Source organism: Actinomycetota bacterium, from assembly GCA_019347575.1.
In the GTDB taxonomy this organism is placed as follows: domain Bacteria; phylum Actinomycetota; class Nitriliruptoria; order Nitriliruptorales; family Nitriliruptoraceae; genus JAHWKY01.
The window spans coordinates 57,672-115,342 of record JAHWKY010000002.1 but is presented as its reverse complement, the minus strand read 5'-3'; the positions used below and the strand labels follow the sequence as shown (position 1 = coordinate 115,342).

The following is a 57,671-nucleotide window of genomic DNA, read 5'->3' as shown; positions in this document are numbered from 1 at the left end:
GGGGCGTGGACCGGGAGGTGCGACATGTGCCGCAACATCCTCGAGCTGCGCGGGCTCGACCCGCCCGCGACCGACGACGAGATCGAGGCGGCCGCGCGCCAGTACGTGCGCAAGATCAGCGGGATCCGCCAGCCCAGCGAGGCCGTGCTGGACGCGGGCTACGAGGAGGCGGTCGCCGAGATCGCCCGCGTGAGCGCCGATCTGCTGCGGGCGCTGCCGCCCCGCCGCCAGCCGCCCAAGGTCGAGCCACCACTGCGCCGCCCCGAGGTCCGTTCCCGGTTGGGGCTGCCGCCGCGCAGCTGACGCTCACCCGAGCGGGTGTCACGCAGCGACGCGGCGTTGGCGTGGCCGCGATCAGCCACTACACCACGGGGAGCGACCGGGAGGGACGCGATGAAGATCCTCTACACCACCGATGCCACCGCCACGGGCGGCCGGGAAGGGCACGTGCACACCTCCGACGGCCGGCTCGACCTCGAGCTGGCCCTCCCGAAGGAGCTCGGTGGTCCGGGGGGCCCGGGGACCAACCCCGAGCAGCTCTTCGCGGCCGGCTTCGCTGGGTGCTTCGACAACGCCATGTTGCTGGTCGCGCGGCGCATGAAGCTCGACGCCACGGGCTCCCGGGTGACCGCGCAGGTCGGCCTGGGCATGTTCGAGGCGGGCCGGTTCGGTCTGGAGGTGGAGCTGCTCGTCAGCCTGCCCGAACTCGACGAGGACGAGGCCCGAGCGCTCGTCGACGCGACCCACAAGGTCTGTCCCTTCAGCAACGCCGTCGCGGGCAACATCGACGTCCAGCTCACCGTCGTCCCGCCCTCGGACGTCCTGTAGCAACCCGTGGTCCCGCGCGTGGTCAGGCAGGCTTGTCCTCCGCGAAGCCCTGACGCAACTCGGCGTTGCCGACACGCCGCCTCGGCGTTGCGCCCCGCACCGGAGCCGGTGTCGACCACGCGCGCGGGGGCCGGTCTACGCGGTGGGGAGCAGCAGCGCGAAGGTGCTGCCGATGCCCGGCTCCGAGTCGACCTCGATCCGGCCTCCCTGCGCCTCTGCGAGGACCTTCGACACGTAGAGCCCGAGACCGGTACCCGTGCTATGCCGGCCCCGGAAGCCCTTGTCGAAGACCCGCTCGAGATCGTGGGGATGGAGGCCTCGACCTCGGTCGCTGACCGCGATCCGCACCGTTCGCTCGTCGTACGTGGCGACGGACACCTCGACCGAGGTGCCCCCGCTGAAGCGCGTAGCGTTGTTCACCAGCTCCAGGACGATCTGCTTGGTCCGCGCAGGGTCACCCAGGCCCCGCGGCACGGCGGCCTCCGCTCGGACCGCGATCGTGTGGTCACCGAAGATCTCGCACGCCTCCTCCACGATCGGGACCAGGTCGATGGGTACGCAAGCCACGGTCGGGGGGTGCTCGCCCTCGAGGCTCACGTAATCCAGGAACTGGTGGACGAGGCGGTCGAGCTGCGCCAGATGGCGACGGTGCATCGCGCGCAGCGAGGCGGCCTCCTCGTCGCTGAGCCCGTCCGGCTCGTCCAGCAGGCTGGCGGTGCCCTGTAGGACCGCCAGCGGCGTCCGCATCTCGTGCGACACCCCCGCAACGATGGCCTCACGGAGGCGCGCTGCCTCTTGCGCCGCCTCGGAGGCCACGCGGTTCCGGGCCGCGAGCCGGAGCTCGAGCTCGTCCACGACCACGGCTGCGAGGTCGCGGAGGGTCGCGAGCTCCTCGTCCGTGATCTCGCGCGGCTCGACATCGATCACGTTCAACGTGCCGAGGTTGTACCCGCTGTGGGTGGTGAGCGGTACCGCTGCGTAGAAGCGCAGGCCCAGCTCGCCACAGACCAGCGGGTTGTCGAGCGTCCGCGGGTCGATGCTGGCGTCGGTGACCACGTAGGGATCGAGTTGCATCACGGCCGAGGCACACAGCCCGGGGTCGCGGCCGATCTGCTCCACCGCGATGCCGTGCGCCGACTTGAACCAGATACGGTCGACGTCGACGATCGAGATCGTGCTGATGGGGGCCCGGCAGAACCGCGCAGCCAGCTGCGTGATGCGGTCGAACGCCCCGTCGGGCGGCGTATCCAGGATGTCGTAGCGACGGACGACGTCGAGCCGTGCCGCCTCATCGAAACGACCGAGCGGTGCGCTGGCATCGTCCGTGATCACGTGCGACCTTCCCGTCGGTCAGCCGAGGCTAACCAAGGGCGTGGGTGGGCCTCCCTGGACGACCGGGCAGCCAGGCCGCTGCTACGCCGGCTTCACGGCGGTGAACGGGTAGCCGGAGACGCCGTAGGTGCGAGCGTTGCCCTCGCCCGACGCCCCGCCGTAGGTGTCGACCGACTCGCCGAAACGCAGATCGCGGAAACCGACCCCTTCGATGATGGCCGTCCAACCTGGACAGGCCAGCGCCCCGGCGATTCAACCCTTCCAGAGGTCGATGTCCCGTTTCGCCGCATCCGGCACGTCACGCTCGACGCAGACGTCGGCGATCTGGATGCGACCGCCGGGGCGCACCACGCGGAAGATCTCGCGGTACGCGGCGACCTTGTCGGGGACGAGGTTGAGCACCCCGTTGGAGATCACGAGATCGGCCCAGCCGTCCTCGACCGGCAGCTCCTCCGCGAAGCCCTGACGGAACTCGGCGTTGCCGACTCCGGCCGCCTCGGCGTTGCGCCCCGCACGCTCCAGCATCGCCGGGGTCATATCTACACCGATCACCGCCCCATCTGCCCCGACCGATCGCGCCGCGATGAGCGAATCGAGTCCGGCACCCGAGCCCACGTCGACGACGCGCTCACCCGGCTGCGGCGGCCCCCAGGCGAACGGGTTCGCGACGCCGGCGAAGGCCTCGATGCACGGCTCCGGAAGGCCCTCGAGCAGCTCGTCCGCGTAGCCGAGCCGGGTCGTCGCGGTGCGCCCGGTGTGGAAGTGGTACTCGCCCTCGGGATGCTCGGCGACCTCGGCGTAGTGCGCCGACACCTCGCTGCGGAGGGTGTCGACGTCGACCATGGCCTGCTCTGACACGGTGTTCCGTCTCGTCGGTGACGGTCCGAGGGTGGCGTCCGCGGCCTGCCTACGTCAAGGTCGCGCGACGGGACCTGGTCCGCTCGCACGCGTCGATGTGCCGGTCTGCTCGGTCATGACCGACAGGAGCGGTACATCGACGGCTCGGCGTCGCGCAAGCTCCGCTCAACAGGGCGGGGCGGTCGAGAGGTCGACCTCGTACGCGAAGGATCCGCCCTGATCGAACTCGCCTGCGCCGGCCGACACGTCTCCACGCAGCTCGTGCGACGCCGTGCCGGTGAACTGCGCCCCCGCGTCGCCGGGCCCGTACAACTCGAAGTACAGCTCGTCCGCGGCGTCCGGATCGTCGTCGACCACGATGAACTCGAACGCCGCACGACCTCCGCCTCGCTCGACCATGAGCGCCTCGTAGGTGGTGCGCTCCTCGCTCGTCCCGCTGGTGCACGCGTGGATCACGGCGTAGTCGGTCGTCCCGTCGAACACGAACGTGCCGAGGTCGTCGGGTGTCTCGCCGCCGGTCGGCGAGGCCGTCACATCGGGGTCGGTGGTCGCCGTCGAGGTCGCCTCGGGGCCCGGCAGCGGCGTGGCGACGGGCTCCGAGGGATCGGTCGGGCCCGGAGCGATGTCGACGTCGTTGGAGGGATCGTCGCCCTCGATACACGACGCTCCCAGGACCGCGATGACCCCCACCGCGGCCCACGGGACGAAGCGTCCGTACCTCATGCGGCGGGTGGCGGCTCGGCGCGTCCGCGGGCGTCCATGCGAGGCTCCAGTCTCGTAGGGAACGGAAGCGTCCCGAAGGTAAGCATCAGAGCGAGCGGGCTGCCCCGCCGTCGCGACCGGACGGACGGCGCGGTTCACTCGACCGCCGCCCCGGTCCGCTGGGTGACCGCAGCGACGAGCAGTCCGAACGCGTTGATGCTCGCGTGCGCGAGGATGGGTGCGAGGAGGCTGCCACTGCCGAGGCGCAGCAGCGCGAACGCCACGCCGCCCACCGTCGTGACGAAGACGGCGACGGCGATCTCGCGACGGACGGCGCGTGGATCCGTGCGGTCGTTGAGGTGGGCCGTGAGGCGGGCCGGTCCGATGTGCCACAGCCCGAACGTCACGCTCGACGCCGCGACGGCCCACGCCCCGCCGACCGCCTCGGCGTAGACGCCGAGCAGGACACCGCGGAACGCGACCTCCTCGAACGCCGCCGTCCCGATGGGGATGCGCACGAGGACGTGGTAGGCCAGCCGACCGGGAGGCAGATCCGCGCGCTGGTCCGCGAGTGCACGCTCGATCGCCCCGACGTGGGCGGCCAGCGCCCCGGCGGTCGCCGCTCCCACAGCCGCCCCCAGTACGACCAGCCGCCCCCAGCGCAACCCCGCCTCGAGGGCGTCCGGATCGAGTCCGAGGTCCCTCCACGTCAGTCCGACGGTGTGAGCTACGACGACCAGCGCTGTACCCGCCGCCAGGTTCCTGGCGAGGTAGACCCACTCGCGGGTGACCGCCAGGTTCGTGACGATGTTGTACGCGACCAGCGCGACGCTCAGCGCCAGCGCGAGCACCAGCACGGTCCCACCTCCTCGCGGTCGGTGACGACGTTAGGGTCCGTGACCTGCGAACGATGGGGCGGATGTGAGCTACGAGACCATCCTCTACGAGGTCGACGGCGCCATCGCCACCGTGACCCTCAACCGCCCCGAGCGGCTCAACACCATCGTGCCCCCGATGCCCGAGGAGTTCCGCGACGCCATCGTCCGCGCGACCCGCGACGACGACGTCAAGGTCGTCGTCGTGCGGGGAGCGGGACGCTCGTTCTGTGCCGGCTACGACTTCGGCGAGGGCTGGGAGGGCTGGGACGAGCAGCTCACCACCGAAGGGGCGTGGGACGCCGGGAAGGACTTCGTGTTCGCCACCGCCCCCGAGCTGTCGCCGACCCAGCACTTCATGAGCATGTGGCGCTGCCCCAAGCCGGTGATCGTGCAGGTGCACGGCTGGTGCGTCGGCGGCGGCAGCGACACGGCGCTGTGCGGCGACATCGTCATCGCGTCGGAGGACGCCCGCATCGGCACGCCGTACGCGCGCATGTGGGGCGCGTACCTGTCGGGGATGTGGATCTACCGGCTGGGTCTGACCCGGGCCAAGGAGTACGCGCTGACCGGCGCCCCGCTGTCGGGGCGGGAGGCGGCCGACATCGGCCTGATCAACCGCGCGGTCCCGTTCGAGCAACTCGAGGCGACGGTCCGCGCGATCGCCGAACGACTCACGACCATCCCCGCGTCGCAGCTCGCCGCGCAGAAGCTGGTCGTCAACCACGCGTTCGAGGCCATGGGTCTGGCCAGCACCCAGACGCTGGGACCCATCCTCGACGGGCTGATGCGCAACACCCCCGACGCGCACCGCTGGATGCAGCTCGTCGCGGACGCGGGCGTCGGTGCGGCGATCGCGCAGCGCGACGGACCCTTCGGCGACTACTCGCAGGCCCCCGAGCAACAGCGGCCGGAACCGGACCACGTCATCGAACCTTGAGGCGGACGCTCACCGGATCGCTGCCCCGGACGAGGATCACGATCGGCGACTACCGTCGGTTCTGGATCGGAGGAGGCAACGTGGCGTACGACGCGGACGTGATCGTGGTGGGCGGCGGCCTCGCGGGACTGGTGGCGGCCGCGGAGGCAGCCGACGCGGGACGCAAGGTGATCCTGCTCGACCAGGAGCCGGAACAGTGCCTGGGCGGCCAGGCGTTCTGGTCGTTCGGCGGGCTGTTCCTGGTCGACTCCCCCGAGCAGCGGCGGCTGCGCATCAGGGACAGCCACGACCTCGCCTGGCAGGACTGGCAGGGAACCGCTGGCTTCGATCGCGAGGAGGACCACTGGCCGCGGGCGTGGGCGGAGGCGTACGTCGACTTCGCCGCCGGCGAGAAGCGGGCGTGGATCACCGCGCAGGGGGTGAGGTTCTTCCCCGTCGTGGGCTGGGCCGAGCGGGGCGGTGGCCTCGCGACCGGCCACGGCAACTCGGTGCCCCGGTTCCACATCACGTGGGGCACCGGACCGGCGATCGTCGAGCCGTTCGAGGCGCGGGTGCGTGCACACGCCGAGGCGGGAGGCGTCGAGCTGCGCTTCCGCCACCGCGTCGATGAGCTGAGCACTCAGGCCGGCGAGGCGACGGGGGTCGGCGGCACCGTCCTCGCCCCCGACGACTGTGGGCGCGCGCAACCCAGCAACCGCGAGGAGGTTGGGGCGTTCGAGCTGTCCGCGCAGGCGGTGATCGTGACCAGCGGCGGCATCGGCGGGAACTTCGACCTCGTCCGGCGTAACTGGCCCACCGACCGGGTCGGGCCGGCTCCGCAGAACCTGATCGCCGGCGTGCCCGACTTCGTCGACGGGCGCATGCTCGGCATCACCGAGGCGGCGGGTGGCCGCATCATCAACCGCGACCGCATGTGGCACTACACCGAGGGCATCCGCAACTGGGCCCCGATCTGGACCCATCACGGCATCCGCATCCTCCCGGGCCCGTCGAGCATCTGGCTCGACGCCACGGGTAAGCGCCTCCCGATCCCCGGCCTGCCGGGCTTCGACACGCTCGGCACGCTGGAACTCATCCTCCGCAGCGGGCACGACCACTCGTGGTTCGTGCTCAACCAGACCATCATCGAGAAGGAGTTCGCCCTTTCCGGGTCCGAGCAGAACCCCGACCTCACCGGCAGGTCGATCAGAGGCGTGCTCGGTCGCGTCCGCTCGGGCGCCCCGGAGCCGGTCGAGAAGTTCAAGCAGCACGGCGTCGACTTCGTGGTCGAGGACTCGCTCGAGGCGCTCGTCCGTGGCATGAACGCGATCAACGGTGACGAGGTGCTCGACTTCGAGACGGTCCGCCACGAGGTCCAGGCCCGGGACCGCGAGCTCGACAACGGCTACACGAAGGACCTGCAGATCGCGGCGATCCGGGATGCCCGCAACTACCTCGGCGACAAGCTCGTCCGGGTCGCCTCTCCCCACCGCATCCTCGACCCCAAGCACGGGCCGCTCATCGGCGTGAAGCTGAACATCCTCACCCGCAAGACCCTCGGAGGACTGGAGACCGACCTGGACGCCCGCGTCATGCAGGCATCTGGTCAGCCGCTCCCGGGCGTGTACGCGGCTGGCGAGGTCGCGGGCTTCGGCGGCGGCGGGATGCACGGCTACCGCGCCCTCGAAGGGACCTTCCTCGGGGGATGTCTGTTCTCGGGACGCACGGCGGGGCGCGCCGCAGCCGCCGCGGTGGGTTAGCCGTGGACGTCACGCCCCGCGACGACCTCGAACGTGCCGTGCTCGACCACCTCGCCGCGTCCGGTGGTGAGCACGAGGTCATCGAGATCGATCCCGACCTCGCGGACACCGCCGACTTCTGCGCGCACTACGGCTACGCGCTCGAGGACTCGGCCAACTGCATCCTCGTCGCGTCGAAGCAGGATCCCCCACAGGTCGCGGCGTGCCTCGTGCTCGCCACCACCCAACTCGACGTGAACAGCCGGGTCCGCAAGCTCATGGGCGTGCGTCGGCTGTCGTTCGCCCCCGAGGATCTCGTCCGCGACCTCACCGGGATGCAGATCGGCGGCGTGACGCCGTTCGCGCTCCCCCCCACGATCCCCCTGCTCATCGACGAGCACGTGGTACGCCGCGCGCGGGTCATCGTCGGTGGAGGCAGCCGCCGCCTCAAGATCCTGGTCGATCCCGCCGTTCTCGCCGCGTTGCCCAACGCCCGGGTAGAGGACATCGCGAGGTTGCCGATGTGACCTCGCCGGCTGGGGGAGCGGCGTACGCTCCCCCCTTCGCGAGGTGAGGTGTGGTCGTGGCGGTGCAGCAGCCGGTGGCGTCTGGGACGTGGCTGGGCGTGCCTCGGGCCCGCGTCGAGAGCGACGTGCGCGCGGCCTCCGCCGCCGTCGCGGCGGGAACCCTCCTGGGCTTCGTGGTGATCGGGTGGGGGAGCCGCCTCGCCATGATGCTGCTGGCAAAGCTCAACCCCGAGGTCACCGGACGCATCAGCGACGACGGCTTCCGGATGGGACAGTTCACCCTCGGCGACACGATGGGCCTGGTGCTGTTCAGCACCATCCTGGGTGCGGTTGGGGGCCTGCTCTACCTCGCCATCCGGCCCCTACGGATGGGGCCCTCGTGGTTCCAGCACGCCGCCCTGTTCGTCGGTCCGTCCGTCGTCGTGGGGAGCATGCTGGTGCACACCGACGGCATCGATTTCCGCGTGCTCCACCCGGCCTGGTTCGCGATCGCGTTGTTCGTCGCGCTCCCAGGCGTGTACGCGCTCTCGGTCGCCCTCCTCGCCGAGCGCTGGCTCGCCGACGACGCCTGGTTCCGGCGGCGGCCGCTCAGCCACGTTGCGCCGGTGCTCGTGGCCCTGATCCCGTTCTGGCCGCTCGTGATCGCGGTGCTGATCGCGTGGGCTCTGCGCAACCTCTACCTCGCCACCGCCGACGCGTCCGCGTCCGCCAAGCTGGCGTGGGTCGCGCGTGGCGGACTCGCGGTCGTGTTCGCGCTGGCGCTGCTGAACCTCGTCGGCGAGATCCTCGAACTCACCTGATCGCGCTCACTGGTAGCTGATGAAGTCGGGGACGGGGCGGACCTCGGCGAGCAGCTCGTGCGGCGTGTACATCTGGTCGTCCTCGTCGTAGAACAGCTTCCAGCCGTTCCACCACCGCCCCGTCGGGTCGCTGACGTGGCTGTAGGTGTTGCGCTTCTGCTGGCGGCCGCCGTGCCCGTCCATGTGGAACAGCACCGCCAGCTCCGGTGGGTGTCCAACGAGGTGCTTGTCCTCGACCATGCGCGTCTGGAACTGGTGCACGACGAGCAGCTTCTGCGGCAGGTGTTGCTCGCGCACGATCGTCGCGAGGTAGTCGGCGACGGCGTTGACCTCGCTGGCGTGGACCTCACCCACGCTCTGGGCCGGCACCTCGTCGGCGTCCATGCGCCATTCGGGATCGAGGGCGACCCCGACGTCGGGTTCGCGCAGGAACGTCTCGTAGCGCCTGACCTCCGACAGGAAGTCGCTACGACCGGGCTGGATGTCGAGCAGCAGGTAGGTGCCGTGACGCCTCGCGGCGTCGAGCCACGGCTGGATCTGCTCGGGTGAGGACGGGGCGCTGTAGTCGCCATCCGGCCCGGGTCCGGACGTCGCGACCGAGACGATCAGCTCGAACGTGGGCAGGAGCGGCCGTCCGCCCGCCTCGTAGGGCTGGGCCTGCTGCCACAGGCGTTCGTAGGCCGCGTCGGGTGGCTGCTCGCCGAGCACGCCCAGTCGCGGTGAGGTGTGGTGGCCGTAGAAGGCGACCATCCGGAACGTGGGGAAGAGCGTGAAGCCGCCCCGCGGCAGTTCGGCTCCGGTGAGCACCACGTCGAGCTGCCACGGGGCATCGTCGGTGATGGCGGCGGGACCTCCGGACAGCACGAACGCCTCGGTGGTCCCGTCACCGACGAGATCGCGCAGGTGGCGTGCGGTGTCGGGTACGTGCCGGAGGTCGGAGCCGTCGACGAGCAGCAGGCTGGCCCCTTCCGCTGCGACGGCAGGTCCGGCCGCCAGCGCATCGGGGAAGTCCCGACCGGTCGCCAACCACAGCGTCCGGGCGTCGAGGCCGTGCTGGAGCGCCTCCCGGTGCACCGTGATGCTGGTGGCGTAGCGGTCGGGGCCGTGGAGGCGCTCGACCCGCGGGGCGAGTCCTCCGAGTTCCTCGGAGACGGCGTCGCCGACCACGGCGGAACCGCCGATCACGAAGACGACCTCGGGCTCGAGCTGTTCGAGGGTCCGGCGGGTCACCGGCGTCAGCTGGTCGGCGGCGGTCAGGAGCAACGGCCAGCCGAGCTGCGCCGCGAGCGGCGCAGCCGACAGCGCGTCGGCGAAGGAGGTGCCGGACACGACCACCGCACCCGAGGGTGCATCGAGCTCCAACGCGACGGCCGCCGCCGTTCGGTAGCGATCGTCGCCCTCGACACGTCGCACGTCGTAGCCCTCGGCCAGCTCCTCCTCGACGTCGTCCGAGATCGCGGTCTCGCCCCCGAGGAGGACCAGCTCGGAGACGCCGAGGCGTTCGAGCTCGTCCGCGACACGCGCGTCGAGCTGGTCCGAGGAGGTCAGCAGCAGCGGGGCGGCGAGCGCGTGCGCGAGCGGGGCCGCCGCCAGCGCATCGGCGAAGTCGTCCGCCCGCGCGAGCACCGCGGTGGTCGACGAGTCGTGGACGGCTGCGCTCACCGCGATAGCGGTGGCGATCCGGTCCTCGCCCGCGAGGCGCTCGAGCGGCACGGCCCCGTCCTCGGCTCTCGCCACGACGCCCTGGGCCGCGACGAGCGTCGTGAGGGTGGCGGCCAGCCACCGTGCCCCTGCGGTCACGCAGCCTCCGTCCAGTCGCCCCTCGTGCGTTCTCGTCGCCTGCGGCCGCGTGCAGCCGCGCGCGAGGCTAGCCGCGTCGATGTACCGGTTCCGGTGCCAGATGGCACCAGGATGGGCACACCGACGCGGCCTCCGGATGGGCGCGGCTAGGTTCGGCGCAGTCTCCCAGCGAGGTCATCCGTGCGGTCCCGCGTCCTGCTCGCCGTTCTGGGCGTGGTTCTGGTGCTCGCATCCGTGGTTCCGGTCGCCGCCCAGGACCAGCAGGGCCACTACCAGGGGTTCGGTGACGCCACCGGCTTCTACAACATCGTCCCACCGGGGCAGGACGGGACCCTCAACGGACCGGAGGGAGCTCAGGCACAGGCAGGGCTGGGGCTGCCGCAGCACGTCGACGACCAGCTGCACCTGTACGGCGACCTGGTATACGACGACGCCACGCCTGGCTTCGACGTCGGGCGCATCCTCGAGTACTTCAAGGACGCCTCGTTCGGTGTGGCCCAGGACGACATCGCCGAGGTCTACAGCCCCGGCGGTCGGGACGACGTCGTCGTCATCCGCGACGCGAGCTTCGGCGTACCGCACATGTTCGGCGAGACCCGGGAAGGGACCCTGTTCGCCAACGGCTACACCGCCGCAGAGGACCGGCTGTTCCTCATGGACATCCTGCGCCACCTCGGGCGCGCCGACCTCGCCGCGTGGCTCGGCGCGGCGCAGGGGAACCGCAACGAGGACGCGAACCAGCTCGCCGTCGCCCCGTACATCGAGGCCGACTTCACAGCCCAGATCGAGGCCATCCGCGACGGCCGCGGCGAGGTCGGGCAGCGGGCCTACGACGACATCGTGGCCTACACCGCGGGCGTGAACCAGTACATCCAGGAGGCCCTGCTCGACCCCTCGAAGCTCCCAGGCGAGTACCCGGCTCTGCAGCTGGTGCCGGAGGAGTGGGTCATCGAGGACGCGGTCGCCATCGCGTCACTGGTGGGCGGCATCTTCGGCAAGTCCGGAGGCCGGGAGGTGCGCAACCTCTGTGCGCTGCACGATCTGGAGGCGCACTACGGCGACGCGGCGACCGCACGCGAGGTCTTCGACGACCTGACGTTCCCCGCCGACGGCGAGGCGCCGACGTCGAGCTTCGACGCCTTCGCCTACCCCGACACCGCCCCGTTCGACCCCGCCAGCGTGCCGGACGTCGACTGTGAGAGCTTGCAGCCCTTGCAGGCCCCCGACCCCGGCCTCGACGATGTAGCCGGGGCGATCGTCGACGTCGTGCCCACTCCGCCGCTGCCGGATGGACCGGAGGATCTGCCGCTGGTCGACGGCGACGTCCCCTTCCTGGACTCGCTGACGTTCAACGACGCTATGAGCAACGCGATCCTGATCGGCGCAGAGGCCAGCGACAGCGGCGTCCCGATCGCCGTCTTCGGCCCCCAGACCGGGTACTTCTCCCCCCAGCTCCTCGTCGAGAAGGACATCCACGGACCCGGCATCCATGCCCGCGGCGTCTCCTTCGCCGGGACCGACCTGTGGATCCAGCTCGGGCGGGGTGTGGACTACGCGTGGAGCGCGACGTCGAGCCACGTTGACAACGTCGACGAGTTCGTCCTGCGGCTGTGCGAGCCGGGTGCCGACGACCCGCTCGGCGAGGCGACCACCGAGTCGATGGGCTACCTCCACGATGCCTCGTGTGAAGAGATCGAGGCGGTCCAGGAGGTCAAGCTGTCCAAGCCGGGGGCGGCCGGGCAACCCGACGGTCCCGACGACGTCTACGTCAACAAGTACTTCGAACGCACCGCCGACTACGGCCCGGTCATCGCGCGCGGCACGCTGCGAGACGGCACACCCATCGCGGTCGCGGAGAAGCGGTGGACCTACGGCAACGAGCTCGGCTCCGCCGTGGGCTTCCTGCTGCTCAACGACCCCTCGGTCATCCAGGGCGAGTTCGAGCGCTGGCGCGAGAACTTCAGCCACAACGTCGACTACGTCTTCAACTGGTTCTACGTCGACGACGATGAGATCGGCTACAGCGTGTCCTGTGCGTGCCCGGTTCCGGCGGAGGGCACCGACCCCTACCTGCCCCAGTGGGGTGACGGTGGCTGGGACTGGCAACCCACGCTGCCGCGCGACGATCTGCCGTGGGATCTCAACCCCGACGAGGGCCTGCTCGTCTCGTGGAACAACAAGGAGGCGCCGGGGTTCCGTTCGAGCGACTCGTCGCAGTCCTTCGGCCCGATCCACCGGTCCGACCTGCTGCAACGTCGCGCCGAGGACCTCCTTGACGAGCAGGGTGAGCTGGGCGTCGGTGACGTCGTTGATGTCATGGCGCTGGCCGGCACGACCGATCTGCGGGCCCAGGAGCTGATGCCGCTGCTGCTCGAGGTGATGGGCGCCACAGCGCCCGATGATCTCGATCCGCGGACCCAGCAGGCGTGGGACCTGCTCCGTGCCTGGGCGGCCGACGACCTCGGGCACCGTCGGGACCACGACCGCGACGGGGCGTACGAGCACGCCGAGGCGGTCGCCATCATGGACGCGTGGTGGGGCGACACTCCCGAGCACGACGAGACCCGTCTGCTCGACGCCGTGTTCGCGGCCGGGCACGACATCGACCTGCGTCGCACGATCGGCATCAGCGCTCACGACGGCAACCTGCGCGGGCACGTCGGTTCCGCCTTCCAGGATGCGAGCTACACCCACGTCCACAAGGACCTGCGTCAGCTGCTCGGGGAGGTGACGGTCAGCCCCTGGTCGCGCAGCTACTGCGGTCAGGGTGACCTCGGGACCTGCCGCGACAACCTCTGGCAGTCGCTGTCGGCGACCATGGCCGCGCTCGAGGACGAGTTCGGATCGGGGTCGGTGGACGACTGGGACCGCACGATCGCCGACGACGCGGTGGTGCACCGCACCCTCGGGCTCGCGGCGGTGGACGACATCCACTGGGTGAACCGCCCGACCTTCCAGCAGGTGGTCCAGCTCCCCACCGCCACCCCAGGCCCACCCTTGCCGCCACCACCGCCGGCGCCGCTCCCTGCCGACACGCCGACGACCGGTGGTGGCGCTGTGTTGGCCGGCGTCGCGATCGCGGCCCTCGCGCTGGTGCCGTCGCGTCGTCGGTGGGCTACGCGCCGGCGGGGTCGAAGGCGGGATCGGGGTCGATGATCGACGGGGCGGCTCCCTGAGGATCGGTGACGACGACGCGCTCACTCGCCACGTTGTCCTCTCTCGGACGCGGCGTACAGGACCCTAGACCCGACCGTGACGGCCTGACGGCGGACGACAGGCCGTCACTCCTCGTCAACTTGGGCCGTACCCGTCCGTCCGGGGGCGCGCCCGGGCAGACTCTCGTAGCTCACGCGAACGGGGGGCCGGTGCTGGTACGAGGGATCGTCCGGACACTCCTCGCGCTCGTGCTCGCCGGGTGGTGGCTGACACCGACGACCCTGGCCGCGGTCACCACCGCGCCGGTCCCCGAGCCGGTCTGTGCGTCGTGGTCGTTCGGTGATGCCAGCCCGACGACGGATGGCGTCGACCTCCCGGTGACGGTCGTCGTCGCGGCCTGCCCGGACGCGGAGGACTAGTCCCGGCGGGTGGTTCTGGCCTGGCCCCGAGGTGCTGGCTCAAGGGACCGCGCCAGCTCACCGATTCCCCTGACGGGCCGTCGACTGACGGATCCGCCACCGTCAGGAGCGCTCGTGCACGTGCGCCGTCTCGCCACCGCGTTGCTCGCCACCTTGGCGACCGCCGCGTCGAGCACCCCGTTCGCAGCCCCCGCGCTCGCCTCCGAGGACTACCAGCAGGTCATCGATGCGACCTTCCCCACCGACCCGCAGGTGCGGTTCAGCGACACCTACGACGCGTGCCGATCGGACTGCGCGCGGGTGCACAAGGCGACTGACCTGATGGGCGAGCGGATGTACCCCCTCTACGCCATGGTCGAGGGAGAGATCTGCGGGATCGACGACGGGGCTGAGGACGATCACGGCCGCCACATCACCGTGTGCGGCGACGACGGCCGTCGCTACCGCTACCTGCACCTCAACAACGACACACCAGGCACGGACGACAACGCCGCCGGTCTCGAGCACGTCTACGCGCCCGGCATGCGTCGTGGAGTGCGTGTCGCGCGCGGCCAGCACATCGCCTACATGGGCGACTCCGGCAACGCCGAGGACACCGCCCCGCACCTGCATCTCGACATCTTCGACGATCGCGTCGTCGATCCGTACGGCGACCACCGCGTCAACCCCTACCCGACGTTGCTGGCCGCGCTGTCGCGCGGGGACATCCCCGATGGCACCTCGTTCCACGCCGACGCTGCTGAACGGGTCGCAGGTGAGGACCGCATCGGCACCTCGATCGAGCTGGCCAGGTCGAGGTTCGACGCCGCCGAGGTGGCGCTGCTCGCGCCGTGGGACAGTCCCGGCGAGGCGATCGTCGCGGGGCCGCTGGCCGCGGCGCTCGAGGCCCCCGTGCTGGTGACGCACCGGGACCGGCTCGATCCGCGGGTGGCGGACGAACTGGCCGCGCTCGGTGTGACCCAGGTCTACCTCGTCGGCGACCTCCTCGACGGGATCGAGCTCGACCTCGACGTGGTCACGCGGCTCGGTGGCGGCGACCTGTTCGTGACCGCGGCGGCCGTGGCGGATGAGGTGTGGCGACTCCAGGGCGCGGGAGACCCGCTCGAGCACACGATCGAGGGCGATGCTGCGCCGCCGCGGGACCCGCCGCCCGTCGACGGCGAGGCAGCCGACGACGATGTGGCCTCCCCGCGCTTCGAGGTAGCGGCCGACCACGACCACGCGGATCCGTTCCTGCTCGACGGCGCCCGTGTGAGTGGTTCGGTCCACGTCCGGCTGACGAGCCCCACGGATGAGGACACGACCGACGTGGCGTTCCACCTCGACGATCCGGAGGCGGAGGGCGATCCCGTCAACGTCGAGGAGCACGCGCCCTGGGACGTCGGGACCTCGGACCGGAGCGGCACGAGGAGCTTCGACACCACGGTGCTGTCCAACGGGGAGCACACCCTCACCGCGGTGCTGACGCGACCGGACGGTCAGACCGAGCGGATCACGGCGAGCTTCGAGGTGCGCAACGTCGAGGAGCGTCGGGCACTCGTGGCGCTCGGAGCCCACAGCGATCCCACACGGTCGTGGCCGGACTCGCTCATGGCGTCGTACTACGGCTCGACGCTCGGGAGGCCGGTCCTCCTCGTCGACGAGGCCGCTCTGCCGCCGGCGACAGCCGCGGCCCTCGAGGGCGTCGCCGACGTGGAGGTCGTGGGTGGCCCCGCTGCGGTGACCGAGGACGTCTACGCCGAGGTCGCAGCGCTCGTCTCCTCGACGGGTCGGATCTTCGGCGACGACCGCTACGCCACCGCCGTCGAGGTGACATCGGATCTGCTGGAACGAGACCTGGTCACCGCCACCCGTGTGTGGGCTGCGACCGGCCGGAACTGGCCCGACGCGGCGACCGCCGGTCCCATCGTCTCCGGTCACGCCGAGGTCCTCGTGCTGGTCGATGGCGATGGTGCCGGTGCCGACGACGCCGCTCGCGCGTTCCTGCACCGCCGTGCGGACCGAGCCGCGTCGGGCGTGGTCATCGGTGGTCCGGTGGCCGTCACCGAGACCGTGTTGACCGCCTTCCGCCTCGACCTCACCTGAGCGGGCCCACTGGTTTCACCAGGTGTCGATGAACCTCCTGGTGCCTGCATGCGCTCGGTGTGGCGTCGACAGGGCGGCGGCGATGTGGTCGCGCGTATCCGCGGGATCGATGACGTCGTCGATCTCGGCGAACGATGCCACGTTGAGGCCCTCAGCGTTGGCGTAGGCCAGCGCGATCATCTCGCGCTCGCGCTCCTCGCGCTCGACCGGGTCGTCGATGGCTTCAAGCTCCCGCCTGAAGCCGAGCCTCACCGCCCCTTCGAGACCCATCGGCCCGAGCTCCGACGTCGGCCATCCGACGGTGAGGACGGGGACCGCGAGGTGACCGCCCATCATCGCCTGGGCGCCGAGCCCGTAGGCCTTGCGGGTGACGATCACGACGAGCGGGACGCGCAGGTTCGCGCCGACGACGAACATCCGTGAGAACCGCCGCACCCCGGCGTCGCGCTCCGCGTCCGGGCCGACCATGAAACCCGGGGTGTCGCACAGCACGACGACCGGGAGCTCGTGCGCGTCGCACAGCTGGAGGAACCGTGCGGCCTTGTCGGCACCATCGGCGTCGATGGCACCGCCGAGGTGGTTGGGATCGTTGGCCAGGATCCCAAGCGGACGGCCACGCACCCGTGCGAGAGCGGTGATCATCCCGCGCCCGAAGTCGCGGCGGAGCTCGAACACCGTGCCCGGATCGGCGACGGTGTCGAGGATGGGCCGCGGGTCGTAGACCAGCTTGCGGTCCTCGGGCACCGCGGTGCGCAGCGGCTGCTGTGCGTGCTCCGACCAGTCGTCGAGGTGGCCCTGGAAGTAGCTGAGGTAGCGGCGCGCTTCCGCGACCGCCTCCGCCTCGTCCGCGACCACGACGTCCACCACGCCGTTGGTCCGTTGCACCTCGATGGGGCCGATGTCCTCCGATGCGTGGACGCCGAGCCCGCCGCCCTCGATCATCGCGGGGCCGGCCATCCCGAGGTTGCTGTCCTCGGTCGCGATGAGCACGTCGGCACAGCCCGCCAGCGCGGCGTTACCGGCGAAGCAGCGTCCGTTGACGATGGCGACGGTCGGCACGTGTCCCGACAACCTCGCGAAGAGGTGGAACGCCTCGGCGTCGAGCCAGGACGCGGCCAGGACGTCGGTGTCGCCGGGGCGGCCACCACCACCCTCCGCGAAGACGACGAGCGGGAGGCGCTGGTCGTGGGCGAGCCGGAAGAGACGGTCCTTCTTGTGGTGGTTGGTGTAGCCCTGGGTCCCCGCCAGCACGGTGTAGTCGTAGGCCGCGACGGTCACGCGTGCCTGCTGGGCACCGAACAGCTCGGCGTTGACGGTTCCCGTGCCGGTGATGAGCCCGTCCGCGGGCGTCGCGGCGCGGAGCTCCTCGAGCGGGCGGCGACTGCGCTGCGCGGCGACCGCGAGGCCGCCGTACTCGAGGAAGCTGCCGTCGTCGAGCAGGTCGGCGACGTTCTCGCGCGCGGTCCGGTGGCCCTGCTCGTGCCGGCGCGCCACCGCATCGGGGCGCGCGTCGTCGGCGAGGAGGGCCTTGCGTTCGGCGAGACGTTGCAGGTCTCGTCGCGGCGACGCCGTCGTGTCCGCCTCGAGCGAACCGTTGACCTCGACCTCGACGGGGGTCAGGGTGACCAGGAGCGCGCCCGCCTCGATGGTGTCTCCGACCGCGACCGTCACGTCGTCGACGAGCCCGGCCTCCGGGGCGACGACCCGGTGCTCCATCTTCATGACCTCGACGTGCATCAACGCCGCCCCTGCGGCAACGGTGTCGCCAGCCGAGACGGCGATGTGGCTGACCGTGCCGGCGACCGGGCTGGTGACCGTGATCATGCCTCCCCCTTTGAGGGGGGAGGGGCCGGCGTTGCCGGCCTGGGGGGTGAGGCTCGATAGGTCATGCCTTCCCCTTTGAGGGGGGAGGGGCCGGCGTTGCCGGCCTGGGGGGTGAGGCTCGATAGGTCATGCCTCCCCCCTTGAGGGGGGAGGGGCCGGCGTTGCCGGCCTGGGGGGTGAGGCTCGATCCGTCACGAGCGTTCCAGGTAGCTGTCGAGCGCGGTGAGGCCGTCCTCGATGCCGCCCCGGATGCTCCCCCGGAGCCCGCGCAGCAACGGGCCGAGCAGGGCCGGGGGGTCGACCGCCATCCGGTAGGTGACCCGTGTCGTGCCGTCGTTGGGCTCGAGCTCGACCAGTTCCACCCCGGCACGGGCGAACGGCACGTTCGTCTCGAGGAAGGTGAACCCCCACCGCCGGGGCGGCTCCCACACGATGAACCGCTCGTGCACCTCGAGGCCCCGGACGCGGACCCTCCGGGTGGCACCGACCCCGCCTTCCTGGGTGGACGTCCACTCGGCGATCGTCAGCGAGGGCCACCACGACGACCACGATGGCGTGTCGGCCAGCGCCCCGAAGATGCGCTCAGGCGTGTGGGGCATCGTCCGCTCGGCGGTGATCACGAGAGGGGCGCGATCGACGAAGTCGAGGGTCTCGGGGCGGGCGCGCACGATCACCTCCGAACAGGATCGTGCCGGAGCCTACGCGCGTGCGCCGTCAGCGCCGGGGTGGGAGCGCGAAGACGGCGATGGCGACGGCGGAACGCAGGCGCAGGGGTTCGCCATCCTCACGATGTGTTCCTACTCATCACGCAGAGCAACCGAGGTGCGGGCGAGCGCGCGGGCCGCAGACCCTGGCCATCGGGTCGGGGACGCGGGCAGGAACGGGCCTCCCGGCCGTCGAAGGTGGCCTTGGACAGCCTTCTAGCCCCTCGATCACCCGGAGAGACCTCGATGCTACTGCGCAGGATCCTGCCTCCACTCGCTGCGGTCGCGGCCGCCGTCACGGTCGCCGCGACCGGGACCCCCGCCGCGCTCGACGGGAAAGCGCGCGCTGTCGATGCGGGCCTGCTGGAGGTCGACCTGACGGCACCCGACGCGTCCTCCCTGGCGGGCGTCGGTGCCGCGGCGACGGTGCCGGTGCCGGCTCCCGTGCCGTGCACCGCAGGGTTCGCTGGCCCCTACCCCTGCTCGAACGTCGACCTGCTCTCCATCGTCCCGCTCGCCGAGCTCGGTGGAGCCGCTGGCAACGACAGCTGGGGCTGGACCGATCCCGAGACCGGGACCGAGATCGCGATCATGGGCACCGGCACCGGTACGAGCTTCGTCGACGTGACCGACCCGAGCGCGCCCGCCGTCCTCGGACAGACGCCGCAGGCGGGTGGTGTGACCACGGAAACGACCGGGGCGATCTGGCGTGACATCAAGGTGAACGACGGCCACGCCTACATCGTCACCGAGCGCGGTGGCGGGATGCAGGTCGTCGACCTGACCCAGCTCGTGGGCCTGTCGGTCGACCCCACGCGCGAGATCGCGCCCGTCGCGACCTACACGGGTGCGAACTTCAACAGCGCGCACAACATCGTGATCAACGAGGACAGCGACCGCGCGTACCTCGTCGGTCGCAACCGCAACGGTGGCCTGCACATCGTCGACATCGCCGATCCCGCCAACCCCACGTTCCTCGGCGTGTTCGACGACGACGGCTACACCCACGATGCCCAGTGCGTGCTGTACGAGGGCCCCGACACCGACTACTACCAGGCCGACGAGGAGGGCAACGTCGTCCTCCAGCGCGAGATCTGCTTCGCCTTCAACGAGGACACGGTCACGATCGTGGACGTCACCGACCCGCTCGCACCGAGGCAGATCAACCGGATCGGCTACGACAGCGCCAGGTACACCCACCAGGGGTGGCTGACGCCGGGCCAGGACTTCTTGATCTTCAACGACGAGCTCGACGAGGAGTACGCGTACGACGAGCAGACGGTGTCGAACACGACCACCTACATCGTCGAGGTCACCGACCTCGACGCTCCGTACACCGACGCGGACGTCAAGCGCTACAGCCACGAGACCCTCACGATCGACCACAACCTCTACATCCAGGACGACCTCGTCTTCGAGGCGAACTACAACGAGGGGCTGCGGGTCCTGCGCTACACGGAGGAGGGCCTGCGCCAGGGTCAACTCGAGGAGGTCGCGTACTTCGACGTCGACCCCGGTCTGAACGTCGAGGCGTACGGCGGTGCCTGGAACGTCTACCCCTTCTTCGAGTCGGGGACGATCGTGGTGAGCACCATCGACGAGGGGCTGTTCCTGCTGAAGGTGAACCTGCCCGAGTGATCGTCAGCCTGCGACGGCCTCGAGTTCGACGAGCGCCTCCTCGAGGTGGTCGATGAGGCGCTGGATGCTGGGGAGGGCACGCCGGTCGGCGGTGACACCGAACTCCATCGAGCCGGCGTACGACGTCTGGGTGATGTTGATCGCCTGCCCATCGGTCAGCAGTGACAGCGGGTACATCCCGGTCATGGGTACGCCGTTCCAGTACAAGGGCTGGTCGGGACCGGGCACGTTCGAGATCACCAGGTTGTAGGTGGGCCGGATGCGACCGGCGAGACCCGTCAGCTGACCGATCAGGATCGGCGCGGTCATGAGCAGGCCGTACTCGATCAGCTCGGTCGGGCTCATGTCGCGGAGCCGAGCCTTGGCACGGTCCATCGAGCTGCGGATCAGATCCAGGCGCGCCTCGGGGTCCTCGATGTGCGTGGCGAGGTTCGCGGGGACCAGACTGATGGCGTTCCCCGACGCGCTGTCATCGCGGCGGAACGAGACCGGCACGAGCGCGATGAGCGGCTTGTCCGGCAGCGCATCGTGCGTCGCGAGGTAGCGGCGCAGCGCGCCGGCACACATCGCCATCACGACGTCGTTGATCGTCGCGCCGAGCGTCTTGCTGACGCCCCGGATGCGTTCGAGGTCGTAGGACTGGGCGACGAACCGACGCGCCGGGGTGAGCTTGGCGTTGAGCATCGAGGGTGGCGCCTGGAACGGCGCGACCTCGGCCGCATCGCGTTGAGCACGCACCAGCTGCTCGGTGATGGCTCTCGCGACCGTCACCGTCGACGTGATCCCGTCCGTCACCTGGCGAACCAGGCTGGCTGCCTGCCCCAGCGGAGACCAACCGCCGTCCATCGCGCCGGCGGTCGTCTGACCGCCGACGGGCGTCGCCCACGGAGGCGGAAGGTCACGGCTGTCGGCGTCAGGGGTGAACGAGGCGAGCACCTGACGGATGGCCGCCACGCCGTCGAGCATCGCGTGGTGGATCTTCGTGTAGACCCCGACCCGGCCGCCCTCGATGTTCTCGAACAGGTACATCTCCCACAGCGGACGGTGACGGTCGAGCAGGTTGGCGTGCAGCACCGAGACCAGGGACAGCAACTCGCGGATCCGACCCGGCTCGGGCAACGCGAGGTGCCGGAAGTGGTAGTCGAGCTCCACCTCGTCCTCGACCCAGTGGTACAGCCCGGCGAGCCCGTACGGGCGGGCCAGCTTGTGATCGAAGGGCGGGCGGACCTCGTCGTGCTCCCGTGCGGACCGCACCACCCGGCGCACGAGATCGGGAGGGGCATCGTCGGGGAGCTGGAACAACATGAGCCCGCCCACGTGCATCGGGCGCTCGCGCTCCTCGATCAACAGCCAGCCCGCGTCCGAGACGCTCAACCGCCGCATCGTCCCCTCCCACCCTCGCGGGGACCGTAACCTCCCGTTCGGTCAGGCGGGACGGGGACGTGCGCGTAGCGCGGCCATGACGTACCGTGGTGGTACACGCGACACGACCGTCCGTGGCGATCCCTGCGTAAGGTCAGCCCCGGGACCGGTCCCTGCGTCCCAGCTTCGTTCACCCCTGCTGCCGCCAGGAGATCCGTGGAGCCCAACGTCGGAGACACCCTCGTCCACCCCCAGCACGGAACGACGACCGTGGCGGGCTTCCAGACCCGCACCGTGCGAGGTCACGAGGTCGAGTACGTCGTGCTCGAGCGTCCCGAGGACCACCTCATCGTGCACGTGCCCCGCGCCGACTTCGATGACGCCGGGCTGCGGCACGTGATCGACGAGGGCGACGTCGCGCGCCTGCTCAACGTCCTCGACGACGAGCCCAGCGAGAAGAAGGGATCGTGGCGCAAGCGACACGCTCGCAACGACAAACGTGTCCACTCCGGGGATCCCGAGCAGATCGCCATCGCGCTGCGAGATCTTCACGCGCGCCAGGTCGAGGACGGCTTGTCCACGACCGATATGCGCCTGTACCGCGAGGCGCACGAGAGGCTTCTGGACGAGATCACCGCGGCGACGGGGCGCGATCGCGAGGATGTCGCCACCGCGATCGCCCAGGCTCTCGCCGAGGTGGCTCAGTCGCTGGACGGTAGCTCCGACGCCGCCTGACGTTCACGCTTGCGGGCGGCCGCCTCGGCGACGATCCGCGCGGCCTCCTCGGGGGTGGGAGCGGTGCCGCCCAGTCGGGCCGGTAGCCACCACGGCTCCTCACCCGTCGCCGGCGCCTGCGGGTAGGCGTCCTGCGCCGCACGTACCAGCCCACCGATGCCCTCCATCATCGCCTTGGTCGCCACCTCGGGATCGTCATCGGGTCCGGGGTACAGGGGCTCGCCGAACGCCACGGTCACGACCACGTTGCGGCGCAGGTCGCGCTCGCGACCTTTGGGGAACAGCCGCTGGCACCCCCACACGGCGCCGGGGACGATGGGGACCCCCGCTGCCTGCGCCATCCGCACGGTCCCGGTCTTGCCCGGCAGCGGCTCGTACGACGGACTGATCGTCGACTCCGGGAACATCCCCACCAGCTCACCCGCCTGGAGCCGGCGCACGGACTCCTCGATGGCCGCTGCGGGGTTGCCGTGGCGGTCGACGGGGATGTGTCGCATCGCCCGCATCAGTGGCCCCGACAGGCGGTGGTCGAAGGCCTCCTTCTTCGCGGCGAAGCGCACGAGTCGCTTGTCGCGCGTCACGGCGCGCACACCCGCGCCGACGAACACGAAGTCGAGGTAGCTGACGTGGTTGGTGGCGATGACCGCACCGCCATGCTGCGGGACGTGCTCGCCGCCCGAGACCCGCACGTCCCACCCACGGAGCCTGAAGGCGCCGATGAACAGGCCGACGACGGTGCGGTAGACGGGTTCCACGCGATGCCTGAGCTCGGAGGACAGGCACAGGGTAGGGGAAACAGTCTCCCTCGAGTGGTCCTCAGCGGGTCGGGAACCGCACCGTGAGCCTCGTCCCTCCGTCGGGTGGTGCCTCCACCTCGACGCTCGCGCCGTGGCTCTCGGCGACCTGCTGCACGATCGACAGGCCGAGGCCGCTGCCGGGTTCCCCCCGCGACGCGGGAGCGCGGTAGAACCGGTCGAAGACGTACGGCAGGTCGGCGGGATCGATCCCGGAGCCGCGGTCGCGAACGGAGACCGCACCGTCCCCGACCGTTACGTCGATTGGTCGGCCTCCGCCGTACTTGATGGCGTTGTCGAGCAGGTTGGCGACGGCGCGTTCGATGCGATCGCTCTCGCCCGTCACCGTTGTCGGAGCAGCGGTGAGGACGACCGCGACCTCTCCGCCAGCGAAGGTCCGGGTCCGTTCGACCACGTCGATCACGAGCTCGTCGAGCCGTACCTCGGTGGGTGCGGTGACGGGACGGTCCCCCCTTGCGAGCTCGACCAAGCCTGCGATGAGGCGTCCGAACTCGTCGAGCTGGGTCACCACATCCTCGATGAGCTCGCGCCGATCCTGCACCGGCAACCGGTCCGCGTCGGCGAGCACCTCGATGTTGGTACGCAGGCTGGTCAGCGGCGTGCGCAGCTCGTGGCTGGCGTCGGCGACGAGTTGGCGCTGGCTGTCACGGGCCTGTTCGAGTTCGGCGAGCATGCGGTTGAACGTCGTCGCGAGGCGTCCGATCTCGTCCTCGCTCTGGACCTCGATGCGGCGGGACAGGTCCTGGGTTGCGGCGACGTTCTCCGCCAGGTCGGTGAGCTGTTCGACCGGCCGGACCGCGCGACGGGCGACGATCGTGCCCAGGGCGGCCGCGAGCGCGATGCCGACGAGGCTGCCGACCACCAACCGGGCGCGGAGCTGGTCGAGAGAACCCTCGACCTCGGTCAGCGGTCGTGCGATCTGCAACGCCAATCCCCGAACGGCCGGCAGGGTGAGCACGCGGACCGGCTGACCGTCGACGTCAAGCGTCTCGAAGCGCGCCTCACCACCCCGCGCGACCTGACGTGCCTGCTCGGTCACGGGCAGCGGCTCGGTCGCGCCGACGGCGTCGGCGACGTTGCCGCGTGCGTCGATGACCTGGATGAAGCCCCCTGGGCCGCCGAGCCGGCCGGGGCGGGGACCGAATATCGGTCGCCGTTCCCGCACCGCCCGGTCGACCTCGGCTGCCATCTCCCGGAGCGAGTCGTCGACCTCGCCCCGCAGTACGTTCGCGGCGGCGAGGTAGATCCCCACGCTCGCCGCGATGACCGCGACCGCCACGGCGGCCGCCGCGATGAAGGCCACGCGCGCGCGGAAGCTCACGACGGCTCCCGTAGCGCGTACCCGAACCCGCGCACCGTCTGGATCAGCCGCGGCTCACCATCGGCCTCGAGCTTGCGCCGAAGGTAACCGACGTACACCTCCAGCGTGTTCGACGACGTGGCGTCCGACCCCCACACCCGATCCTGGAGCACCTCGCGGGTCAGCACCCTCCGGGGGTTCTCCATGAACACCAGGAGCAGGTCGTACTCGGTGCGGGTGAGCTCGATCGTGCGCCCCGCCCGCGTGACCTCGAGCTCGTCGGGATCGAGCACGAGGTCGGCGAACCGCAGCGGACCCTCGCGCGTCGCGACCTCGCCACCCGCCCGCCGCAGCAGCGCCCGGACCCGCGCGAGCAGCTCGTCGAGCGCGTACGGCTTGACGAGGTAGTCGTCCGCGCCGGCTTCGAGACCGGTCACGCGGTCGGGTACATCGTCGCGCGCCGTCAGCATCAGGATCGGTACGTCGTCCCCGCCGTGCCGGAGCCGGCGTGCGACCGCGAAGCCGTCCGCGCCGGGCATGTTGACGTCGAGGATGATGGCGTCGGGGCGTTGGCGCTGGACTTGCTGGAGCGCCTCCATGCCGTCGGCGGCCAGGATCACGTCGTAGTCGTGCAGTTCCAGCGCACGGCGCAGCGACTCACGCACGGCGCGATCGTCGTCCACCACGAGGATCTGCATGGGCCGAGCTTCGCTCGCCGGTCTGAGAAGCGGCTGAGAAGGTACCCACGCGGCTCCGAGCCCACTTCGTCCCCCGAACCGGTTGGATATGGAACCGAAGTGGGGGACGAAGTCGGTCTTCGTCAGACGGTGCGGTCGGGGTTCCAGCTCACCACGAGGGTCTCGTCGAGACGGTCGAGTGCCGCGAGATCGTCGCGGTCGAGGTCGACGTCGAGCGCCCCGGCGTTCTCACGGATCCGGTCGGGGTTGGCCGACTTGGGTATGGATGCGTACCCATGCGCGAGGCCCCACGCGATCAGCACCTGCGCGGAGGTGGCGCCGTGCTCGTCGGCGACCGCCCGGACCGCCGGGTGGTCGAACCGGCGGCCGCGCGTCAGCGGGCTGTAAGCGGTGATGCTGATGCCGTCGCGCTCGCAACGGTCGAGGACGTCTCGGCGCTTCGCGTACAGGAACGGGTGCAGCTCGATCTGGTCGTTCGCGGGCATCGGCAGACCGAGCTGCTCGAGGCGCTCCAGGTGCGGGACGAGGAAGTTGCTGACCCCCACGGCTCGTGCGAGCCCCTCTTCGACGAAGCTCTGCATCGTCTCCCAGCTCTGCTCCCACGCGGCGGCGATGGGTCGGGTCCCCTTGCCGACGGAGCGGCCGAGACCGCGCTCTCGGTCGCGGGAGCCGTCCGACGGCTCCATCGACGGCGCGGATGCGCCGTCGCCGATGTGCGGCCAGTGGATGAGGTAGAGGTCGATGTAGCTCAGGCCGAGGTTCTCGAGGCTCTCCTCGAACGCCGGACGGGTGTCCGCGCCTTGTCTGGTGTTCCACAGCTTCGTGGTCACGAACACCTCTTCGCGCTGCACGCCGCTGTCGCGCAGGGCACGTCCGACGCTGCGTTCGTTGTCGTACATCCAGGCGGTGTCGATGTGGCGGTACCCCGCTTCGAGCGCCGTAGCCACGGCACGGGTGCACTCCGCCCCCTCATCGAGCAGGTAGGTGCCCAAGCCCAGCAGCGGCATGTGGACGTCGGGAGCGATCTCGTGGGTCGGTCCGGTCACGTCGGTACCTCGAAGTCGTCGCGTGCAGCGGTGACGGCGGGTCGGATCGAGCAGCCCTCGAGGTGGTCGTTGACCAGCCCCATCGCCTGCATGAACGCGTACGCCGTCGTCGGACCGACGAAGCGGAAGCCTCGGTCCTTGAGGTCCCTCGCCAGGGCTCGCGATGCCGGCGTCTGGGTGAGCGACAGCAGGGTGTCGTGGTCGATGCGGCGAGGTCGGTCCTCCGGAGACGGTTCGAAGCGCCACACGTACCCGGCGAGGGAACCGTGCTCGTCGATGATCTCGAGCGCCGCTCGCGCGTTCTGCAGGGTGGCCTCGATCTTGCCGCGGTGCCGGATGATGCCGCGGTCCTGGAGCAGTCGGTCGACGTCGGAGCCGTCCATCCGGGCGACCTTCTCGATGTCGAAGCCGTGGAAGGCCGCACGGAAACCGGGGCGCCTGCGCAGGATCGTCAGCCAGCTCAGTCCGGATTGGAACCCCTCGAGGCACAGCTTCTCGAACAGCCGCGCGTCGTCCCCGACGGGGTAGCCCCACTCTGCGTCGTGGTACTCCGTGTAGTCGGCTGCGCTGGTCGCCCACCAGCAGCGGGGCGCTCCGTCGGGTCCATGGTCGAGCCCGGGAGCGAGGTCGCGAGAAGCCATAACCTGCCATCGTCGCTGGGAACGGGCACCCTACGCCGTCGTGTCCTCGTCACCCAGCGCCACCCCACCGCTCCGCGTCACGCGACGTGGCTGGTTCGTGCTGAGCGTGATGGTGGCCGGTGTCGTCGCTGGTGTGGCCTGGGATGTCAGCGCCTCCGTCGCGGCCCGACGCCCGGCCGTCGCCTCCGTAGCGGTGGCGGCGCTGAGTCCCACGCCGTCACCCACCACACCGATCTGGCAGCCGCCCGTCCTGGCCGAACCGCAGGACCTCGCACGGATCGAAGCGCCGGATCGGGCGGAGCTCGAAGCCGCCCTGACGGACACGCTGTTGGCGCGCACCCCGATCGTCGTCGTCGCCGCTCCCGATGGGACGGCGAGCCAGGTGGGTGTGTGGCTCGGCAACCGCCTGCGTGCGCCCCTCGTGCCGAGCGCGCACGCCGCGGCGCGGCTGAGCCCCGAACTGATCGTCGCGGTCGGGTCGGCAGTGGGCCCCTCCGGCGTCCCGGTGCTGCGGGTGCCGATCGGCCGGGGGCTCGGGCCCGCGCTCACCCTCGTCCCCGAGACCGCCACGGCGGGCGTGGTGTCCGATCCGTTCGCCGATGCGGTACCCACCAGCGCCGATCTGTCCGAGGTGAACGACCTGCTCCGGTCGGCGCGCCCCGCTCAGGTTCGAGGGATCGCCGTGGTCCGTGTCGACGACCGCGTCGCAGCGGACAGCGCCTGGGTCGCGCGGGCCGCGGGCTTCGAGGTCGTGGCCACGGCCGCCTCCGACCTGCGTGCCGATCCGGTGATCGGTGACCGACTGCGCGCGGTCGCTGGGCCCACGATCTTGGTCGGATCGAGCGGTGCGTGGCAGCAGCTGGACCCTGAGGTGGCGAGGTGGCAGGTGGCCGTGGTGCGCCGTGGGCTGCAGCTACCGGGTGGCGGCCAGGTGCTGTTCCCGCACCGGCGCCTGGTGGCGCTGTACGGCGCCACCGAGAGCGCGGCGCTCGGGGCGCTCGGAGAGCAGGGCCCCGACGCCGCTGCCGACCGTGTCCGGGATCTCGCCGCGCAGTACGACGGGCTCGCCGAGGAACCGGTCGTCCCGACGTTCGAGATCATCGCGACCGTCGCCGCGGGTGGACCGGGGGCCGGTGGCGACTACTCGCGCCGGACCGACCGGACTCGTCTCGGCGAGTGGATCGACGTCGCTGAGCGCGAGGGGATCTACGTCGTCCTCGACCTCCAGCCCGGGCGCACCGATTTCGTCACGCAGGCCAAGGAGTACGAGGAGTTCCTGCGTCGCCCGCACGTGGGGCTCGCGCTCGATCCGGAGTGGCGCCTCACGCCCGATCAGGTCCACCTGCGGCAGATCGGATCGGTGCACGTCGACGAGGTGAACCAGATGGTGGCGTGGCTGGCCGATCTGGTCCGGGAGGAGGCGCTGCCGCAGAAGCTGCTGATCGTGCACCAGTTCCAGCGGTCGATGATCGGCGACCGTGCTCGTCTCGACACCTCCCGGGGCGAGCTCGCGGTCCTCATCCAGATGGATGGCCAAGGCAGCCAGGCCTCGAAGGTGGGGACCTACGCGACGATCACCCGCGATGCGCCCCCCGGCACGTGGTTCGGGTGGAAGAACTTCTACGACGAGGACACTCCCGCGGTGCTCGGTCCGGCCGAGACCTACGCGCGCGATCCGCGCCCCTGGTTCGTCAGCTACCAGTGAGGGGAAGGTCGAACCGCTGAACCTGGCCGACGGGTTCAACGGCTCCATCTCGAGGGTTAGGCTCGAGCGCACGTCGAACGCGAGGGAGACCGTGACCGAGATGACCTACCGCCGCCTGGGCCGCTCCGGCCTGAAGGTGAGCGTGCTCAGCTTCGGCTCGTGGGTCACGTTCGCCAAGCAGCACGGCGACGACACCGCCCTCGAGTGCATGCAGGCCGCGTACGACGCCGGCGTCAACTTCTTCGACAACGCCGAGACCTACGAGCGCGGTGACTCTGAAGCGCAGATGGGGAGGGTCATCGCGAAGCTCGGCTGGCCCCGACAGCGCTACGTCATCTCGACCAAGCTGTTCTGGGGGATCCACGGCGACGTCGTGAACATGCGCAACACCCTCAACCGCAAGTACCTGGCCCAGGCCATCGACGGCTCGCTCGAGCGGTTGCAGCTCGACTTCGTCGACCTGCTGTTCTGCCACCGCTCCGACCCCGAGACCCCGATCGAGGAGACGGTCTGGGCGATGAGCGACATCGTCTCGGCGGGCAAGGCGCACTACTGGGGAACGTCGGAGTGGTCCGCGGACGAGATCCGCGCCGCCTACGAGATCGCGGAGCGCCACCACCTGCACAAGCCGGTGATGGAGCAGCCGCAGTACAACATCCTCACCCGCAAGAAGGTCGAGAGGGAGTACGCCAGGCTCTACGAGGACCTCGGCCTCGGGCTGACGACGTGGAGTCCGCTCGCCTCCGGGCTGCTGACGGGCAAGTACCTCGATGGCATCCCGGAGGGCAGCCGTGCCGACCTCGAGGGCTACGGGTGGCTGCAGCGCTACCTCACCGACGAGGGCGCCAACGAGCAGGTCCGCGCGCTGAAGGACGTCGCCGACGACCTCGGTTGTTCGCTCGCGCAGCTGTCGATCGCGTGGTGCGCCGCGAACCGCAACGTCTCGACGGTGATCCTCGGAGCGAGCAGGCTGAGCCAGCTCGAGGAGAACCTCGGGGCGCTCGACGTCCTCCCGAAGCTGACCGACGACGTGCTCGAGCGCATCGACGCCATCGTCGACTAACTAACCGTGCCCCCGGACCTCGCGGGGGACGTAGGGCTCCTCGAGGCGTGCGACCTGCTCGTCGCTCAGAACCACGTCGAGCGCCCCGAGGGCCTGCTCGAGATGGTCCATCTTCGTCGCTCCGACGATCGGGGCGGTGACCGCGGGGTTGCGCAGCACCCACGAGAGCGCCACCTGGGCGCGGCTCGCCCCGACCTCGTCCGCCACCTGACCGACGCGGTCCACGATCTCGAGCGCGGCCTCGTCGTACAGGTAGGGGGTGAACCCGTCGCTCTCGGCGCGGGCGGTCGGCTTGTCGTCGTAAGCGTCGCGGGGACGCGCGAGGACCCCGCGCGCCAGCGGGCTCCACGGCACCACGCCCACGCCCTGGTCGAGGCACAGGGGGAGCATCTCGCGCTCCTCCTCGCGGTAGAGCAGGTTGTAGTGCGGCTGCATCGAGACGAACTCGGTCCAGCCGTTGACCGCGGCGACCCGCTGCATCTTGGCGAACTGCCACGCGTGCATCGACGACGCCCCGAGGTAGCGCGCCTTGCCCGCCCGCACGACGTCGTGCAGCGCCGCCATCGTCTCCTCGACCGGGACGTCGGGGTCGAAGCGGTGGATCTGGTACAGGTCGACGTGGTCAGTCCCGAGCCGGCGCAGCGACGCGTCGATGGCGTCCATGACGTGCTTGCGCGACAGCCCGCCCTGGTTCGGCTCGTCGTTGTGGGGAAAGAAGAGCTTGGTGGCGATGACGATCTCGGACCGCGGGGCGTGCTTCAGCAGCAGCTTCCCCGTGACCTTCTCGGAGATCCCCAGCGAGTACATGTCGGCGGTGTCGAAGGTGTTGATGCCGGCCTCGAGGGCGCGGATGACGAACGCTTCCGCCGCGGCCTCGTCGAGCACCCAGTCACGCCAGTCGGGGTCGCCGTAGCTCATCATCCCGAGCCAGACCCGCGACACCTTCAGGCCGGTCCGGCCCAGCCGCACGTACTCCAACGCCGCCTCCTCGTCGCGGGACGGCGTGAGCCTACGGTGCCGCGGTCACGGGTTCGGCGCGCCGTGCTTCGGAGGTATCCGTCCCATGCGCCCCGATCGGAAGTCCTCCAGTGCCGTGAGGACCTCCTCGCGGGTGTTCATCACGAACGGGCCGTAGTGGAAGATCGGCTCGCGGATGGGCCTTCCGCCGAGCAGGAGCACCTCGAGGTTGCCGACGTTCGTCGGCTGGTGCTCCGCCGCGGCGAGGACCACGCCGTCCCCCTCGCCGAACACGACGAGCTGGCTCTCGCCGAAGGCGAGGCGCTCCGTGCCGGCGAAGCCCGTTCCGGCGGGGGAGTAGACGAGCGCGTTGAAGTCCCTTGGCCACGGCAGCCGGAGTTCGGCACCCGGAGCGACGGAGGCGTGCGCGTACACGATGGGCGTGTAGGTGCTGCCGGGTCCGGCGTGCCCGCCGAGCTCACCGGCGACGATCCGGATCAGCGACGCCCCGTCGTGCGAGGCGACCAGCGTCAGGTCCTTGCGGGTCAGGTCCTGGTAGCGCGGGGTGACGAGCTTGTCCGTCCGGGGCAGGTTCACCCACAGCTGGAAGCCCTCGACGATCCCACCCTTCGTGAGGATGTGGTGGGTGGGCATCTCGGAGTGGACGATCCCGGCGCCAGCCGTCATCCATTGCGTGTCTCCGCCGTAGATGACGCCGCCGCTGCCGGTCGAGTCGCGGTGTTCGAGCTCGCCGTCGAACAGGTAGGTGACGGTCTCGAAGCCGCGGTGGGGGTGGTCGGGAGCACCCTTGGCCTCGTAGGGCGCCAACTCGCGGCCGCCCATGTGATCCAGCAGCAGGAACGGGTCGGCCTCGTGCAGTGAGATCACCCCCGGGAAGGGGCGGCGGACCTCGAACCCCTCGCCCTCGAGCGTGCGCTGAGCCGTCACGATGCGGTTGACGCGACGCCACTCCGTCGTCGCGAGGTCCGGGCTGGCGATGCGGGGCAGGACGAGCGGATCGGTGGTCACGGCGGGCACAGCGGGCTCCTGGTTGAGCATCCACCGTAACGACTCGCGCACGCAAGGACTTCCCGGGCGCGCGTGGAGTGCAAGCACGTACGTCGCCCCGGTACGGTCGACGCGGAGCCTCCAGGAGAGCGGCGGCTGACCCACGACCTCATCGTGCGTGGTGGCACGGTGCTCGACGGCACCGGCGCCCCGCCCCGCGCCGCCGACGTCGCCGTCACCGGCGGGGTCATCAGCGCGGTCGGGGAGGTGGTCGGCACAGCGCACCGCGTGGTCGATGCCGACGGTGCCCTCGTAACGCCGGGCTTCGTCGACATCCACACGCACTACGACGGCATGGTCACGTGGTCGCCACAGCTGACGCCGACGTCCTGGCACGGGGTCACCACCGCGGTGATGGGCAACTGCGGGGTGGGCTTCGCCCCGGTCCGACCCGCCGATCACGCGACGCTGATCGAGCTGATGGAGGGGGTCGAGGACATCCCCGGCACCGCGCTCCACGAGGGCATCCAGTGGGAGTGGGAGTCGTTCCCCGAGTACCTCGATGCGGTCGGACGTCGCCGGTTCGACCTCGACGTCGGGGTGCTCGTGCCACACGCCCCGCTGCGCCTGTACGTCATGGGCGAGCGCGGGGCGGAGCGCGAGCCCGCGACGCCCGATGACGTGGCTCGGATGGGCGAGCTGCTCGCCGACGGGCTGCGCGCCGGCGCGCTGGGGTTCTCGACGTCGAGGACCATCAACCACCGTGCGTCGACCGGCGAGCTGACCCCCAGCCTCAGCGCCGAGCGAGACGAGCTCGTGGGACTCGCTCAGGCCATGGGGACCACGGGGCGCGGCTACATCGAGCTCATCTCCGACTTCGAGGACCTGGCCCCGGAGTTCGAGACGTTCCGGCGCATGGCCGCCACCGGCCGGCCGGTCCACGTCTCGCTCAACCAACGCGCGGTCGTGCCCGGCCAGTGGCGCGAGGAACTCGCGCTCATCGCCGCGGCCGCCGACGAGGGCCTTCCGATGTGCGCGCAGGTCGCGGTCCGTGGCATCGGGATCCTGATGGGCCTGCAGGCGACCCTCCACCCGCTGCTGGCCAACCCCGTCTACCAGGCCGAGGTCAGCCAGCTCGACCACGATGCCAAGGTCGCTGCCCTCCGCGACCCCGACCGCCGTGCGCGGATCCTGCAGGCCGGTGCCGCCGACTCCTTCATGGCGGACCGCTACGACCGGCTCTTCCCGCTCGGGGATCCGCCCGACTACGAGCCGCCTCCCGACGACAGCGTCGCCTCGCGAGCCGCACGAGAGGAACGATCTCCCGCGGAGCTGACCTACGACCTGCTGCTGCAGGACGACGGACGCGAGCTGCTGTACTTCCCCGTCTTCAACTACGCGGACGCCACCCTCGACGACCAGCGCGAGCTGCTGCTGCACCCCGACACGGTCGTCGGCCTCAGCGATGGCGGGGCGCACGTCGGGACGATCTGCGACGCCAGCTTCCCCACCACACTGATCGGTTTCTGGGGGCGCGACCGCAGCCGTGGTCCCAGGATCGACCTGCCGTGGCTCGTCAAGGCCCACACCCTCGACACCGCCGCGTCGGTCGGCCTGCACGATCGCGGGGTGCTGGCTCCCGGGTACTGCGCCGATCTCAACGTGATCGACCTCGACCGCCTCGCGCCACGTCGTCCCGAGATGGTCTTCGACCTGCCCGCCGGCGGCAAGCGCCTGGTCCAGCGTGCCGATGGGTACAAGGTGACGATCGTCGGCGGGACGGTCACGTACGCGCAGGGCGAGCACACCGGCGAGCTGCCGGGCCGGCTGGTCCGAGGTGGCCGGCAACGCCCCGTCGGAGGACCCGATGTGCGACCATCGATGCGGTGGTTGGCGGCGCGAGCGGAGTCGAGGTGAAGGACGAACTCCGCGTCAAGGTGCTGGACATCGCGGTCCTCACCTGGCTCGTCGCGGAGGCGTGAGCGGAGCCGCTGAGGTTCCTCACGACCACCCGAGCTCCTGCAGGGCGACCAGCACGACCATGCCCACGACGATGGTGCCGAGCACGCTCCGGGTCGTCCACGCGACGACCGCCGCGATCGCCCCGGCCAACAGCCGCGGCTGTGCCAGATCGATCGTCCCAGCGGGGCGCAACAGCGCGGGAGCCACGAGGGCGGCGAGCGCGGAGGGGGGGATCATCTGCAGCGCCGACGTCACTCGGGGCGGCAACGCGGTCATCCGGTCGGCCAGCGCCAGGAACGTCAGACGGATGGCGTAGGTACCCACGCCGACCGCGACGATGACGACCCAGGCGCGCTCCCGCAGGCTCACGCCGTGCCTCGCCGGCGCGAGCTGATCGTGGTCCCGGCGACGATGCCGCTGACCGCAGCCAGCGGCAGACCGAGGTTGGCGGGAAGCGGTGCGGCGACCACGGCCACCGTTCCGGCGACGACTGCCGCCCACGTCGTCGCTGGGTCCTTCACCGCGGGTTGCAGCAGCGCCAGGAACATCAGCGGGATGGCGAACGACAGCGGTACCGACTCGGGGATGGTGTTGCCCGCCGCCGCCCCGACCAGCGTCGCCGCTTGCCACGACAGCCACATGGGGACGGCCACCCCGAGGTAGTAGGCGATGCGTGTGCGCAGCGGCTCGCCCGCGTCGTAACGCACCACTGCCAGCGCGTAGGACTGGTCGGTGAGCACGTAGGCCACGCCGGCACGGCGCCACCGTGGTTCGTGCGCGAGGTAGGGCGCGAGCGATGCCCCGTACATCAGCATCCGGAGGTTGATGATCAGGGCGGTCGCGATCACGATCGGCACCGCCGCGTCGCGGCCGAGGAGGTCGATCGCTGCCAGCTGTGCGGCGCCGGCGAAGACGATGACCGAGAAGCCGCTGGCTTCGAGGACGCCGAGTCCGATGTCGGTGGCGGTCACGCCGGCCAGCAGCCCGAAGGGGATCACCCCGATCAGGATCGGGGTGACGTCCACCGCCCCCGCACGTGCCGCCTCAGCGGACGTGCGGACCGACGTGGCTGGCTCACGGTCGTGGGTCACGGCGGGAGTCTGCCGGTCCGGTGTCCGCACGCTCGATTCGCTTTCGACCTACGGTGGCGTAACCTACGGAGGCGTAGGTTCCAGCGAGCGGAGATACGGACCGTGCCCGACAGCGCCACCCTCGACAACGACCCCATCGTCGCGCGTGCCCTCGCCGAGGAAGGTCCACCGGAAGTCCCCGGTGTCCGCCCCGCCACCCCCTCCGAGGTGGCGTTCCAGCGGCGCATGGCCGTGCTGTTCACGGTCGGCCCGCTGGTCGGCGTGGCCGTGGCCGGGGCGCTGCTGTGGGGGCGTGGCCTCAGTGCCGTCGATCTCGCCCTGTTCCTGACCTTCTACCTGTTCACCCTCGTCGGGGTGACCGTCGGCTACCACCGGCTCTTCACCCACCGTAGCTTCGAAGCCGCGAAGCCGGTCCGGTTCCTGCTCGCGCTGGCGGGGTCCCTCGCCGTGCAGGGCCCGATCATCGAGTGGGTCGCGACCCACCGTCGCCACCACGCCTACTCCGATGCCTACGGCGATCCCCACTCACCCCACCTGGTCGAGGAACCGGGGCTGCGTGGGACGCTCCGGGGTCTGTGGCACGCGCACATGGGCTGGATGTTCCGGCCCAACACCACCCTGGGCGAACGGTGGGCACCCGACCTCGAGGACGAGCCGACGATGGTGGGGATGGACCGACTGTGGCCGAGGCTGACCCTCGTCACGTTCGTCGCCCCCGCGCTGATCGGTGGGCTCGTCACCTGGTCGCTGTGGGGTGCGTTCACCGCCTTCCTGTGGGGCTCGGTCGTCCGGGTGTTCGTGCTCCAGCACGTCACCTGGAGCATCAACTCCATCTGCCACTTCTTCGGCGAGCGGCCGTTCGAGAGCCGCGACCTGTCCACCAACAACTGGGTGCTGTCGCTGCTCAGCTTCGGCGAGTCGTGGCACAACAACCACCACGCCTTCCCCACGTCCGCGCGACATGGCCTCCTCCGCGGGCAGTTCGACCCGGCGTGGGTCTTCATCCGCGTGCTGTCGTGGATCCGCCTCGCCCGTGACATCCGGCTCCCGTCGCCGTCGCTCCTGCAGCGCAAGTGGACCGGCACACCCGAGCGTCTGCGTCGGCTCGGGCGTCTACCCCGGCGGGCGCGGGCGATCGGGTGACCGCCAACCGGGTCCGTATGACGGGCCAGGAGCGGCGGGAGCAACTCATCGGGGTCGGCCGGAAGGTGTTCGCCGAACGGGGTTTCGAAGCCGCCTCGGTCGAGGAGATCGCCGACCGGGCCGGGGTCAGCAAGCCGGTCGTCTACGAGCACTTCGGGGGCAAGGACGGCCTGTACGCCGTGGTGGTGGACCTCGAGGTGCACCGCCTCCTCGACGCCCTGGTCCATGCGCTCAGCGACGCCCCACATCCCCGCGCCGCCGTCGAACGCAGCGTGGACGTCTTCCTCGAGTACATCGACAAACACCGGGATGGCTTCCGCATCCTCGTCCGGGACGCACCGGTGGGCACCTCGGCCGGGACGCTCCCGAGCCTGCTCAACGATGTCGCCGACCAGGCCCAGTCGATCCTCGCGGCCGAGTTCGAGGCGCGCGACCTCGACCCCAAGCTGGCGCCGCTGTACGCGCGCGCGCTCGTCGGGATGGTCGCTCTCGTGGGGGAGTGGTGGCTCGAGACCGGCAAGCCGGAGCCGAGCGAGGTCGCCGCACACCTGGTCAACCTCGCCTGGAACGGGCTCCAGGGTCTGGATCCCGACCCGCTGAGATCCTCTCGCCGCCGCACGCGGGGCGCGTAGGCTCTGTCGTGCGCCGACGAGGATGGTGAGTTGCCGCGGACCGAGGTGATCGAGCACATCGGCGAAGCGTGAGCCGGCGCATGTGCTTCCTCGTCCTGTTCGTCGCGCTGCTCAGCGCGTGCGGTGACGGTTCGCAAGCCCCTGACGGGGCAGTGACGCCGGTCACGACCGCGCCCGAGATCCCGACCGGTCCCGCCGCGACCGAGGACCGGGCCCCGGGCGCGGGGATCTCGTCGCCGACCTCCGCAGCGACCGGCGACGGCGCCCCCACCACGCGGCCATCTGACCTCACAGCCGATCCGCGGTTCGTCGTCGCCTCCGACGGCGGGGTCGTGCGGTACGAGGACGGCGTCACGACCGAGCTCGCGCACGACCCGGCCGCGATCGCGTTCGACGACGGGGCTGGCGGGGCGCTCATGCAGTTCACCGAGGGCTTCCACGCCAGCACGGAGGAGGACACCTCCATCTACCACGCACGGGTCGGGACCGATGAACCCGTCCCGGTCGTCGAGGGCAACGTCGACGTGACGTTGCGGCTCCACGGCCCCGTCGTCAGCGACGAGCAGGTCCTCGCGGTGTACTCGGTGCGGCGGGGGGCGACACCGCAGGACGCGAGCGAGGAGCTGTTCACCTACGACGTGGGGACCGGCGACACCCGGCGCGTCCTCGAGGTCGGCGGCTGGGAGTACGGGCCGGTCTCGGTCTCCGCTGGAGGGGGTCTGTACCTGCTGAACACGAGCGCCGAGGCGTCGCGGTGGTTCGAGTTCGTCGCGGCGACCGGAACACCGGTCGAGGTGGAGCACAACCCGCTCCCTCCGGGCTCGCCCTGCGCGGACGATGTCACGTGCCCCGATCACCCGGCGCTCGACCCTACCGGCAGCAGGCTCGCCTACACGCAACTCGTCCCGGGGGACGACGGCGTCATCCGTTCCTGGGAGCTCGTCGTGCTCGATCTGCGGACGGGCGCGACGCTGCTGCGGTTGCCTCAGCAGTACGACGCAGGCTTCGCGCCCCGCGCCGTCGATACCGTCGGCGGGCTCGTGGTCGTCTCCCGCGGCAGCGCGGATGTCGAACGGCCTACCTGGAGCGAGCCGCTGGTGGTCGATCTTTCCGGCGCCGAGCCGACCGTGAGCACCCTGCCGGTGCGTGGTCTGGCCACGCTGGCGCGAGCCGAGTGAACCTCAGAGCAGGCGAGCCCACAGGTCGATGGCGACGTCGAACACGGTGTCGAGTGCGCCGGGGACGAGTAGCACCAGACCGAGGACCAGCAGCATCGAGTACTGGCGGACCTGGTGCCACGGTCCGAGGAAACGGACGGGCATGAACCGTTCGATGATGGCGGAGCCGTCGAGGGGCGGGACGGGGATGAGGTTGAAGGCCGCCAGGACCACGTTCACGAGGCCGAAGAAGACCACGTACGCACGCAGGCTGACCTCGTCGGCACGGATGCCCAACCCGCCTTCGGGCTCGATGGCTCGGAACACGAGCGCCGCCCCGACCGCCAGCGCGATGTTCACCGCCGGGCCAGCGAGGCTGACGACCAACCCGTGATCGCGCGGTCGGCGCATGCGCGAGGGGTTGACCGGGACGGGCTTGGCCCAACCGAAGACCGCACCACCGGTGACCGCGAGGATCGTGGGCAGGATGATCGTCCCGAGCGGATCCACGTGCCGCACGGGGTTGAGCGTCAGGCGCCCGGCTTCCTTCGCGGTGGGATCGCCGAAGCGCAGGGCGACCGCGCCGTGCGCCACCTCGTGCAGGATCACCGACGGGGCGAGCACGGCGAGCAGGAGCAGCACCTGACCGGCCAGGTCGCCCTCTCACGACGCGGGCCGCGATCGTAACGGGTCCCGGCACGCCACCGGCTCCTCCCGCGCGCGTACCCTGCAGCATCGCGAACCGTGCCGGCCGCGGCGGGCCGGACGAGAGAAGGGGAGCCCGAGGTGGACGCGGCGAGGCGACGTGCGCTGTTCATGCGTGTGCTCGCAAGCGTGCTCGTCGTCATCGTGCTGCCGCTCGTGCTGGCCCTGCAGGCGTTCCGGGACGACGAGACCATCCGTGTCAGTGAACCCTCTCCGCGCACGGTGATCACCGCGGACCTCGTGCGCGTCATCGACGAGGACGCCACCGAGCGGGCGCGACGCGACGCCCGCGACTCGGTGAACCCCGTCACGGTGTTCGACGACGAGGCGCAGGCGACCGTCATCCGACGCGCCCAGGACGTCTTCGCCGCGGTGGAGGAGGTCCGGCGCCCCGCTCCGGCGCCGGCCCCCGCCGCAACCGACCCTGATGGCACGGTGACCGAGACGGCCCAGGATCGGGAGCCGGTCACCCCGTCCCGCGAGGAACAGATCGAGGCGCTGCGTGAGCGGATCCCCTTCCTCGACGACGCCGTGCTCGGGGCGCTCGTCGACCTGTCCAGCTCCGAACTCGACTTCCTCGAGCCCGAGACGGTCGACATCGCGCGTGAGCTGGCTCGGCAAGCCATCACCGAGGAGCAGCTCGAGCGGGTGCTGAACGAGCAGCTCCGCATCGAGCTCGCGCTCCGCAGCTTCCCCGACGACTCCGGGAGCACGGTGGTGGACCCGCTCATCCGCGCCGTCATGCAACCCACCGTCCAGGTCGACCCGGCCCAGACCGAGGCGGCCCGCGACCGGGCGGCCGCCGAGGTCGACGACGTCGTGCGCACGTTCCCGGCGGGGAGCCCGATCGTGCGGGCAGGTGAGGTCGTCGACGAGGTCCAGTTCGCGGCGCTCGAGGAGGTCGGCTTCGAGGGCACGGACGCTCGCCGCGAACTCGCGAAGGCCGCCGGGATCGTGGCGCTGCTGGTCCTGATCGCCGTCGCGTTCCTCGTCGTCACGCAGAGGATCGTTTGGACCAACCCCGCGTTGATGCTCCTGCTGGCGGTGCTGACGCTCGGTTACGGGTTGTTCGCCGCGGGCATCTCGTTCCTCGTCGAGTCGACGCAGTCGGGTTGGTGGTACGTCGTGCCGGCGGGCGCGTTCGCCATGCTCGCGACCATCCTCGTGAACCCCTCCGTCGGTGCCCTGACCGTCCTCCCGGGCGTCCTCCTCCCCGTTCTCCTAACGCCACGGACCCCCGGAGTGGCGGTTTTCGCGGCGGCCGCAGTCCTGCTCAGCGTTCCCCTCGTGGCGCGGATCGCCTCGCGAGGTGACCTGCGACGGGCCTCGTGGCAGACGATGGTGACCTACCCGATCATCGCGGTGGTGACAGCCGCCGTCTTCGATCCACTAGGCGTCATCGGGACCGCCGCGGTGGCCGGGTTCGCCAACGGTGTCCTGACCTCGCTCATCGTCAACGGCACGCTGCCGTTCTTCGAGTCCATCTTCCGCATATCGACGGTCACGACGCTGCTGGACCTCGCCGACCGCAACCACCCCTTGCTCCGTGAGCTCGAGCACAAGGCGCTGGGCTCCTACAACCACTCGGTGATGACGGCCACCCTGGTGGAGCGGGCGTGCCGGACGATCGGCGCCAACGCGCTCCTGGGGTCGGTGGCCGCGCTCTACCACGACATCGGCAAGGTCCGACGTCCTCACTTCTTCATCGAGAACCAGCAGGGGATCCCCAACCCGCACGACGAGATCGAGCCCGAGGTCTCCGCCATCATCATCCAGAACCACGTGGTCGACGGGGTGGAGATGGCCAGGCAGTACCGCCTCCCGCCCGATGTCGTCGCGGCGATCGGGGCGCACCATGGCACCACGCTGGTGAAGTACTTCTACAACGAGGCGGTGCAGCGGGCCGGTGAGCACGGCGCCGAGGTCGACGAGGCCCACTTCCGCTACAAGGGGACCAAGCCCAGGCGCAAGGAAGCGGCGGTGCTGTTCCTCGCCGATTCCTGCGAAGCCACGACACGGTCGATGGCGATGGATCGAGGGACCCTGTCCCGCGAGGAGATCGAGGACACCGTCGACGGCCTGTTCGACGAACGCATCGAGGACCATCAGCTGGTCGAGGCCGACCTCACCTTCGCCGAGCTGCAGCACGTACGCGATTCGATCGTCGAGGCGCTGGTCGGTATCTACCACCCACGCATCGCGTACCCCGAGACGTCTCGCCGGCAACGGGGTCAGTCCAAGCCCCAACCACCCGAGGCCGCAGCGTCGTAGCGGGCGTCAGCGGACGTACAGCTCGCCCTCGCGCTCGACGACCTCACCGCGCCGGAGCGGAACGACGCGGCTGAGGGCTCGGAACGCTGCGCCGAGACCGGGGACCTTGGCGAAGACCCCCTGAGGGCCCCGCACCATCCGCCCCGTGCTGACGTCGTACTTCGAGGCGTGCCACGGACACACGAGACAGCCGTCGGCAGCGATGTTGCCCTGCGCCAGATCGGCGTACAGGTGGCGGCAGCGCCGCGAGACGGCGAACGTCTCGCCCTCGGCGTCGCGCCCGACGGCCCACCCCCCGGCTCCGGTCACCGACTTTGCGGCGATCCCGGTCGCCGGTCCGACGTGCGTCTCGCCCACGGGGGCCCCTCCTCGATCGGTCCCGGGGGACCCTACTCGGACCGCTGCGGGACCTGGCGTCCGACGAGCTCGTACACGAAGTCGCCGTCGACCGTCTCGTCCTCGAGCAAGCGTGAGACGAGCTCGTCCAGAGCGTCGCGGTGCGCCTGCAGCATCCGCGTCGCGTTGTCCTCGGCCTCGCCGACCAGTCGCCGGACCTCGTCGTCGATCAGCTCGCCGGTGGCCTCCGCGTACGGACGCTGCCGCAGTGGGACCGGGACGTACTCGCCGTTCTGCGATGCCCAGCCGACCGGTCCCAGGCGGGGGGACAGTCCGAACTCCGACACCATCTTCATCGCCAGCGCGGTCGCGCCCCGCAGGTCCTGGGCGCCGCCGGTCGAGCCTTCCCCCAGTACGAGGTGCTCGGCAGCGCGGCCCCCCAGCAAGACCGTGAGCTTGGCGTCGAGGTACGACTCCGCGTGCAGGCGCTGGTCCTCGAGCGGCAGCTGTTGCGTGTTCCCCAGCGCCTTGCGCGTGGGCATGATGGTGACCTTGCTGACGGGGTCGGCCTCCGGCTGCAGCGCCGCGGTCAGGGCGTGGCCGGCCTCGTGGACGGCGATCCGCTCCTTCTCGTCCTCGGTCAGGATCAGGGCCTCGTCGCGGCGACCGAGCAGGAGACGGTCGCGCGCGGCGTCGAAGTCCGCCTGCGCCACCTCTTCGCGGCCGTCGCGGACGGCGTGCACAGCAGCCTCGTTGACGAGGTTCTCGAGGTCGGCCCCGCTGAAGCCCGGGGTGCCGCGGGCGACGCGTTCGAGGTCGACGTCGCTCGCGAGCGGCTTGTCGTCCGCGTGGAGGTGGAGGATCGCCTTCCGATCCTCCAGCAGCGGCGGTGGGACGGTGACGCGACGGTCGAACCGCCCCGGCCTCAGTAGGGCCGGGTCGAGCATCTCGGGCCGGTTCGTCGCGGCGAGCACGACGACGCCCTCGCGTGGATCGAAGCCGTCCAGCTCGGCCAGGAGCTGGTTGAGCGTCTGTTCCTGCTCGTTGTGCGAGCCGATGGTGGCGGCGGATCCGCGCTTGCGTCCGACGGAGTCGAGCTCGTCGATGAAGATGATGGCCGGGGCGCGCTTGCGTGCCTCCTCGAACAGGTCCCGAACGCGCGCGGCTCCGACCCCGACCAGCATCTCGACGAAGCTGGACCCCGCTACCGAGATGAACGGCACGTCTGCCTCGCCCGCCACGGCGCGGGCGAGCAGCGTCTTGCCGGTCCCGGGTGGGCCCACGAGCAGCACACCGCCGGGCCCGCGCGCACCGGTGGCGGCGTAGCGCCGGGGGTCGCGGAGGTAGTCGATGATCTCGCGGACCTCCTCCTTCACCCCGGCGTAGCCCGCGACATCGTCGAAGCCGGTCTCGGGGCGCTCGCGATCGATGATCTTCTTCCGCGACCGCATGATCCCGGTGATCTGACCCATCTGCCCACGAGCACGACGACTCATCCACCAGAAGAAACCGATGAGCAGGAGGAAGGGCGCGAACCCGATCAGCGCCTGCAACCATCCGGCGCTCGGGGCGGTGGCGTCCACCTCCACGTCGTTCTCACGCAGCAACGCGACCAGGTCGCGATCCCCCGTCGCGGTGGGCAGTACCGTCGTGTATGCCTCGCCCTCCGCGGTCTCGCCCTCGATGCGCCCATCGGAGTCGATGGTTGCGGTCGCGATCTCGCCCGCCTCGACCTGGTCGAGGAAGCGGGAGTAGTCGACCTCGTTGCCCGCGCCCGGGGAGAACAGGCCGCTGAGGAGGATCGCGCCGACGAGGATGGCGACCGCGGGTCCGATCCAGCGCTGCCACGAGTCCTCGCTCCCCGCATCCTCGGTCGAGGTGGGATGGGGGAGGGGACGATCGCCCCGGGCAGGTCGGTCACCATCAGGCAGGTGCGCCACGACATCACCTCTCGTGGAACCAGCCTACGGACCGCCGGTGGACGCGTGCGGTCCTCGGCCCTCCCGAACGGGTGACGGCAGGCGACTCTGCGCGGCGCAGCACGGGTTACCCACACCGTGCCCACACCGCTCCCACAGGGCGTCCACAGGGAAGCCCACAGGAACTGGCGCACGTGTCGGTCGCAGCGCGCACGGAGCCGCCCCGAGATCCCCCGAACCCTGGACAGACGTCGGTGACCTATCTACGTTCCGGCCTGCTGATCGGGACCACTGCGGAGGGACCGAGAGGCAGGATCGGGAGACGAGGTACCGAGATCGACCCGATCCGGCACCGTGGTGGTGGGCCGTTGATCGGCCGCTCACCTCCGGGTGGGAGGTCGTGAGGTCCACGACCGACCGACGGGTGCGGTACCGCCCGGCGGAGAGACGAGGATCGCAGTCCGACGTCTCGACCTGGTGGCGACAGACCGCGAGGTTCGAGCCACTGAACCGAGGCCCCGGCGGCGCGCGAGCGTCACCGGGGCTTCGGCCTTTGGCGACGCTGCATCCGCCGCGTTCACGGCACCGGGGACAACAGCCAGGGGCCGGTCAGGTCGAGGTAGCGCGGGTGATCGAGCAGGTCGCGCCATTCGGCGAGGATCCCCGCGAGTTCGCCCGTCGGCTCGTCCCGTTCGCCTCGTCGCGCCTGCTGTTCGTCGGTGAAGTAGACGACCTGGGTCATGCCGCCGTCCTCGTGCCGCGCGATGGTCATGCCGATGATCTCGGGCCGGTGTCGGGGGAGCAGGGCCTCGAGTTCGCGGGCCAGTTCGTTCTGGCGGTGCGGGTCGGCGACACCAGCTCGGATCACCTGGACGAAACCCGCGTCGTCGCTCCCGCCGGCCAGGTAGATCTCGGTGTCGGCGCAGTCCCGGAAGGTCACGGGGCTGGTGAACAGCGGCTGGGTGTCTCGCCACCACGCGTCCTGCTCGGGGCGGACGCTGGTGGCCTGTGCGTCGGCGGTCGTCGCGAAGCGCACGATGATGATCGCGTCGTCATCCGTGGTGACACCCGCCGTCGTGCCGAGCCATCCCGAGGGCGCGAGGTCGGCCACCCAACGGTCGAGCTGCTGTCGCAGCGCCGCGGCATCGTCGACCCGTCCCTCGATCACCTGGGTGAACACGTCACGGCTCCCGCACGGCACCCGTGAACTGTCCCGCCCTGGGGGAGGCAGGTCAAGAGTAGGGTTCGGCAGATGACCGACGCCTTCTTCGTACCCACCGACGAAGGCTTCCGCGCGACCGAGCACGCACGTGGGCCGTGGGATCCCGACGCGCTGCACGGCGGCCCGCCGGCGGCACTCATGGGCCGCGCGATCGAGCAGGTCTCGGGGATCGAGGACGCGATCGTGGCGCGGTTCACGGTCGAGATCCTCCGCCCCATCCCCATGGGGCACCTGCGGGTCTCGGGCCGCGTCGTGCGCCCCGGCCGCAGCGTCGAGCTGTCCGAAGCGGAGCTGAGCGATGACCGAGGACCGGTCGCACTCGCACGCGCGTGGCGGATACGCACCGACCAGCTCGGAGACGAGGCCGACCTGCCCGACGACCCTCCGCCTCCACCGCCGGAGGCGGGCGCGGTGGCGCCGTTCTTCGCGCTGCCGTGGGATGTCGGCTACCACACCTCGATCGAGGCCATCTCGGTCGGGGGCGCCGCCGCGTTCGACGAGCTGGGGCCCGCCACCATGTGGCTGCGGGCCAGGTACCCACTGCTTCCCGACGAGCCGCTGTCGCCGCTCGGCCGTGTGCTCATCGCCGCGGACTCCGGGAACGGCATCAGCGCCTCGTTGCCGCTCGACCGCTGGATGTTCATCAACCCGGATCTGACCGTGAGCCTGCACCGCTACCCCGTCGGGGAGTGGGTCTGCCTCGACGCCCGCACGATCAGCGGGGCCCACGGGGTCGGGCTGGCCACCACCCGCATCGCCGACCTGGACGGCCACATCGGCCGCGGAGCCCAGTCGCTGCTGATCGCTCCGCGGTAGCGAGACGCTCCGCGAGAGGCGTGCGAGGGAGGCGCGCGCCTGGCGGACGGTGGTGGAACCCTCCTTGACCACGGTGCGTTAGAGCCGACGGGGAACAGCCCGGCATCCACGGGAGTTGTTCCTGTCGTGTCTCCCGTTCGACGGTTGTCGGTAGCCGGGGGTGCCCGTCCCAACGGTCGGGAACCCACCTTCCACCCCGTCCGACCCGGCGGGGGCTGCGCCACCGGTAGCGGTGCTGAGCACCGATGCTGGACCCCTGGGTACGACCGCGAGGCACCAGAGAGGATCGAACCGACTTGGCCGACACGCTGACCGAACCCCTCGGGAACGCTCTGACGGAGCTGTTCGACCGCGCTTCCGAGCGCGGTTATCTCCTCATGTCCGAGCTCGAGGATCTCGCCGCTCCGCTGGACGAGCACGACGACTGGGTCTCCGAGCAGGTCGAACGCGCTGAGGACCTGAGTCTCGTGGTCGTCGACGACGTCACCGGCGACGTCGAGGTCCCCGAGGTCCCCTCGCGGGGGCTGTCGCGCGACTCGATCCGCCAGTACCTGAACGAGGCCGCCCAGCACGAGCTGCTCACCGCAGAGCAGGAAGCCGACTTCTCCAAGCGCTACCAGGCCGGCGAGGCCGCCAAGGACATGCTCCGCAGCGGTGTCTCGTTCACCCCCGGCGCTCGCGCGACCCTCGAGCGCATCGTCAAGGAAGGTCAGCGAGCCAAGGACGAGATGGTCCGGACAAACCTGCGGCTGGTGGTGTCGCAGGCGAAGAAGTACGGCTCCCGTGACCTCGATCTGCTCGAGCTGATCCAGGAGGGCAACCTCGGCCTGATCAGGGCGGTGGAGAAGTTCGACTTCCGCAAGGGCTACAAGTTCTCGACCTACGCCGTCTGGTGGATCCGTCAGGCGATGCAGCGCGGGATCGCCACCAAGGCCCGGACCGTGCGCCTGCCCGTGCACGTCTGGGAACTCGGCGGGAAGATCCGGCGTGCGGAGCAGGACCTGCGTCGAGAGCTCGGCGAGGATCCGACCGAGGCGCAGCTCGCTGAGCGCGTCGACCTGACCGTCGAACGGCTCCGAGAGGTCCGCGAGGGTCTGGCCCGCGCGGTCTCGCTCGACAAGCCCGTCGGCGAGGATGGTGACGCTGCGCTGGGTGACCTCCTGCCGGACGACAACGCCGTGGATCCGTCGTGGTCCGCCGCAGCAGGCGACGCCCGAGCTCAGATCGATCGTGCCCTGGCCGGCCTCTCCGAACGCGAACGCACCATCCTGATGATGCGCTTCGGTCTGATCGATGGCGAGACGCGCACGCTCGACGAGATCGGGGACCACTTCGGCCTCACCCGCGAGCGGATCCGTCAGATGCAAAACGCGGCTCTCGCCAAGCTGCGTCACCCGGCCCAGAGCGACACGCTCGCGGGCCTGCTCGAGGCCATCGAGGCGGCTTGACGATCGAGCCACCAACGGAGCGCCCCGTCACCTCTCGGTGCGGGGCGTTTCGCGGTCTCCCGCGCTAGATGGTGACATCGTCGAGGTCGACGACCTCCCCCCGCCCGGCCTCCACCGGCACGGTTGGAAGGCCGGCGGGTCCGAACGCGACGAGCCACGGCTCGGTCTTGGGGCCGCCGAATACGGCTTCGGCCAGGTGCGGCCGCGTACTGGGGGGCGCGTGCAGCTCGAACCGTCCGTCCGCGCCGGCACGCACGACCTTCGTGACGGACTCCGGCACGAGGGTGCCCTGAGCCGTCGGGGTCTCGAACGACTTCGTGAGGGCCACCTCGGCGTCGGGAACGGGGTTGCCCGCCCCGTCCACGATCCGACCGGTGATGACCAGGTGGGAGGCGGGGTCGATGGCGCGGTGGGACCAGGTGATGAACGCCCCACGGTTGTCGCTGTACATCTGCGGGATGGTCGAGCCGTAGGGCCCGTGGAACTCCGTGCCGTGCTCGAAGGTGTAGATGATCGTGCTGGTGGCGGCGTGCCCCCAGTCGCGGCTGGTGCCCGACGTGGCGTAGAGGCTGAACGCCTGCTGCGGCCCGTAGCCGTTGCTCGCCTGCATCTCCTCGCCGATCTCGAACATCAGATCCCAGTCGGGGCTGCGCACCACGGCGGGGTTGCGGCCCCACGGGATCAGCATGATCTCGCCGTAGGTGTGATGCGTGATCGCGGCGATCGGGGTGTGCGCGAGGAACAGATCGCGGACGTTGTGGGTGACGGGTTCGGAGTACGGGGCGGTCCCGCGGTAGGTCTGCCCGACCTGGAGGTTCGAGGAACCCGCGTTGTCGCCCCACAGGAAGGGGTAGTTGCGGTTCAGGTCGATGCCGTAGGCGTCGGGGTTGTCGCGGTCCGTGGCGCCACCGTCGACGTTGACGCCACTGAACGAGCGCAGGTTCTTGCGCCAGTAGCTCTCCTGCCCGGAGATGCCCAGGGCCAACTGGCCCGCGTTGAAGACGTCGTTGGAGCTGTCCACCTGGACCGGCGACATCCGCGAGCGCACGAAGCCATCGGGGTTCACGCACGGGACGATGATCGTGCGGGCGTTGCGGACGATGTGGGTCATGTCCGGGTCGGTGCCGTGGCCCTCGAGGAGGTCGTGTGCCCACATGATCGGCATCTCGCCCGCGGGCCACTCGCGCGCGTGGTGCAGCCCGTCCATGTACAGCACCGGACGCCCGTCCTGACGGTCGACATCCTCGGCGATCTCGATGCCCCACAGCGTTCGTCCGACCAGCGAGGGGGTCGGCAGCTCGATGAGCCGCGCCAGCCCCTCGGGGCCGAACTGCTCGACGAGCGCCACGAGGTCGGTCCGGTAGTCGTCGACGATGCGGTATTCGTCGCGCTCGCCGGGTTGCGGGGCGATGGACCGACCCGGGTCGCGGCGTGCGTCGCGGAGCACGTCCGCGTCGAGGGCGTCGTAGGCGATCCCGGCGGCGTCGAGCGCGTCGGCGTCACCTGGCCACAGCAGGAACTCCCGCCCGCCGCCCACCAGGATGCGGTGCGTGTCGTCGAGCGTCGCCAGCATCGCCGCCTGGCGCCCCGACACGGGCCCGGGGACCCTGACCAGGTGCAGCGCAGGCGCGGATGGGGCGATGGACACGCGCCCGGGGGCCGCGGCGGCGAGGAGCCCCGCCCCGACCCCTAGAGCTCCGGCCTTCAGCAGTTCACGACGGGTGATGGACACGAGCGCTACCCCTCTGGAGACGACTGCGGGGGACCTTCGACACGCGGAGCCCGCGTCCCTTCCCACGGCGTACTGGAGACACGTGTCGGGCGGGCTCTAGGTGGATACCATCCGCGCACCCTGGGGCCGGTCGGCGGTCAGGGCCGCGTGGACGCCACGTCACGCTCAAGGCCCCTCACGTCGTCGCCGACGAACCCAGGAGCACGGGTGCCGGCCCACGGGCCATTGACGAGGAAGACCGCACGTGGCAGAGGTCGCGCCGCTCAGCGAGCTGTTCCAGCGTGGTGCCAGCCGCGGCTACGTGCTGCTCTCGGAGCTCCAGGAGCTGTTCGATCCGCTGAACCACGGCCCCTCGTGGGTCGATGACGCCGCCCAGGAAGCGCGCGACGCCGGTATGCAGATCGTCGACGACCTGTCGGAGGATGGTGAGCGCCCCGAGGCTCAGCCGCTATCGGCCTCGTCGGACTCCGTTCGCCAGTACCTGAACGAGATCGGTCGGACCGATCTGCTCACCGCGGAGGAGGAGGTCGACCTCGCCAAGCGCTACCAGGCAGGCCTGGCGGCGCGTGAGATCCTCAGCGACTCCGAGGTCGCCCTGGCGCCCAGCCGTCGTGCCCTGTTGATGCGGATCATGGACGGTGGCACGCGGGCCAAGGACCACATGATCCGGGCGAACCTGCGCCTGGTCGTGTCGGTGGCGCGCAAGTTCCGCGGTCGTGGCGTCGACCTGCTGAGCCTGATCCAGGAGGGGAACCTCGGACTGATCCGGGGCGTCGAGAAGTTCGACCACACCAAGGGCTACAAGTTCTCGACGTACGCCACCTGGTGGATCCGTCAGGCGCTCCAACGTGGACTGGCGAACACCGGACGGACCGTCCGCCTCCCGGTCCACGTGCACGAGCTGATGGGCAAGATCCGCTACGCCGAGTTCGCGCTCCTGCAGCAGCTCGGCCGCGAAGCCTCGGAGCGCGAGGTCGCCGACGAGCTCGGGCTCACGGTCGCGCGGTTGCGCGAGGTGCGGCTCGCCGCGCAGGACGTGGCGTCGCTCGACAAGCCCATCGGTGAGGACGGCGACGCGACCATGGGCGAGCTGGTCGCCGATGACGGCGCCATCAGCCCCGAGGAGTCGGCCACCGGTGCGCTCACGCAGAAGGAGGTGCTGCGGGCCTTGGGCGCCCTCACCGATCGGGAGCGGACCGTGCTGATGCTGCGCTACGGCCTCATCGATGGCGAGGAGCACACGCTCGAGGACATCGGGGCGCAGTTCGGGCTCACCCGCGAGCGCATCCGACAGATCGAGAAGAAGACCCTCACCAAGCTCCGTCACCCCTCCCGGGGCTTCCAGCTGCGCGGGCTGCTCGACTCGACCGCCGAGCAAGGGAACTGATAGGCAGGATCAGTCGACGAAGGCCACCACGACGGTGATGTTGTCCTGCCCGCCCCGGTCCAGCGCGGCGGCGACGAGGCCGTCAGCGGCCCCCTGTGCGGTCTCGGCCGTCCCCAGGACCTCTGCGATGCCCGGGTCATCGACCATGTCGGTGAGTCCGTCGGTGCACAGCAGGAGGCGATCTCCGGACTCGAGCGTGACCTCGAACAGCTCGGGTTCGATGCCATCGGACGAGCCGATCGCCTGCGTCAGTGACCGACCGGACGGGCTGGTCCAGACGTGGTCCACGGTCACCTGCGCCAGCTCGTCGCGGCGCATCACGTAGCAGCGGCTGTCCCCGAGGTTGGCCACGGTGGCGACCCGTCGGTCGGTCGCGACGTGGACGACGACCGCGGTCGTGCCCATCCCGTGGTGCGCGGGGTTCGCGCGTTCGTCGGCCAGGACGACGCCCTGCGCCTCGTGCAACGACTCCGCGATCATGACCGCCACGTCGTCGCTGTCGGCGAGCCGCTCGGCGCTGAGCAGCTCATCGAGCCGCTCCACCGTCATCCGGCTCGCCACCTCACCAGCGGCGTGACCTCCGAGGCCATCCGCGACGATGAGCAGGTGGCGTTCCGGGGCGCACAGGAACGCATCCTCCTGGCGTTCGCGGACCTTGCCGATGTCGCTCGCCGCCCCGGTGTCCAGCGTGGCCTCCTCGGTCGCGCGGGAACCTACCCCGACTCTGTTGGTCTACCGCCCTGCGGGCTACTTGAGACCGACTTGTTGGTCTACCGCCCTGCGGGCTACTTGAGACCGACCCCGGTGCGAGTCGGGAGCCCCTCGTTACACTCGCCGCCCCATGCGCTCCCACCTGCCCCTCGTGATCGCGACGACACTGGTCCTCGCACTCGCCCTGACCGCCGCGGTGGTCACGGGCGAGCCGACGATGGTCGAGGCCGAACCCGCGCTGGCCGCGGCCGGCCCGCTCGCGACCGAGCCACCCCCCACGACCGCACCCGAGCCGGCGTCCGACCCGACCCCAGCGCAGGCGCCCGCGGAGCCCGAGGGCCGAGACGCACTCCGCCGGAGCCTCTACGGGGCGATCAACGACCCCGGACTCGTCCCCACCGGACAGATCTCGCTCGTGGTGCTCGACGAGGCCGGTACGACCGTCGTCGACCGGCTCGGTGCCAGCGCGGTCATGCCGGCGTCGACGCAGAAGCTGGTGACCGCGGCTGCGGCGCTGCGCGGCTTGGGCGCCGATCACCGCTTCACGACCACGGCGCGCGCCGCCGTGCCGGTGTCGACGGGTGGCGCCATCGCCGGCGATCTCGTGATCCAGGGTGGCGGTGATCCCACCCTCGCGACCGGTGTCTTCTGCGCCGAGATCTACCCCGTCCGGCCGTGCACCCAGCTCGAGCAGCTCGCCGACGCGATCGTGGCGGCCGGTGTGGTGAGGATCACCGGCGCGCTGGTCGCGGATGGTCGCGCCTACGGCGGGGCGCCACTGGCCGAGGGTTGGACCGACGGCTACCTCGCCGACTTCGACGCGCGCCCCGTGGTGGGCCTGACCTCCGACGCGGCACTCGACGTCGTCGTCGAACCCGATGGCGACCTCGAGGTGCAGCTGTCGCCGGATCCCGCCCTGGCGACGGTCGAACGGCTCGCCGCGATGTTGGGCGATCGGGGCGTCAGCATCGCCGGAGGTGTCCGCGTCGGAGACGCCGGCCCCACCCCGGCCGTCATCGCCGAGCTGCACAGCCAACCGGTCTCGGAGCTGCTGGCCCACACCGTGCAGCGCAGCGACAACCACCTCGCCGACCACCTCTTCCACGAGCTCGGCCGGCGTCTCGTCGGAGCCGGGTCGTGGGCCGCCGGGGACCTCGCGACGAGACTGGCCCTCGGGGACCTCGACGTCGACTGGACGGGTGCGGTGTTGGCGGACGGATCGGGGCTGTCGCGTAGCGATCGTCTCTCGGCGCGGATGCTGGCGAGCCTCGACCGGCAGATGGGTGCTGGGGAGCACAGGACGTTGTGGCGCAGTCTCATGGCGGTGACCGGTGACACCGGGACGCTGCGTGGGCGCCTCCAGGGGACCCCTGCGCAGAGCCGTTTCGCCGGCAAGACGGGCACGCTCGCGGACGTCGTCTCGCTCGTCGGTACGGCCCACGGCCACGACGGGCGGACGTACCACCTGGCCGTGCTGGTCAACGGGCCGGGCGGGGCGGCGTGGCGTAACCAGGCACGACTGTTCTTCGACGAGGTCGTGCTGCTGCTCACCGAGGACCTCTACGGGTGCAAACGCACTGTGCACGAGTTGGTACCGGACGCCGCGCCGGATGCGGCGCCACCCCTGAGCTGGGTCTGTGCCGCCGCCTGACCGCCGTAGCCTGCGCACGTGAGGCACATCGACGTCGCCATCGTGGGCGCGGGGCCGGCCGGAGCGGCCGCCGCGTTGGCCGCGTCCGCCACCGACCCGTCCGCGCGGATCGTGCTGTTCGACCGGGCCGACTTCCCCCGCGACAAGGTGTGCGGCGACGGCATCGGACCCGAGGGGGCCGACGTCCTCGACTCTCTCGGTGCGTCGAGCGTGCTCGCCGATGCGTCCCCGGTGCACCGCATCCGGATCACGTCGCCCGACCGCACCACGGTGTTGCACACCACCGCCCGTCCTGGCTACGTCGTGCCCCGAGCCGTGTTCGATGCTCGACTAGCCGCGCTCGCGCTGGAGCGCGGGGCGGAGCTGAGCACCGTGCACATCCGCACGGTCGAACCGGACGGTGCGGTGGTGCTCCTCAACGGCCGCTACCGGGCACGGGTCGTCGTCGGGGCGGACGGGGCGAACTCGACCGTGCGACGCCAGATCGGTGGTCCTACCCAGCGTCGCGAACGCGTCGCGATAGCGATGCGGGGCTACGCCCACGCCCCGGAGGTACCGCAGGAGCTGGCCTTCGACTTCGTGGACGATCGCTGGCCCGCGTACGCGTGGTGCTTCCCGACCGGGACAGATCACGCGAACGTCGGGTACGGCGTGTTCGACTCGACCACCCTCGGCGCGCGCCGGGACCTCACGGAACCCATCGCCCGCCTGTTCCCGCACGCCATCCCGGACCCCGCGACGTTGCGGGCCCACCACCTGCCGCTGTCGACCCAGCGTCCCGAGCCCGCGTACGGCCGCGTGCTGCTCGCTGGGGACGCCGCGTCACTGGTGAACCCGCTGACCGGCGAGGGCATCTACACCGCACTGGTGAGCGGGGCGCTGGCGGGGACGGCCGCGATGCGATCTCGCGAGGATCCGGGCGGTGCCTACACGGAGGCGTTGCGGCGACGGCTCCGACGCCACCTCAGGCACGTCGGCCTGGCCGCGCGTGCCTTCCAGCACCGTCGCTCGGTGGACGTGAGCGTCCGTGCGGGCCGAAGCGATCCACGGGTGCTCGAGGACATCGTGGCGATGGGCCTTGGCACCGGCGGCGTCAGCGGGCGGATGCTCACCAAGCTCGGGGCGGAGCTGCTGCGCGTACCCTGGTCGGTGCACTGAACGAGGGGAGAGAGCGTGGAACCTGGCGACACCGTCCCGGACTTCACGGCGACGCTCGACGACGGAACGACCACGACGCTGACCGAGCTGCTCGCGGGCGGCCCGGTGGTGCTGTTCTTCTACCCCAAGGCGTTCACGCCGGGCTGTACCGCGGAGGCCTGCCACTTCCGCGACCTGGCCACGGAGTTCGAGGAGCTCGGGGCGCAGCGCTTCGGCATCAGCCGCGACGATCCCGCGACGCAACAGCGCTTCCGCGACGAGCACGCCCTCGACTACCCACTGATCGCGGATCAGGACGGGTCCGTCGCCAAGCTGTTCGGTGCGAAGCGGCTCGGCCCCCTGTGGAGCAAGCGTCAGACCTTCGTCATCGACACCGACCGTCGGCTACTGCACGCGATGTCGAGCGAGAGCGACATGGAGGCTCACGCAGACGAGGCCCTCGAGGTCTTACGCGAGAGCCGCGTCGGCTGATCGTGCCGCAGGTACCGTGCCCCCACCGACGGGACGGAGCGAGATGCCAGCGGCAACGACCCTCGCCGCCCTGGCTCGGTCGGGCTACCCCGACCGCAGCGTCAAGGAGGAGCTCCGCGCCAACCTCGTGACGCGCCTACGTAGCGGCGAGACCCTGCTGCCGGGGCTGGTCGGCTTCGAGGAGACGGTGCTGCCCGATCTGGAACGGGGTCTGCTGGCGGGTCACGACCTCGTGCTCCTCGGCGAGCGCGGGCAGGCCAAGACCCGCATCGTCCGCAGCCTCGTGGGCCTGCTCGACGAGCACGCCCCGATCGTCGCGGGCTGCGAGATCAGTTGTCACCCCTTCCATCCTTCCTGCGAGCGGTGCCGGCGACTCGCGATCGAGCGAGGTGACGAGCTCCCGGTCGAGTGGATCGGCCGCGACCGGCGCTTCAGCGAGAAGCTCGCGACTCCGGACACGTCCGTCGGCGACCTGATCGGAGACGTCGACCCGATCAAGGTGGCCGAAGGCCGGACGCTCGGCGACCCCGAGACCATCCACTACGGCCTCGTCCCGCGCACCAACCGCGGGATCTTCGCGATCAACGAGCTGCCCGACCTGCCGGAGCGCATCCAGGTCTCGCTGCTCAACGTGCTCGAGGAGCGCGATGTGCAGGTGCGCGGCTACAAGCTCCGGCTCCCGCTCGACCTCGTCCTCGTGGCAACCGCCAACCCCGACGACTACACCAACCGCGGCCGCATCATCAGCCCGCTCAAGGACCGCTTCGGCACCCAGGTCCGCACCCACTACCCCACCAACACCGTCGACGAGATCGCGATCATGCGCCAGGAGTCGCGGCCACCTCCGGGGGACGTCGACGTGCGCGTGCCGCTGTTCCTCGAGGAGGTCATCGCCGAGCTCGTGCGCGGACTGCGGCACAGCCCGCAGGTGAACCAGCGCTCGGGCGTCTCAGTGCGCTACGCCATCGGGGCGCGCGAGACCATGCTCGCCGGTGCGGTCCGTCGTGCCGTGCGAGCGGGAGAGACCCTGGCGGTCCCGCGCGTGGTCGACCTCTGGGCGGTGGTGCCGGCGGCACTCGGGCGGGTCGAGTTCGACACCCTGGACGAGGGACACGAGGACGAGATCGTCGGCAGGCTCCTGCGCCACGCGCTCGTCACCGTGTGGCGCCGGCGCCTCGGCGGCGCGGACGTATCCGGGCTGCTCGACCGCTTCGATGACGAGTTCACGGTCACCACCGCGGACACCCAGCCAGCATCGGACCTGCTCGCCCAGTTCGGCGACGGCATCCCGGGCCTCGCCAAGCTCATGCAGCGACTCGAGGTCGGGGCGGACGAGCCCGCCGGGGCGGCCAGCGTCGTCGAGTTCGTGCTCGAGGGGCTCCACCTCGGCAAGCGGCTCAACAAGGAACCGCTCGACGAGGGCTCGTGGCGCTTCGGGGCGGCCTGACGTGCGTGCGCGCTACGGCCGCTGGGACGGCACCCAGGACGACCCTCTGGGGGATCCGCTCGACCTCGGGGAGGTGCTCGACGAACTCGGTGACGACCTGCTCATGGGTGCGGGCGGTGACGTCGCGTTGCAGCGTCTGCTGCAGCGCGGGCTGCGGGGACAGATCGGGCTCGAGCAGCTGCGCCAACGGCTGGAGGCTGCCCGGCGCCGGTTCCTCGAGGGCACCAACCTGTCGGGCCCCCTGCAGGAGGTCCGTGAACGGCTCGACCGCATCGAGGAGCTCGAGCGTGCCGAGCTCGCCCGCCGTGACGACGAGGACGCACGCTTCGCCGAGCTGACGCTCGACGCGCTCCCGCGCGACCCCGGAGGTGCCATCCGCGAGCTGCGCGAGTACCCGTTCGCCTCGGAGGAGGCCGCTACGGAGTTCGATGCGCTCCTCGGCGACCTGCGCCAGCAGATCCTCGACGCGCAGTTCCGCGACCTGTCCAGCGCGATGCGCGACGTCTCGGCGGAGGAGCTGGCGGCCATCACCGACATGGTCGCTGATCTCAACGCGATGCTGGCTGCACGCGCGCGGGGCGAGGAACCCGACTTCGACGCGTTCATGGCCCGGCACGGCCGGTTCTTCCCCGAGGACCCGCGCGACCTCGACGAGCTGCTCGAGGTCCTGGCGCGCCGCATGGCGGCGATGAGCCAGTTCCTCGCATCCCTGTCCGCCGAGCAGCGAGCCGAGCTCGACGCGCTCTCGCGCGCCGTCCTCGATGACCTCGACCTGCAGTTCCAGATGGCGCAGCTGCAGGCCAACCTCCGTGCGGCGCTGCCGGGCCTCCCGTGGGACCAGGCGGTGCCTGACGGCTGGGCCGACCAGTCGATGCCGCTGTCAGGCGCCATCGACGCGGTCGAGCGCCTGGCCGAGTTCGACGAGCTGCGTGAAGCCCTGGCGGGCGACTACGCCGGAGCGAGCATCGACGACGTCGACGAGGCATCCCTGCGGCGGGCACTCGGCGACGACGCCGTCCGCGACCTGAGGCGCCTGAAGCGCATCGAGCGGATGCTCGAGGAGTCCGGGCTGTTCCAGCGCGAGGGGGGCGAACTCGCTTTGACGCCGCGGGGCGCGCGCAAGCTCGGTGAACGCGCCCTCGTGCGGCTGCTCGAGCGGATCGAGCGGCGGGTCGAGCCTCGCGCCACCGGGCCCGACGCAGAGGCCACCGGTCAGACGCGCCCCTGGAGGTTCGGCGACCGCGAACCGCTCGCCGTGCGTCGCACGGTCCACAACGCGGTGCTGCGTCGGGCGGGCGAGGGAGCCGGTGGTGCACGGGTGACGCTCCGGCCCGACGACTTCGAGGTCGAGGAGCAGGAGGTGCGGCCCCGGACCGCGACGGCGCTGCTGCTCGACCTGAGCTTCTCGATGCCGATCAAGGGCCACTTCGTACCCGCGAAGCGCATGGCGCTCGCGCTCCACGCGCTCATCGAGGGCCGCTACCGGCAGGACTCGCTCCACCTCATCGGCTTCAGCGACTACGCGCGTCAACTGCAGCCGGCCGACCTCGCGGCGGCCGGCTTCGAGCGGGTGTACGGCACCAACATGCAACACGCGTTCCTGTTGGCCCGCCGCGTCCTCGCGGATGATCCGCGCCCGATCAAGCAGGTCATCATGGTCACCGACGGCGAGCCCACCGCCCACCTCGTCGGTGACGTCGCCGAGTTCAACTGGCCGCCCATCCCCGCGACCATCGAGGCGACGCTGCGCGAGGCGATGCGCCTCGCGCGTGCCGGCATCCGCCTCCACGTGTTCCTGCTCGAGGACGATCCGGGTCTGGTGGGGTTCGCCGATCGGCTGGCGTCATCGACGGGCGGCGAGGTCGTCCAGATGAGAGGCGAGGCGATGGGGCGGCGGATCCTCCACGACTACCTCGACACGTGATCATCGCCCAGTACTGGACGAACGTCCCAACGCCTGGGCGTCGCGTCGCGACACACTGCCGCCGACCGTCCTGCCGTCCCGGAGTCCCGCAGCCATGATCACCGCTCGCCGCTACCTCGTCCTCGCCGCTGCCGCTCTCGTGCTCGCCGGAGCGGGGTGCGGGGCGGGTCCCGAGCCGGGCGAGCCCGGTCCCATCGACACGACGGGGCCCGCCAACCCCTTCGATCCGACCGAGCCGGTCACGACCGACACTCCCGAGCCCGAGACGGGCGAGGTCGAGGACCCCCAGCCCGAGGACGAGATCGTCGGCACCGAGACCACCGGGTAGCGGCGCCTAGGAGTGTGATCAGCGCGTCAGGCGCCGCAGCGACGTGTGCAGCGCGCTCCTAGCTAGAGCTGCTCGACGCGTCGGACGCGCATGCGGGGTCCGTAGCGGGGCGCAGCCTGGCCGGCGAGCTCGAGCAGCCGGATGACCCGACCGCGCTGGCCGCGCCACGGCTCCAGCAGCTCGAGCATCCGCTCGTCGCTCGCTCGGGGCTCGCCCGCCAGGTTCCACGCGACGAGGTTGGGGATGTGGAAGTCGTGCACCTCGACGCCATCGGGATCGCCGAACGCGATGCGTCGGATGAGCGCCGACGTCCACGGCCCCATGCCCGGCAGCGCCGTCAGGCGCCGCTCGGCGTTCTCGCGATCCATCGTCGCCGCCTCTTGGAGCCGGTCGATACGAGCGCACGCGCGCCGGATCGTCTCGGCTCGCCGGCGCTCGACACCGAGGGGGTGCCACTCCTCGTACCTCATGGCCGCGATCTGCTGCGACGTGGGGGGCAGGCGCAGTGGCTCGAGCGGACCCGGGGCAGGTCGGCCGCGGCGCCACACGAGCCGGTTCCAGGCTCGTTTCGCCTCGAGGCCGGTGACCTTCTGGCTCAGGATGGTCTGGACGAGCACGTCGATC

General features: G+C 70.8%; 51 protein-coding genes (1 of these 51 only partly in view). 27 read left to right on the top strand and 24 right to left on the bottom strand.

Features of this window, described 5'->3' with window-relative positions; translation table 11 throughout:
• Positions 1-24: 24 nt before the first annotated feature.
• Together KY469_01830 and KY469_01825 are read left to right on the top strand one after the other, a co-directional pair.
• A complete protein-coding gene (locus KY469_01830; protein MBW3661812.1) occupies positions 25-303 on the top strand; it encodes a DUF2277 domain-containing protein in 279 nt (92 codons plus the stop codon).
• 90 nt (positions 304-393) lie between these two features.
• Positions 394-828: an organic hydroperoxide resistance protein gene (locus tag KY469_01825; protein MBW3661811.1), complete on the top strand. Its 435-nt coding sequence runs from the start codon at positions 394-396 to the stop codon at positions 826-828.
• Between the two features lie 135 nt (positions 829-963).
• Here the strand turns inward: KY469_01825 and KY469_01820 are convergent, their stop codons facing one another.
• The 4 genes from KY469_01820 to KY469_01805 all read right to left on the bottom strand — a co-directional run bounded on the left by KY469_01820 (position 964) and on the right by KY469_01805 (position 4,577).
• Positions 964-2,160: a GAF domain-containing sensor histidine kinase gene (locus KY469_01820; protein ID MBW3661810.1), complete on the bottom strand. Its 1,197-nt coding sequence runs from the start codon at positions 2,158-2,160 to the stop codon at positions 964-966.
• A 252-nt stretch (positions 2,161-2,412) separates the two neighbouring features.
• Positions 2,413-3,018, bottom strand: a complete 606-nt coding sequence (locus KY469_01815) for a methyltransferase domain-containing protein (GenBank protein MBW3661809.1) — start codon at positions 3,016-3,018, stop codon at positions 2,413-2,415.
• A gap of 165 nt (positions 3,019-3,183) precedes the next feature.
• Positions 3,184-3,741 carry a hypothetical protein gene (locus KY469_01810; GenBank protein ID MBW3661808.1) on the bottom strand — a complete coding sequence of 186 codons (558 nt, stop codon included), beginning with the start codon at positions 3,739-3,741 and terminating at the stop codon, positions 3,184-3,186.
• A 134-nt stretch (positions 3,742-3,875) separates the two neighbouring features.
• Positions 3,876-4,577, bottom strand: coding sequence for a CPBP family intramembrane metalloprotease (locus KY469_01805; GenBank protein ID MBW3661807.1), 702 nt, complete (start codon positions 4,575-4,577; stop codon positions 3,876-3,878).
• A gap of 64 nt (positions 4,578-4,641) precedes the next feature.
• On the opposite strand from KY469_01805, the gene KY469_01800 reads away from it, so the two are divergent.
• The 4 genes from KY469_01800 (at position 4,642) to KY469_01785 (ending at position 8,580) form a co-directional block, all read left to right on the top strand.
• Entirely contained in the window at positions 4,642-5,535 is an 894-nt protein-coding gene (locus KY469_01800) for a crotonase/enoyl-CoA hydratase family protein (GenBank protein ID MBW3661806.1), read from the top strand.
• Positions 5,536-5,615: 80 nt separating this feature from the next.
• Positions 5,616-7,274 (top strand): FAD-binding dehydrogenase, encoded by a 1,659-nt coding sequence (locus tag KY469_01795; GenBank protein ID MBW3661805.1) that lies wholly within the window; start codon positions 5,616-5,618, stop codon positions 7,272-7,274.
• The gene (locus KY469_01790; protein ID MBW3661804.1) at positions 7,220-7,780 is read left to right on the top strand and encodes a hypothetical protein; all 561 of its coding nucleotides are present in this window, start codon (positions 7,220-7,222) and stop codon (positions 7,778-7,780) included. The genes KY469_01795 and KY469_01790 overlap by 55 nt, the downstream gene beginning before the upstream one ends.
• A gap of 56 nt (positions 7,781-7,836) precedes the next feature.
• Entirely contained in the window at positions 7,837-8,580 is a 744-nt protein-coding gene (locus tag KY469_01785) for a hypothetical protein (GenBank protein ID MBW3661803.1), read from the top strand.
• 6 nt (positions 8,581-8,586) lie between these two features.
• Here KY469_01785 and KY469_01780 read toward each other — a convergent pair whose 3' ends face one another.
• Entirely contained in the window at positions 8,587-10,380 is a 1,794-nt protein-coding gene (locus tag KY469_01780; protein ID MBW3661802.1) for a cell wall-binding repeat-containing protein, read from the bottom strand.
• Between the two features lie 180 nt (positions 10,381-10,560).
• Here KY469_01780 and KY469_01775 point away from each other — a divergent pair, with 180 nt between their 5' ends.
• From KY469_01775 to KY469_01765, 3 genes are all read left to right on the top strand, one after another.
• The gene (locus tag KY469_01775; protein ID MBW3661801.1) at positions 10,561-13,536 is read left to right on the top strand and encodes a penicillin acylase family protein; all 2,976 of its coding nucleotides are present in this window, start codon (positions 10,561-10,563) and stop codon (positions 13,534-13,536) included.
• Positions 13,537-13,745: 209 nt separating this feature from the next.
• Positions 13,746-13,955: a hypothetical protein gene (locus tag KY469_01770; GenBank protein MBW3661800.1), complete on the top strand. Its 210-nt coding sequence runs from the start codon at positions 13,746-13,748 to the stop codon at positions 13,953-13,955.
• A gap of 114 nt (positions 13,956-14,069) precedes the next feature.
• Positions 14,070-16,040 (top strand): cell wall-binding repeat-containing protein, encoded by a 1,971-nt coding sequence (locus KY469_01765; GenBank protein MBW3661799.1) that lies wholly within the window; start codon positions 14,070-14,072, stop codon positions 16,038-16,040.
• Positions 16,041-16,055: 15 nt separating this feature from the next.
• Here KY469_01765 and KY469_01760 read toward each other — a convergent pair whose 3' ends face one another.
• Both KY469_01760 and KY469_01755 read right to left on the bottom strand, forming a co-directional pair.
• Positions 16,056-17,864, bottom strand: coding sequence for a biotin carboxylase (locus KY469_01760; protein MBW3661798.1), 1,809 nt, complete (start codon positions 17,862-17,864; stop codon positions 16,056-16,058).
• A 191-nt stretch (positions 17,865-18,055) separates the two neighbouring features.
• Complete coding sequence (locus tag KY469_01755; GenBank protein ID MBW3661797.1) at positions 18,056-18,532, bottom strand: SRPBCC family protein; 477 nt, start codon at positions 18,530-18,532, stop codon at positions 18,056-18,058.
• A gap of 282 nt (positions 18,533-18,814) precedes the next feature.
• Between KY469_01755 and KY469_01750 the strand changes: the two genes are divergently transcribed.
• On the top strand, positions 18,815-20,206 hold the full coding sequence (locus tag KY469_01750) for a choice-of-anchor B family protein (GenBank protein ID MBW3661796.1): 1,392 nt from the start codon (positions 18,815-18,817) through the stop codon (positions 20,204-20,206).
• A gap of 3 nt (positions 20,207-20,209) precedes the next feature.
• Here KY469_01750 and KY469_01745 read toward each other — a convergent pair whose 3' ends face one another.
• Positions 20,210-21,580 carry a wax ester/triacylglycerol synthase family O-acyltransferase gene (locus tag KY469_01745; GenBank protein ID MBW3661795.1) on the bottom strand — a complete coding sequence of 457 codons (1,371 nt, stop codon included), beginning with the start codon at positions 21,578-21,580 and terminating at the stop codon, positions 20,210-20,212.
• 204 nt (positions 21,581-21,784) lie between these two features.
• On the opposite strand from KY469_01745, the gene KY469_01740 reads away from it, so the two are divergent.
• The gene (locus tag KY469_01740; GenBank protein MBW3661794.1) at positions 21,785-22,303 is read left to right on the top strand and encodes a hypothetical protein; all 519 of its coding nucleotides are present in this window, start codon (positions 21,785-21,787) and stop codon (positions 22,301-22,303) included.
• Here the strand turns inward: KY469_01740 and KY469_01735 are convergent.
• The 5 genes from KY469_01735 to KY469_01715 form a co-directional block, all read right to left on the bottom strand.
• Positions 22,270-23,028: a 1-acyl-sn-glycerol-3-phosphate acyltransferase gene (locus KY469_01735; protein ID MBW3661793.1), complete on the bottom strand. Its 759-nt coding sequence runs from the start codon at positions 23,026-23,028 to the stop codon at positions 22,270-22,272. The genes KY469_01740 and KY469_01735 overlap by 34 nt on opposite strands.
• 91 nt (positions 23,029-23,119) lie before the next feature.
• Positions 23,120-24,439, bottom strand: coding sequence for a HAMP domain-containing histidine kinase (locus KY469_01730; GenBank protein MBW3661792.1), 1,320 nt, complete (start codon positions 24,437-24,439; stop codon positions 23,120-23,122).
• Positions 24,436-25,116, bottom strand: coding sequence for a response regulator transcription factor (locus KY469_01725; GenBank protein MBW3661791.1), 681 nt, complete (start codon positions 25,114-25,116; stop codon positions 24,436-24,438). The genes KY469_01730 and KY469_01725 overlap by 4 nt, the downstream gene beginning before the upstream one ends.
• A gap of 122 nt (positions 25,117-25,238) precedes the next feature.
• Positions 25,239-26,162, bottom strand: coding sequence for an aldo/keto reductase (locus tag KY469_01720; GenBank protein ID MBW3661790.1), 924 nt, complete (start codon positions 26,160-26,162; stop codon positions 25,239-25,241).
• A complete protein-coding gene (locus KY469_01715; GenBank protein MBW3661789.1) occupies positions 26,159-26,803 on the bottom strand; it encodes a DNA-3-methyladenine glycosylase I in 645 nt (214 codons plus the stop codon). The genes KY469_01720 and KY469_01715 overlap by 4 nt, the downstream gene beginning before the upstream one ends.
• A gap of 97 nt (positions 26,804-26,900) precedes the next feature.
• On the opposite strand from KY469_01715, the gene KY469_01710 reads away from it, so the two are divergent.
• Both KY469_01710 and KY469_01705 read left to right on the top strand, forming a co-directional pair.
• On the top strand, positions 26,901-28,508 hold the full coding sequence (locus KY469_01710; protein ID MBW3661788.1) for a hypothetical protein: 1,608 nt from the start codon (positions 26,901-26,903) through the stop codon (positions 28,506-28,508).
• Between the two features lie 100 nt (positions 28,509-28,608).
• Positions 28,609-29,571 (top strand): aldo/keto reductase, encoded by a 963-nt coding sequence (locus KY469_01705; GenBank protein ID MBW3661787.1) that lies wholly within the window; start codon positions 28,609-28,611, stop codon positions 29,569-29,571.
• Here KY469_01705 and KY469_01700 read toward each other — a convergent pair whose 3' ends face one another.
• Together KY469_01700 and KY469_01695 are read right to left on the bottom strand one after the other, a co-directional pair.
• Positions 29,572-30,549, bottom strand: coding sequence for an aldo/keto reductase (locus tag KY469_01700; protein MBW3661786.1), 978 nt, complete (start codon positions 30,547-30,549; stop codon positions 29,572-29,574).
• Between the two features lie 45 nt (positions 30,550-30,594).
• Entirely contained in the window at positions 30,595-31,566 is a 972-nt protein-coding gene (locus tag KY469_01695) for a pirin family protein (protein MBW3661785.1), read from the bottom strand.
• Between the two features lie 126 nt (positions 31,567-31,692).
• Here KY469_01695 and KY469_01690 point away from each other — a divergent pair, with 126 nt between their 5' ends.
• Positions 31,693-33,453 (top strand): amidohydrolase family protein, encoded by a 1,761-nt coding sequence (locus KY469_01690; GenBank protein ID MBW3661784.1) that lies wholly within the window; start codon positions 31,693-31,695, stop codon positions 33,451-33,453.
• Positions 33,454-33,537: 84 nt separating this feature from the next.
• Here the strand turns inward: KY469_01690 and KY469_01685 are convergent, their stop codons facing one another.
• Both KY469_01685 and KY469_01680 read right to left on the bottom strand, forming a co-directional pair.
• Positions 33,538-33,867 (bottom strand): AzlD domain-containing protein, encoded by a 330-nt coding sequence (locus KY469_01685; GenBank protein MBW3661783.1) that lies wholly within the window; start codon positions 33,865-33,867, stop codon positions 33,538-33,540.
• Positions 33,864-34,589, bottom strand: coding sequence for an AzlC family ABC transporter permease (locus KY469_01680; GenBank protein ID MBW3661782.1), 726 nt, complete (start codon positions 34,587-34,589; stop codon positions 33,864-33,866). The genes KY469_01685 and KY469_01680 overlap by 4 nt, the downstream gene beginning before the upstream one ends.
• A gap of 225 nt (positions 34,590-34,814) precedes the next feature.
• On the opposite strand from KY469_01680, the gene KY469_01675 reads away from it, so the two are divergent.
• The 3 genes from KY469_01675 (at position 34,815) to KY469_01665 (ending at position 37,542) form a co-directional block, all read left to right on the top strand.
• Positions 34,815-35,732 (top strand): acyl-CoA desaturase, encoded by a 918-nt coding sequence (locus KY469_01675; GenBank protein MBW3661781.1) that lies wholly within the window; start codon positions 34,815-34,817, stop codon positions 35,730-35,732.
• A gap of 17 nt (positions 35,733-35,749) precedes the next feature.
• Complete coding sequence (locus KY469_01670; GenBank protein MBW3661780.1) at positions 35,750-36,364, top strand: TetR/AcrR family transcriptional regulator; 615 nt, start codon at positions 35,750-35,752, stop codon at positions 36,362-36,364.
• Positions 36,365-36,432: 68 nt separating this feature from the next.
• Positions 36,433-37,542, top strand: coding sequence for a hypothetical protein (locus KY469_01665; protein MBW3661779.1), 1,110 nt, complete (start codon positions 36,433-36,435; stop codon positions 37,540-37,542).
• A gap of 3 nt (positions 37,543-37,545) precedes the next feature.
• Here KY469_01665 and KY469_01660 read toward each other — a convergent pair whose 3' ends face one another.
• Positions 37,546-38,163: a site-2 protease family protein gene (locus tag KY469_01660; protein MBW3661778.1), complete on the bottom strand. Its 618-nt coding sequence runs from the start codon at positions 38,161-38,163 to the stop codon at positions 37,546-37,548.
• Positions 38,164-38,307: 144 nt separating this feature from the next.
• On the opposite strand from KY469_01660, the gene KY469_01655 reads away from it, so the two are divergent.
• Complete coding sequence (locus tag KY469_01655) at positions 38,308-40,497, top strand: HDIG domain-containing protein (GenBank protein MBW3661777.1); 2,190 nt, start codon at positions 38,308-38,310, stop codon at positions 40,495-40,497.
• 6 nt (positions 40,498-40,503) lie between these two features.
• On the opposite strand, the gene KY469_01650 is transcribed toward KY469_01655, so the two are convergent.
• From KY469_01650 to KY469_01640, 3 genes are all read right to left on the bottom strand, one after another.
• On the bottom strand, positions 40,504-40,854 hold the full coding sequence (locus KY469_01650; protein MBW3661776.1) for a Rieske (2Fe-2S) protein: 351 nt from the start codon (positions 40,852-40,854) through the stop codon (positions 40,504-40,506).
• Positions 40,855-40,886: 32 nt separating this feature from the next.
• A complete protein-coding gene (gene ftsH / locus KY469_01645; protein MBW3661775.1) occupies positions 40,887-42,773 on the bottom strand; it encodes an ATP-dependent zinc metalloprotease FtsH in 1,887 nt (628 codons plus the stop codon).
• A gap of 556 nt (positions 42,774-43,329) precedes the next feature.
• Positions 43,330-43,932, bottom strand: coding sequence for a hypothetical protein (locus tag KY469_01640; protein ID MBW3661774.1), 603 nt, complete (start codon positions 43,930-43,932; stop codon positions 43,330-43,332).
• A gap of 72 nt (positions 43,933-44,004) precedes the next feature.
• Between KY469_01640 and KY469_01635 the strand changes: the two genes are divergently transcribed.
• On the top strand, positions 44,005-44,790 hold the full coding sequence (locus tag KY469_01635; protein ID MBW3661773.1) for a thioesterase family protein: 786 nt from the start codon (positions 44,005-44,007) through the stop codon (positions 44,788-44,790).
• 296 nt (positions 44,791-45,086) lie between these two features.
• Positions 45,087-46,238: a sigma-70 family RNA polymerase sigma factor gene (locus tag KY469_01630; GenBank protein ID MBW3661772.1), complete on the top strand. Its 1,152-nt coding sequence runs from the start codon at positions 45,087-45,089 to the stop codon at positions 46,236-46,238.
• Between the two features lie 64 nt (positions 46,239-46,302).
• Here the strand turns inward: KY469_01630 and KY469_01625 are convergent, their stop codons facing one another.
• Positions 46,303-47,970, bottom strand: a complete 1,668-nt coding sequence (locus KY469_01625; GenBank protein MBW3661771.1) for a hypothetical protein — start codon at positions 47,968-47,970, stop codon at positions 46,303-46,305.
• Positions 47,971-48,214: 244 nt separating this feature from the next.
• Here KY469_01625 and KY469_01620 point away from each other — a divergent pair, with 244 nt between their 5' ends.
• Positions 48,215-49,357, top strand: coding sequence for a sigma-70 family RNA polymerase sigma factor (locus tag KY469_01620; GenBank protein ID MBW3661770.1), 1,143 nt, complete (start codon positions 48,215-48,217; stop codon positions 49,355-49,357).
• 9 nt (positions 49,358-49,366) lie between these two features.
• Here KY469_01620 and KY469_01615 read toward each other — a convergent pair whose 3' ends face one another.
• Positions 49,367-50,044 carry a SpoIIE family protein phosphatase gene (locus tag KY469_01615; GenBank protein MBW3661769.1) on the bottom strand — a complete coding sequence of 226 codons (678 nt, stop codon included), beginning with the start codon at positions 50,042-50,044 and terminating at the stop codon, positions 49,367-49,369.
• 154 nt (positions 50,045-50,198) lie between these two features.
• On the opposite strand from KY469_01615, the gene dacB reads away from it, so the two are divergent.
• The 6 genes from dacB to KY469_01585 all read left to right on the top strand — a co-directional run bounded on the left by dacB (position 50,199) and on the right by KY469_01585 (position 57,047).
• Entirely contained in the window at positions 50,199-51,719 is a 1,521-nt protein-coding gene (gene dacB / locus KY469_01610; protein ID MBW3661768.1) for a D-alanyl-D-alanine carboxypeptidase/D-alanyl-D-alanine-endopeptidase, read from the top strand.
• A gap of 18 nt (positions 51,720-51,737) precedes the next feature.
• Positions 51,738-52,877 carry an NAD(P)/FAD-dependent oxidoreductase gene (locus tag KY469_01605; protein MBW3661767.1) on the top strand — a complete coding sequence of 380 codons (1,140 nt, stop codon included), beginning with the start codon at positions 51,738-51,740 and terminating at the stop codon, positions 52,875-52,877.
• Between the two features lie 15 nt (positions 52,878-52,892).
• Positions 52,893-53,348 carry a peroxiredoxin gene (locus KY469_01600; GenBank protein ID MBW3661766.1) on the top strand — a complete coding sequence of 152 codons (456 nt, stop codon included), beginning with the start codon at positions 52,893-52,895 and terminating at the stop codon, positions 53,346-53,348.
• Positions 53,349-53,391: 43 nt separating this feature from the next.
• Positions 53,392-54,795 (top strand): sigma 54-interacting transcriptional regulator, encoded by a 1,404-nt coding sequence (locus KY469_01595; protein MBW3661765.1) that lies wholly within the window; start codon positions 53,392-53,394, stop codon positions 54,793-54,795.
• Position 54,796: 1 nt separating this feature from the next.
• A complete protein-coding gene (locus KY469_01590; protein MBW3661764.1) occupies positions 54,797-56,719 on the top strand; it encodes a hypothetical protein in 1,923 nt (640 codons plus the stop codon).
• A gap of 94 nt (positions 56,720-56,813) precedes the next feature.
• The gene (locus KY469_01585) at positions 56,814-57,047 is read left to right on the top strand and encodes a hypothetical protein (GenBank protein MBW3661763.1); all 234 of its coding nucleotides are present in this window, start codon (positions 56,814-56,816) and stop codon (positions 57,045-57,047) included.
• Between the two features lie 62 nt (positions 57,048-57,109).
• On the opposite strand, the gene KY469_01580 is transcribed toward KY469_01585, so the two are convergent.
• Positions 57,110-57,671, bottom strand: partial view of a DNA-3-methyladenine glycosylase 2 family protein gene (locus KY469_01580; protein ID MBW3661762.1) — the 3' portion only. Its footprint extends 335 nt past the window's final position; 562 of the gene's 897 nt are visible here — the last part of the coding sequence; its start codon lies beyond the right edge, outside the window; it ends in the stop codon at positions 57,110-57,112.

Excerpts from the sequence above, each read along its gene's own strand:
- KY469_01830 (MBW3661812.1), top strand. The coding sequence starts at position 25 with ATGTGCCGCAACATCCTCGAGCTGCGCGGGCTCGACCCGCCCGCGACC.
- KY469_01825 (MBW3661811.1), top strand. The coding sequence starts at position 394 with ATGAAGATCCTCTACACCACCGATGCCACCGCCACGGGCGGCCGGGAA.
- KY469_01810 (MBW3661808.1), bottom strand. The coding sequence starts at position 3,741 with ATGAGGTACGGACGCTTCGTCCCGTGGGCCGCGGTGGGGGTCATCGCG.
- KY469_01790 (MBW3661804.1), top strand. The coding sequence starts at position 7,220 with ATGTCTGTTCTCGGGACGCACGGCGGGGCGCGCCGCAGCCGCCGCGGT.
- KY469_01760 (MBW3661798.1), bottom strand. The coding sequence starts at position 17,864 with ATGATCACGGTCACCAGCCCGGTCGCCGGCACGGTCAGCCACATCGCC.
- KY469_01750 (MBW3661796.1), top strand. The coding sequence starts at position 18,815 with ATGCTACTGCGCAGGATCCTGCCTCCACTCGCTGCGGTCGCGGCCGCC.
- KY469_01725 (MBW3661791.1), bottom strand. The coding sequence starts at position 25,116 with ATGCAGATCCTCGTGGTGGACGACGATCGCGCCGTGCGTGAGTCGCTG.
- KY469_01715 (MBW3661789.1), bottom strand. The coding sequence starts at position 26,803 with ATGGCTTCTCGCGACCTCGCTCCCGGGCTCGACCATGGACCCGACGGA.
- KY469_01705 (MBW3661787.1), top strand. The coding sequence starts at position 28,609 with ATGACCTACCGCCGCCTGGGCCGCTCCGGCCTGAAGGTGAGCGTGCTC.
- KY469_01675 (MBW3661781.1), top strand. The coding sequence starts at position 34,815 with ATGGCCGTGCTGTTCACGGTCGGCCCGCTGGTCGGCGTGGCCGTGGCC.
- KY469_01670 (MBW3661780.1), top strand. The coding sequence starts at position 35,750 with ATGACGGGCCAGGAGCGGCGGGAGCAACTCATCGGGGTCGGCCGGAAG.
- KY469_01635 (MBW3661773.1), top strand. The coding sequence starts at position 44,005 with ATGACCGACGCCTTCTTCGTACCCACCGACGAAGGCTTCCGCGCGACC.
- dacB (MBW3661768.1), top strand. The coding sequence starts at position 50,199 with ATGCGCTCCCACCTGCCCCTCGTGATCGCGACGACACTGGTCCTCGCA.
- KY469_01595 (MBW3661765.1), top strand. The coding sequence starts at position 53,392 with ATGCCAGCGGCAACGACCCTCGCCGCCCTGGCTCGGTCGGGCTACCCC.
- KY469_01585 (MBW3661763.1), top strand. The coding sequence starts at position 56,814 with ATGATCACCGCTCGCCGCTACCTCGTCCTCGCCGCTGCCGCTCTCGTG.